General features: G+C 51.8%; 59 protein-coding genes and 1 tRNA gene (2 of these 60 only partly in view). 34 read left to right on the top strand and 26 right to left on the bottom strand.

Features of this window, described 5'->3' with window-relative positions; genetic code table 11:
* Positions 1–437: the 5' portion of a ribosomal protein S5-alanine N-acetyltransferase gene (gene rimJ / locus ACLD3P_RS00855; protein ID WP_000468204.1), read on the bottom strand. The gene continues 148 nt to the left of window position 1, outside the view; the window shows 437 of its 585 coding nt (coding positions 1–437); it begins with the start codon at positions 435–437; the stop codon falls past the left edge of the window.
* A gap of 236 nt (positions 438–673) precedes the next feature.
* On the opposite strand from rimJ, the gene mdtH reads away from it, so the two are divergent.
* The 10 genes from mdtH to ACLD3P_RS00805 all read left to right on the top strand — a co-directional run bounded on the left by mdtH (position 674) and on the right by ACLD3P_RS00805 (position 8,082).
* Positions 674–1,882, top strand: a complete 1,209-nt coding sequence (gene mdtH, locus ACLD3P_RS00850) for a multidrug efflux MFS transporter MdtH (RefSeq protein ID WP_000092178.1) — start codon at positions 674–676, stop codon at positions 1,880–1,882.
* 63 nt (positions 1,883–1,945) lie between these two features.
* Entirely contained in the window at positions 1,946–2,593 is a 648-nt protein-coding gene (gene grxB, locus ACLD3P_RS00845; protein ID WP_000780893.1) for a glutaredoxin 2, read from the top strand.
* Positions 2,594–2,717: 124 nt separating this feature from the next.
* Entirely contained in the window at positions 2,718–3,278 is a 561-nt protein-coding gene (locus ACLD3P_RS00840; RefSeq protein ID WP_000713057.1) for a lipoprotein, read from the top strand.
* A gap of 102 nt (positions 3,279–3,380) precedes the next feature.
* Positions 3,381–4,427: a dihydroorotase gene (gene pyrC / locus ACLD3P_RS00835; RefSeq protein WP_023203491.1), complete on the top strand. Its 1,047-nt coding sequence runs from the start codon at positions 3,381–3,383 to the stop codon at positions 4,425–4,427.
* A gap of 73 nt (positions 4,428–4,500) precedes the next feature.
* Positions 4,501–4,746 (top strand): DNA damage-inducible protein I, encoded by a 246-nt coding sequence (dinI, locus tag ACLD3P_RS00830; protein WP_001217763.1) that lies wholly within the window; start codon positions 4,501–4,503, stop codon positions 4,744–4,746.
* Between the two features lie 289 nt (positions 4,747–5,035).
* The gene (bssS, locus tag ACLD3P_RS00825; RefSeq protein WP_000414441.1) at positions 5,036–5,290 is read left to right on the top strand and encodes a biofilm formation regulator BssS; all 255 of its coding nucleotides are present in this window, start codon (positions 5,036–5,038) and stop codon (positions 5,288–5,290) included.
* A gap of 112 nt (positions 5,291–5,402) precedes the next feature.
* Positions 5,403–6,521 (top strand): N-methyl-L-tryptophan oxidase, encoded by a 1,119-nt coding sequence (gene solA / locus ACLD3P_RS00820; RefSeq protein WP_411006615.1) that lies wholly within the window; start codon positions 5,403–5,405, stop codon positions 6,519–6,521.
* 40 nt (positions 6,522–6,561) lie between these two features.
* Positions 6,562–6,675, top strand: a complete 114-nt coding sequence (locus tag ACLD3P_RS00815) for a YceO family protein (RefSeq protein ID WP_001253282.1) — start codon at positions 6,562–6,564, stop codon at positions 6,673–6,675.
* Between the two features lie 262 nt (positions 6,676–6,937).
* A complete protein-coding gene (locus tag ACLD3P_RS00810) occupies positions 6,938–7,510 on the top strand; it encodes a cytochrome b (RefSeq protein ID WP_001159784.1) in 573 nt (190 codons plus the stop codon).
* Positions 7,507–8,082 (top strand): YceI family protein, encoded by a 576-nt coding sequence (locus tag ACLD3P_RS00805; protein ID WP_000739886.1) that lies wholly within the window; start codon positions 7,507–7,509, stop codon positions 8,080–8,082. Before ACLD3P_RS00810 ends, ACLD3P_RS00805 begins: the two co-directional genes overlap by 4 nt.
* A 51-nt stretch (positions 8,083–8,133) precedes the next feature.
* Here the strand turns inward: ACLD3P_RS00805 and ACLD3P_RS00800 are convergent, their stop codons facing one another.
* The gene (locus ACLD3P_RS00800; protein ID WP_079928069.1) at positions 8,134–9,186 is read right to left on the bottom strand and encodes a rhodanese-related sulfurtransferase; all 1,053 of its coding nucleotides are present in this window, start codon (positions 9,184–9,186) and stop codon (positions 8,134–8,136) included.
* Positions 9,187–9,405: 219 nt separating this feature from the next.
* On the opposite strand from ACLD3P_RS00800, the gene ACLD3P_RS00795 reads away from it, so the two are divergent.
* The 3 genes from ACLD3P_RS00795 (at position 9,406) to ACLD3P_RS00785 (ending at position 12,152) form a co-directional block, all read left to right on the top strand.
* A complete protein-coding gene (locus ACLD3P_RS00795; RefSeq protein ID WP_000163973.1) occupies positions 9,406–10,326 on the top strand; it encodes a Kdo(2)-lipid IV(A) acyltransferase in 921 nt (306 codons plus the stop codon).
* A gap of 155 nt (positions 10,327–10,481) precedes the next feature.
* Positions 10,482–11,696, top strand: coding sequence for a multidrug efflux MFS transporter MdtG (gene mdtG / locus ACLD3P_RS00790; RefSeq protein WP_000075053.1), 1,215 nt, complete (start codon positions 10,482–10,484; stop codon positions 11,694–11,696).
* An 81-nt stretch (positions 11,697–11,777) separates the two neighbouring features.
* Positions 11,778–12,152, top strand: a complete 375-nt coding sequence (locus ACLD3P_RS00785; RefSeq protein ID WP_000180050.1) for a MysB family protein — start codon at positions 11,778–11,780, stop codon at positions 12,150–12,152.
* Here the strand turns inward: ACLD3P_RS00785 and ACLD3P_RS00780 are convergent, their stop codons facing one another.
* The 3 genes from ACLD3P_RS00780 to mdoG form a co-directional block, all read right to left on the bottom strand.
* Positions 12,153–12,380 (bottom strand): YceK/YidQ family lipoprotein, encoded by a 228-nt coding sequence (locus ACLD3P_RS00780; protein WP_411006616.1) that lies wholly within the window; start codon positions 12,378–12,380, stop codon positions 12,153–12,155. It lies immediately after the preceding gene.
* A gap of 73 nt (positions 12,381–12,453) precedes the next feature.
* On the bottom strand, positions 12,454–14,997 hold the full coding sequence (gene mdoH, locus ACLD3P_RS00775; RefSeq protein ID WP_001044607.1) for a glucans biosynthesis glucosyltransferase MdoH: 2,544 nt from the start codon (positions 14,995–14,997) through the stop codon (positions 12,454–12,456).
* Positions 14,990–16,525 (bottom strand): glucans biosynthesis protein MdoG, encoded by a 1,536-nt coding sequence (gene mdoG / locus ACLD3P_RS00770; protein WP_001562609.1) that lies wholly within the window; start codon positions 16,523–16,525, stop codon positions 14,990–14,992. The genes mdoH and mdoG overlap by 8 nt, the downstream gene beginning before the upstream one ends.
* A gap of 271 nt (positions 16,526–16,796) precedes the next feature.
* On the opposite strand from mdoG, the gene mdoC reads away from it, so the two are divergent.
* Complete coding sequence (gene mdoC, locus ACLD3P_RS00765) at positions 16,797–17,951, top strand: glucans biosynthesis protein MdoC (RefSeq protein WP_023195835.1); 1,155 nt, start codon at positions 16,797–16,799, stop codon at positions 17,949–17,951.
* A gap of 16 nt (positions 17,952–17,967) precedes the next feature.
* Here the strand turns inward: mdoC and ACLD3P_RS00760 are convergent, their stop codons facing one another.
* From ACLD3P_RS00760 to csgB, 6 genes are all read right to left on the bottom strand, one after another.
* Complete coding sequence (locus ACLD3P_RS00760) at positions 17,968–19,455, bottom strand: phospholipase D family protein (protein ID WP_000976323.1); 1,488 nt, start codon at positions 19,453–19,455, stop codon at positions 17,968–17,970.
* Positions 19,391–19,930, bottom strand: coding sequence for an O-acetyl-ADP-ribose deacetylase (ymdB, locus tag ACLD3P_RS00755; protein ID WP_079950586.1), 540 nt, complete (start codon positions 19,928–19,930; stop codon positions 19,391–19,393). The genes ACLD3P_RS00760 and ymdB overlap by 65 nt, the downstream gene beginning before the upstream one ends.
* An 85-nt stretch (positions 19,931–20,015) precedes the next feature.
* A complete protein-coding gene (locus ACLD3P_RS00750; protein ID WP_000111255.1) occupies positions 20,016–20,336 on the bottom strand; it encodes a type 1 fimbrial protein in 321 nt (106 codons plus the stop codon).
* A gap of 130 nt (positions 20,337–20,466) precedes the next feature.
* Complete coding sequence (gene csgC / locus ACLD3P_RS00745) at positions 20,467–20,793, bottom strand: curli assembly chaperone CsgC (RefSeq protein WP_000557256.1); 327 nt, start codon at positions 20,791–20,793, stop codon at positions 20,467–20,469.
* Positions 20,794–20,854: 61 nt separating this feature from the next.
* Positions 20,855–21,310, bottom strand: a complete 456-nt coding sequence (gene csgA, locus ACLD3P_RS00740) for a curli major subunit CsgA (RefSeq protein ID WP_000771416.1) — start codon at positions 21,308–21,310, stop codon at positions 20,855–20,857.
* A 41-nt stretch (positions 21,311–21,351) separates the two neighbouring features.
* Positions 21,352–21,807, bottom strand: coding sequence for a curli minor subunit CsgB (gene csgB, locus ACLD3P_RS00735; RefSeq protein ID WP_000791655.1), 456 nt, complete (start codon positions 21,805–21,807; stop codon positions 21,352–21,354).
* A 753-nt stretch (positions 21,808–22,560) separates the two neighbouring features.
* Here csgB and csgD point away from each other — a divergent pair.
* Genes csgD through csgG form a run of 4 tightly spaced genes read left to right on the top strand, consistent with a single transcriptional unit; the run spans position 22,561 to position 24,914 of the window.
* Positions 22,561–23,211, top strand: a complete 651-nt coding sequence (csgD, locus tag ACLD3P_RS00730; protein WP_000481517.1) for a biofilm master transcriptional regulator CsgD — start codon at positions 22,561–22,563, stop codon at positions 23,209–23,211.
* A 4-nt stretch (positions 23,212–23,215) separates the two neighbouring features.
* On the top strand, positions 23,216–23,611 hold the full coding sequence (gene csgE / locus ACLD3P_RS00725; protein WP_000833307.1) for a curli production assembly/transport protein CsgE: 396 nt from the start codon (positions 23,216–23,218) through the stop codon (positions 23,609–23,611).
* Positions 23,612–23,637: 26 nt separating this feature from the next.
* Positions 23,638–24,054, top strand: coding sequence for a curli production assembly/transport protein CsgF (csgF, locus tag ACLD3P_RS00720; RefSeq protein WP_001264073.1), 417 nt, complete (start codon positions 23,638–23,640; stop codon positions 24,052–24,054).
* Between the two features lie 26 nt (positions 24,055–24,080).
* Complete coding sequence (gene csgG, locus ACLD3P_RS00715) at positions 24,081–24,914, top strand: curli production assembly/transport protein CsgG (RefSeq protein WP_001137620.1); 834 nt, start codon at positions 24,081–24,083, stop codon at positions 24,912–24,914.
* A gap of 38 nt (positions 24,915–24,952) precedes the next feature.
* Here csgG and ACLD3P_RS00710 read toward each other — a convergent pair whose 3' ends face one another.
* The 4 genes from ACLD3P_RS00710 to ghrA form a co-directional block, all read right to left on the bottom strand.
* On the bottom strand, positions 24,953–25,435 hold the full coding sequence (locus tag ACLD3P_RS00710; RefSeq protein ID WP_001546652.1) for a DUF1097 domain-containing protein: 483 nt from the start codon (positions 25,433–25,435) through the stop codon (positions 24,953–24,955).
* A 100-nt stretch (positions 25,436–25,535) separates the two neighbouring features.
* Positions 25,536–26,090 (bottom strand): molecular chaperone, encoded by a 555-nt coding sequence (locus tag ACLD3P_RS00705; protein ID WP_001001890.1) that lies wholly within the window; start codon positions 26,088–26,090, stop codon positions 25,536–25,538.
* A gap of 23 nt (positions 26,091–26,113) precedes the next feature.
* Positions 26,114–26,851, bottom strand: coding sequence for a phosphatase (locus tag ACLD3P_RS00700; RefSeq protein WP_115286124.1), 738 nt, complete (start codon positions 26,849–26,851; stop codon positions 26,114–26,116).
* An 84-nt stretch (positions 26,852–26,935) separates the two neighbouring features.
* Positions 26,936–27,874 carry a glyoxylate/hydroxypyruvate reductase GhrA gene (gene ghrA, locus ACLD3P_RS00695; protein ID WP_042949838.1) on the bottom strand — a complete coding sequence of 313 codons (939 nt, stop codon included), beginning with the start codon at positions 27,872–27,874 and terminating at the stop codon, positions 26,936–26,938.
* 235 nt (positions 27,875–28,109) lie between these two features.
* Here ghrA and ACLD3P_RS00690 point away from each other — a divergent pair.
* A tRNA-Ser gene (locus ACLD3P_RS00690) sits at positions 28,110–28,197 on the top strand.
* A gap of 446 nt (positions 28,198–28,643) precedes the next feature.
* Here ACLD3P_RS00690 and clpA read toward each other — a convergent pair.
* From clpA to ACLD3P_RS00675, 3 genes are all read right to left on the bottom strand, one after another.
* Complete coding sequence (clpA, locus tag ACLD3P_RS00685) at positions 28,644–30,920, bottom strand: ATP-dependent Clp protease ATP-binding subunit ClpA (protein ID WP_000934064.1); 2,277 nt, start codon at positions 30,918–30,920, stop codon at positions 28,644–28,646.
* Between the two features lie 30 nt (positions 30,921–30,950).
* Positions 30,951–31,271 carry an ATP-dependent Clp protease adapter ClpS gene (gene clpS, locus ACLD3P_RS00680; protein ID WP_000520789.1) on the bottom strand — a complete coding sequence of 107 codons (321 nt, stop codon included), beginning with the start codon at positions 31,269–31,271 and terminating at the stop codon, positions 30,951–30,953.
* A gap of 95 nt (positions 31,272–31,366) precedes the next feature.
* A complete protein-coding gene (locus ACLD3P_RS00675; RefSeq protein WP_212742690.1) occupies positions 31,367–31,444 on the bottom strand; it encodes a hypothetical protein in 78 nt (25 codons plus the stop codon).
* 150 nt (positions 31,445–31,594) lie between these two features.
* Between ACLD3P_RS00675 and cspD the strand changes: the two genes are divergently transcribed.
* Complete coding sequence (gene cspD / locus ACLD3P_RS00670; RefSeq protein ID WP_000447499.1) at positions 31,595–31,816, top strand: cold shock-like protein CspD; 222 nt, start codon at positions 31,595–31,597, stop codon at positions 31,814–31,816.
* A 129-nt stretch (positions 31,817–31,945) separates the two neighbouring features.
* Here the strand turns inward: cspD and macB are convergent, their stop codons facing one another.
* Entirely contained in the window at positions 31,946–33,892 is a 1,947-nt protein-coding gene (gene macB, locus ACLD3P_RS00665; protein WP_000125894.1) for a macrolide ABC transporter ATP-binding protein/permease MacB, read from the bottom strand.
* Complete coding sequence (gene macA / locus ACLD3P_RS00660) at positions 33,889–35,007, bottom strand: macrolide transporter subunit MacA (protein WP_131046183.1); 1,119 nt, start codon at positions 35,005–35,007, stop codon at positions 33,889–33,891. The genes macB and macA overlap by 4 nt, the downstream gene beginning before the upstream one ends.
* A 145-nt stretch (positions 35,008–35,152) precedes the next feature.
* On the opposite strand from macA, the gene ACLD3P_RS00655 reads away from it, so the two are divergent.
* On the top strand, positions 35,153–36,103 hold the full coding sequence (locus tag ACLD3P_RS00655) for a VirK/YbjX family protein (RefSeq protein ID WP_131046184.1): 951 nt from the start codon (positions 35,153–35,155) through the stop codon (positions 36,101–36,103).
* On the opposite strand, the gene ACLD3P_RS00650 is transcribed toward ACLD3P_RS00655, so the two are convergent.
* Complete coding sequence (locus tag ACLD3P_RS00650; protein ID WP_000599770.1) at positions 36,100–37,758, bottom strand: ATP-dependent endonuclease; 1,659 nt, start codon at positions 37,756–37,758, stop codon at positions 36,100–36,102. The genes ACLD3P_RS00655 and ACLD3P_RS00650 overlap by 4 nt on opposite strands.
* A 200-nt stretch (positions 37,759–37,958) precedes the next feature.
* On the opposite strand from ACLD3P_RS00650, the gene ACLD3P_RS00645 reads away from it, so the two are divergent.
* The 7 genes from ACLD3P_RS00645 to ACLD3P_RS00615 all read left to right on the top strand — a co-directional run bounded on the left by ACLD3P_RS00645 (position 37,959) and on the right by ACLD3P_RS00615 (position 47,102).
* Complete coding sequence (locus tag ACLD3P_RS00645; protein ID WP_076935422.1) at positions 37,959–38,858, top strand: lysine exporter LysO family protein; 900 nt, start codon at positions 37,959–37,961, stop codon at positions 38,856–38,858.
* Positions 38,859–39,001: 143 nt separating this feature from the next.
* A complete protein-coding gene (hcp, locus tag ACLD3P_RS00640; RefSeq protein ID WP_000458785.1) occupies positions 39,002–40,654 on the top strand; it encodes a hydroxylamine reductase in 1,653 nt (550 codons plus the stop codon).
* An 11-nt stretch (positions 40,655–40,665) separates the two neighbouring features.
* A complete protein-coding gene (hcr, locus tag ACLD3P_RS00635; RefSeq protein WP_131046185.1) occupies positions 40,666–41,634 on the top strand; it encodes an NADH oxidoreductase in 969 nt (322 codons plus the stop codon).
* A 156-nt stretch (positions 41,635–41,790) separates the two neighbouring features.
* Entirely contained in the window at positions 41,791–43,509 is a 1,719-nt protein-coding gene (poxB, locus tag ACLD3P_RS00630) for a ubiquinone-dependent pyruvate dehydrogenase (RefSeq protein WP_000815324.1), read from the top strand.
* 38 nt (positions 43,510–43,547) lie between these two features.
* Positions 43,548–44,549: a low-specificity L-threonine aldolase gene (gene ltaE / locus ACLD3P_RS00625; protein ID WP_000566346.1), complete on the top strand. Its 1,002-nt coding sequence runs from the start codon at positions 43,548–43,550 to the stop codon at positions 44,547–44,549.
* A 10-nt stretch (positions 44,550–44,559) separates the two neighbouring features.
* The gene (locus tag ACLD3P_RS00620) at positions 44,560–45,993 is read left to right on the top strand and encodes an SDR family oxidoreductase (protein ID WP_000079007.1); all 1,434 of its coding nucleotides are present in this window, start codon (positions 44,560–44,562) and stop codon (positions 45,991–45,993) included.
* 95 nt (positions 45,994–46,088) lie between these two features.
* On the top strand, positions 46,089–47,102 hold the full coding sequence (locus ACLD3P_RS00615) for an NAD-dependent epimerase/dehydratase family protein (protein WP_000866904.1): 1,014 nt from the start codon (positions 46,089–46,091) through the stop codon (positions 47,100–47,102).
* Here ACLD3P_RS00615 and ACLD3P_RS00610 read toward each other — a convergent pair.
* Both ACLD3P_RS00610 and ACLD3P_RS00605 read right to left on the bottom strand, forming a co-directional pair.
* Positions 47,099–47,929 (bottom strand): N-acetylmuramoyl-L-alanine amidase, encoded by an 831-nt coding sequence (locus ACLD3P_RS00610; RefSeq protein ID WP_094964353.1) that lies wholly within the window; start codon positions 47,927–47,929, stop codon positions 47,099–47,101. The genes ACLD3P_RS00615 and ACLD3P_RS00610 overlap by 4 nt on opposite strands.
* Positions 47,926–48,249: a heavy metal-binding domain-containing protein gene (locus tag ACLD3P_RS00605; protein ID WP_001160725.1), complete on the bottom strand. Its 324-nt coding sequence runs from the start codon at positions 48,247–48,249 to the stop codon at positions 47,926–47,928. The genes ACLD3P_RS00610 and ACLD3P_RS00605 overlap by 4 nt, the downstream gene beginning before the upstream one ends.
* Positions 48,250–48,376: 127 nt before the next feature.
* Between ACLD3P_RS00605 and ACLD3P_RS00600 the strand changes: the two genes are divergently transcribed.
* The 6 genes from ACLD3P_RS00600 to artJ all read left to right on the top strand — a co-directional run bounded on the left by ACLD3P_RS00600 (position 48,377) and on the right by artJ (position 52,957).
* Entirely contained in the window at positions 48,377–48,892 is a 516-nt protein-coding gene (locus ACLD3P_RS00600; protein ID WP_058331312.1) for a lipoprotein, read from the top strand.
* Positions 48,893–49,120: 228 nt separating this feature from the next.
* On the top strand, positions 49,121–49,849 hold the full coding sequence (gene artP / locus ACLD3P_RS00595; RefSeq protein WP_000027186.1) for an arginine ABC transporter ATP-binding protein ArtP: 729 nt from the start codon (positions 49,121–49,123) through the stop codon (positions 49,847–49,849).
* Between the two features lie 17 nt (positions 49,850–49,866).
* Positions 49,867–50,598 (top strand): arginine ABC transporter substrate-binding protein ArtI, encoded by a 732-nt coding sequence (gene artI / locus ACLD3P_RS00590; protein ID WP_000756586.1) that lies wholly within the window; start codon positions 49,867–49,869, stop codon positions 50,596–50,598.
* Between the two features lie 6 nt (positions 50,599–50,604).
* The gene (gene artQ, locus ACLD3P_RS00585; RefSeq protein WP_001001677.1) at positions 50,605–51,321 is read left to right on the top strand and encodes an arginine ABC transporter permease ArtQ; all 717 of its coding nucleotides are present in this window, start codon (positions 50,605–50,607) and stop codon (positions 51,319–51,321) included.
* Complete coding sequence (artM, locus tag ACLD3P_RS00580) at positions 51,321–51,989, top strand: arginine ABC transporter permease ArtM (RefSeq protein ID WP_000895393.1); 669 nt, start codon at positions 51,321–51,323, stop codon at positions 51,987–51,989. The genes artQ and artM overlap by 1 nt, the downstream gene beginning before the upstream one ends.
* 236 nt (positions 51,990–52,225) lie before the next feature.
* On the top strand, positions 52,226–52,957 hold the full coding sequence (artJ, locus tag ACLD3P_RS00575) for an arginine ABC transporter substrate-binding protein ArtJ (RefSeq protein ID WP_000737533.1): 732 nt from the start codon (positions 52,226–52,228) through the stop codon (positions 52,955–52,957).
* Positions 52,958–53,163: 206 nt separating this feature from the next.
* On the opposite strand, the gene ACLD3P_RS00570 is transcribed toward artJ, so the two are convergent.
* The 3 genes in view from ACLD3P_RS00570 to ACLD3P_RS00560 are tightly spaced (at most 29 nt apart) and all read right to left on the bottom strand, a layout consistent with a single transcriptional unit that may run on beyond the window.
* On the bottom strand, positions 53,164–54,651 hold the full coding sequence (locus ACLD3P_RS00570) for a sulfatase (RefSeq protein ID WP_411006524.1): 1,488 nt from the start codon (positions 54,649–54,651) through the stop codon (positions 53,164–53,166).
* 9 nt (positions 54,652–54,660) lie between these two features.
* Complete coding sequence (locus ACLD3P_RS00565) at positions 54,661–54,981, bottom strand: PTS sugar transporter subunit IIB (RefSeq protein WP_000655399.1); 321 nt, start codon at positions 54,979–54,981, stop codon at positions 54,661–54,663.
* 29 nt (positions 54,982–55,010) lie between these two features.
* On the bottom strand, positions 55,011–55,642 hold the 3' end of the coding sequence (locus ACLD3P_RS00560; RefSeq protein WP_000399318.1) for a PTS sugar transporter subunit IIC. 712 nt of this gene lie beyond the right edge of the window; only the last 632 of its 1,344 coding nucleotides appear in the window; its start codon lies off the right edge, out of view; it ends in the stop codon at positions 55,011–55,013.

The following is a 55,642-nucleotide window of genomic DNA, read 5'->3' as shown; positions in this document are numbered from 1 at the left end:
ATATAGTTCGCCATGATACGGTGGATATGCTGAGTGCGCTGCATATAGCGAATCGCAGCGGTTAAGGCTTCAAACATCAGCCCTTGCCCCTGCCACTTCTGCGCAATGGAATAGCCCAGATAACAGGCATGAAAAGAACCGCGCACCACATTGGAAAAATTCGCCACGCCGATAATTTCTTTTTCTTCCGGATCAAGTAGCGCGAAATAGAAGGCGGAGCCCTGTTTGTGAAATTCACCGATCATTCCCAGACGCGCCTGCCATCCTGAAGGATAACAATGACTTTCATCTCGGACCGGTTCCCAGGGTTTTAAAAAATGACGATTTTCCGCGTAATAATCGGCCAGACGCCAGGCATCACGCTCATGCACTAAACGTACCACCAGACGATCGGTGGTTAAGCGCACTTTTGGCACGTTACTACGATAGCCAAACATTCTATACCTACTCCTTCCTGTAACGTCTTCAGCACGCCAGTAACATTACTATACCTGCGCAACCAGGCTCTGTGAAAAGCGCAAATCGTCATTTTTTGAATTGCTGCCACATTTTGATGAAAACTCTCGATTAAAAAGGACTTTTGATAAAAAAATATTGTCCCGCTAACGGTAGGAAAAAACGAAACGCCGCCGCAGAATAGAAGACGCTCATCTTTTATTTCCCGGGAGGGGAAATGTCGCGCGTCTCGCAGGCGAGGAACCTGGGTAAATATTTTCTTCTCATCGATAACATGTTAGTGGTGCTGGGTTTTTTCGTCGTCTTCCCGCTCATCTCTATTCGCTTTGTCGATCAAATGGGGTGGGCTGCCGTAATGGTAGGGATCGCGCTCGGCCTGCGCCAGTTTATTCAACAAGGTCTGGGCATTTTTGGCGGCGCCATCGCCGATCGCTTTGGCGCGAAACCGATGATTGTCACCGGTATGCTGATGCGCGCCGCAGGCTTTGCCACCATGGGTATCGCGCATGAGCCCTGGCTCTTGTGGTTTTCCTGCTTTCTTTCCGGTCTCGGCGGTACGCTTTTTGACCCGCCGCGCTCAGCGCTGGTGGTCAAATTAATTCGTCCGGAGCAACGGGGCCGCTTCTTCTCTCTGTTGATGATGCAGGACAGCGCGGGTGCGGTGATTGGCGCGCTGCTGGGAAGCTGGTTGCTACAATACGATTTTCGTCTGGTCTGTGCGACAGGCGCTATTTTGTTCATATTATGCGCCCTTTTCAACGCATGGCTGCTTCCGGCCTGGAAGCTATCAACGGTCAGAACGCCGGTGCGTGAAGGAATGCGCCGCGTCATGAGCGATAAAAGGTTTGTCACCTACGTGCTGACGCTGGCGGGCTACTATATGCTGGCGGTACAGGTCATGTTAATGCTGCCGATTATGGTAAACGATATCGCCGGTTCGCCTGCTGCCGTGAAATGGATGTACGCTATTGAGGCGTGTCTCTCGCTGACGTTGCTCTACCCGATTGCCCGCTGGAGCGAAAAGCGTTTTCGGCTGGAGCATCGGCTGATGGCCGGTTTGCTCGTCATGTCGCTGAGCATGCTCCCCATCGGGATGGTGGGCAATTTACAGCAGCTTTTTACGCTTATTTGCGCTTTCTACATCGGCTCGGTTATCGCCGAACCGGCGCGCGAAACGCTCAGCGCGTCGCTCGCGGACGCGAGGGCGCGGGGAAGCTATATGGGCTTTAGCCGTCTGGGATTAGCCATTGGCGGCGCGATTGGTTATATCGGCGGTGGCTGGTTGTTTGATATGGGTAAAGCGCTTGCGCAGCCTGAACTACCGTGGATGATGCTCGGTATTATCGGTTTCATCACCTTTTTGGCTTTAGGCTGGCAATTTAGTCATAAACGCACGCCGCGCCGCATGCTGGAACCCGGCGCCTGATTTGATACCTGTCGCTATCTCCTCCATACTGGTCAGATACCGACAGTCAAATGGAGGAGAAACGTGAAGCTTTATATTTACGATCATTGCCCTTTCTGCGTTAAAGCCCGCATGATTTTCGGCCTGAAGAACATCCCCGTTGAACTTAACGTGTTACAAAATGACGACGAGGCGACGCCCACCCGGATGATTGGTCAAAAGATGGTGCCCATCCTGCAAAAAGATGATAGTCGCTACCTTCCTGAAAGTATGGATATTGTACATTATGTCGACAACCTCGACGGCAAACCGCTGTTAACCGGGAAACGCAATCCAGCCATTGAAGAGTGGTTGCGCAAAGTTAACGGTTACGTTAATCAGCTACTGCTGCCGCGATTTGCAAAATCCGCTTTCGATGAATTTTCTACCCCTGCGGCGCGCCAGTATTTTATCCGCAAAAAAGAAGCCTCATCTGGCAGTTTTGACAACCATCTTGCGCACTCTGCCGGACTGATTAAAAAGATCGGCGATGATTTACGTTTGCTGGATAAACTCATCGTACAGCCTAACGCCGTTAACGGCGAATTATCGGAAGATGATATTCATCTGTTTCCGCTTCTGCGTAATCTGACGCTGGTCGCCGGTATCCACTGGCCGACAAAAGTCGCGGACTATCGCGATAATATGGCGAAGCAGACGCAAATTAATTTACTCTCCTCAATGGCTATCTAACTCCCGCCAGGCGGCAACCCTTTCTTGCCGCCTTTTTCAGCTTTTTCTAGTGGCGCCATGTCCGCTGGCGCGACATGCTGCTTTGTGTCAAGATTAGGGCACAGGCAACATGCTAAGGAACGCCATGAAAAAGTTTTTTTTTGCCGCTGCGCTGGTAGTTAGCGGCCTGTTAGTGGGTTGTAATCAACTTACGCAATACACCATTAGCGAACAAGAAATCAATCAAGCGCTTGAAAAACGGAATAATTTCTCAAAAGATATTGGTCTGCCCGGCATTGCCGACGCGCATATCGTATTGACTAACCTTGTCAGCCAGATTGGTCGGGAAGAGCCTAATAAAGTCACCCTTACTGGCGATGCCAGGCTGGATATGAATTCCCTGTTTGGCAGTCAAAAAGCGACGATGAAACTCAAGCTAAAAGCCCTGCCGGTCTTTGATAAAGAAAAAGGCGCCATCTATCTTCAGGAGATGGAAGTAGTAGACGCCACCGTGACGCCGGAGAAAATGCAATCGGTGCTACAAACGCTCCTGCCTTATTTAAATCAGTCTTTACGTAGCTACTTTAACCAGCGGCCCGCTTACGTGTTGCGTGAGGACAGCAGTAAAGGCGAAGCGTTAGCGAAGAAACTCGCGAAAGGCATTGAAGTTAAACCTGGTGAAATCGTTATTCCTTTCACCAATTGATATCGAGGGCGCGCTCGCGCCCTTTTTTTACGTGCAAACGAAAACGTTTCCGCTTATCCTTTGTTTCCGGCAAAAAGACTATTCCTCAGCCGGAGCTTATTAATGACTGCACCATCCCAGGTTTTAAAGATCCGCCGCCCGGACGACTGGCACGTTCACCTTCGCGATGGCGACATGTTAAAAACGGTCGTACCCTATACCAGCGAAATTTATGGTCGCGCTATCGTGATGCCGAACCTGGCGTCCCCCATCACGACCGTTGATGCAGCGATCGCCTACCGCCAGCGTATTCTCGATGCGGTGCCCGCCGGGCATGATTTCACGCCGTTAATGACCTGCTATTTAACGGATTCGCTCAATGCCGATGAACTGGAGCGTGGTTTCCATGAAGGCGTGTTTACTGCGGCTAAGCTTTACCCGGCCAATGCCACCACTAACTCCAGTCATGGCGTAACGTCAGTCGACGCTATCATGCCGGTACTGGAGCGGATGGAAAAACTCGGAATGCCATTGCTGGTCCACGGTGAGGTGACCCATGCGGAGGTTGATATCTTCGATCGTGAAGCGCGTTTTATCGACACCGTAATGGAACCGCTACGCCAGCGTCTGACCGCGCTTAAAGTGGTCTTTGAGCACATCACGACCAAAGATGCCGCGCAGTATGTACGTGACGGCAACGACTACCTGGCGGCTACCATTACGCCTCAACATTTAATGTTTAACCGTAATGATATGCTGGTCGGCGGCATTCGTCCTCACCTGTACTGTCTACCGATTCTGAAACGCAATATTCACCAGCAGGCGTTACGCGACCTGGTCGCCAGTGGTTTTACGCGCGCCTTCCTGGGGACGGATTCAGCGCCGCATTCACGTCATCGTAAAGAGACCAGTTGCGGCTGCGCCGGTTGTTTCAACGCCCCCTCCGCCCTTGGCAGTTATGCCGCCGTGTTTGAGGAAATGAACGCGCTGGCGCACTTTGAAGCGTTCTGTTCACTGAATGGCCCGCAATTCTATGGCCTGCCGGTGAATACGGGGTGGGTGGAACTGGTTCGCGATGAACAACAGGTACCGGAAAATATCGCGCTGGCTGATGATTCGCTGGTGCCTTTTTTAGCGGGTGAAACAGTACGCTGGTCAGTAAAAAAATAAAAAATGCGCTTACTTGTTGCTATATATTGGATTTAACTGTATATATATCCAGTATATTCAACAGGGGGCCATTATGCGTATTGAAGTCACTATAGCCAAAACGTCACCTCTGCCTGCCGGTGCGATTGATGCGCTGGCGGGCGAACTCTCCCGTCGTATTAGCCATCATTTTCCTGAGAACTTGGGTAACGTCACCGTGCGTTACGCTACCGCCAACAACTTGTCCGTCATTGGCGCATCAAAAGAGGACAAAGAACGCATTAGCGAGATTCTCCAGGAGACCTGGGAGAGCGCTGATGACTGGTTCATCAATGAATAAAAAATGATATGCAGTGATGTATGTTTGCCGGGTCGCCCCGGCTTTTTTATTTGCGCAACTGATGAATATTTCGCCTGACCGTCAAAATAATTGCACAACATCCTAAAAAAATATGAATGAACTGCCGCTTTATTGTTCATATAATTCTTAAAAAGAGAAATTTATCCTCCGGTCTCTTTAAAAACGCAGTGAATAGCCTTATTAATTGGTATACTGAAGTTGCTTCAGAAGAAAAACACGCATTGAACCTCGAGAACCGTTGTCTTATAACACGTACCAGGGGGGCATGATGGAAAAGAATAATGAAGTCATTCAGACCCATCCGCTTGTAGGATGGGACATCAGCACCGTCGATAGCTATGATGCGCTGATGCTGCGTTTGCACTACCAGACCCCAAATCGTCCGGAACCGGAAGGGACTGAAGTTGGTCAAACGCTCTGGTTAACGACAGATGTAGCCAGGCAATTTATTTCAATATTAGAAGCCGGCATCGCCAAAATAGAATCAGGTGATTACCAGGAAAACGAGTATCGTCGCCATTAGCGTGACGCGCTCCCCCTCTCTCAGGCACCGTAAGGTGCCTCACTTATTTCTGGCTTGTATATCTCAGCGCAGTTATTTACCCTGAAATCATCGCGATAGCAGAGAGAAGCTGATGAAATACGACCTTATTATTATCGGCAGCGGTTCGGTTGGCGCCGCCGCTGGTTATTACGCCACCCGCGCCGGGCTAAAGGTCCTGATGACCGATGCGCATATGCCGCCTCATCAACAGGGCAGCCATCACGGCGATACCCGACTTATCCGCCATGCTTATGGTGAAGGCGAAAAATATGTCCCACTGGTGCTTCGCGCCCAGGCGCTTTGGGATGAACTCTCCACACACAATGAAGAGCCTATTTTTGTCCGCTCCGGCGTCGTCAACCTCGGCCCGGCCGATTCCGCTTTCTTAGCCAACGTCGCACGAAGCGCGCAACAGTGGCAATTGAACGTCGAGCGCCTGGACGCGACGGCCCTCATGACGCGCTGGCCGGAAATTCGCGTGCCCGAAAATTATATCGGGCTGTTTGAAGCTGACTCCGGTTTCCTGCGCAGCGAATTAGCCATTACCACATGGCTTCGTCTGGCCCGAGAGGCTGGCTGCGCACAGCTATTCAACAGCCCGGTAAGCCATATTCATCATGATGATAACGGTGTGACGATAGAGACGAGTGAAGGCAGCTACCACGCCAGCAAGGCGCTAATTAGCGCGGGCACCTGGGTCAAAGCGCTGGTACCGGAGCTGCCCGTTCAGCCCTTACGTAAAGTTTTTGCCTGGTTTAAGGCGGATGGACGTTACAGCACTAAAAACCGCTTTCCGGCCTTTACCGGCGAAATGCCCAACGGCGATCAATATTACGGCTTCCCGGCGGAGAACGACGAGTTAAAAATCGGCAAACACAATGGCGGACAGCGAATACAGGCTCCGGAAGAGCGCAAGCCCTTTGCCGCCGTTGCCAGCGATGGCGCGGAAGCATTTCCTTTCCTGCGTAACGTACTGCCGGGTATCGGCGGTTGTTTACATGGGGCGGCATGTACCTATGATAATTCGCCGGACGAGGATTTTATTATCGATACGCTGCCTGGCCATGAGAACACGCTTGTCATCACTGGACTCAGCGGACATGGTTTTAAATTCGCCCCGGTGTTAGGAGAAATCGCTGCGGATTTTGCGTTGGGAAAAACATCCTCCTTTGATCTGACGCCGTTCCGGCTTTCCCGTTTTAGCCAATAATTTGTCGGCCCCGTAAAGGGGCTGTTTATTAAGGTAACCTATGCGCCGTCTCTTTCATTTTCTGATGAATAATATTCGCGAACATTTCATGCTTTACGTTATTCTTTGGTCGCTGCTGGCGGTGATGGATATTGTTTATCTCCTTTTCTTCTGATTGCTTTTCATTGACGTTAACTGACACTTCCTGAAAGTTCCTCACTTTTTATTTCATAACGTTGAAGCACGGCAATAATGCCAGTTCCTGCCATTGCGCGGTTATCAGGGGGAAATATCTCGAAACTTCTGAAGCTGAACCGCAAACAACATCAAAATTATTGAAATAAAAATAAATATCATTCAAATTCTTATTTATAAGTTGCATTCGGCGCTTTTCCACGCCATTTTCATTCTCTCGTGAAATATTCATTGGTGTGTTTATGCAATTTAAAAATACTCCACAGCGTTATGGCGTGGTTTCCGCCGCGCTCCACTGGCTGACCGCCCTGGTGGTCTATGGCATGTTTGCGTTGGGTTTATGGATGGTCACGCTCAGTTATTACGACGGCTGGTATCACCAGGCACCGGAAATACATAAAAGTATTGGCATATTACTGATGATGGCGCTGATCGTGCGTATTATCTGGCGGCTTTATTCTCCACCACCCGTTGCGTTGACCAGCTATTCCCGTTTAACGCGCGCCGGCGCCGCCGCGGGTCATCTCCTCCTGTATCTCCTGCTCTTTGCGATAATCATTAGCGGCTACCTGATTTCCACCGCCGACGGTAAACCGATTAGCGTCTTTGGCTGGTTTGAGATTCCGGCCACGCTTACGGACGCGGGCGCGCAGGCTGACATCGCCGGAACGCTGCATCTGTGGTTTGCCTGGTCGCTGGTCATTATCTCGCTCTCGCATGGGGTTATGGCGCTAAAACACCATTTCATCGATAAAGACGACACACTGAAACGTATGACAGGAATGTCGTCATCTGACTATGGAGCTCAAAAATGAAAAAAAACCTGCTGGGATTCACCCTCGCATCCTTGTTATTCACGACCGGTTCCGCCGTGGCGGCGGAGTATAAAATTGATAAAGAAGGCCAACATGCGTTCGTCAATTTCCGCATTCAGCATCTGGGCTACAGCTGGCTATACGGCACCTTTAAAGATTTCGACGGCACGTTCACTTTTGACGAAAAAAATCCATCGGCAGACAAAGTGAACGTGACCATTAACACCAATAGCGTCGACACTAACCATGCCGAACGTGACAAACACCTGCGTAGCGCGGAATTTCTTAATGTTGCGAAATTCCCGCAGGCAACCTTCACCTCTACCAGCGTGAAAAAAGAGGGCGATGAACTGGATATTACCGGCAATCTGACGCTCAATGGCGTGACTAAACCGGTGACGCTGGAAGCGAAGCTGATGGGCCAGGGCGACGATCCGTGGGGCGGTAAGCGCGCGGGCTTTGAGGCCGAAGGAAAAATTAAGCTGAAGGATTTCAATATAACTACCGATCTCGGCCCGGCCTCACAAGAGGTTGAGCTTATCATCTCAGTAGAAGGCGTTCAGCAGAAGTAACGCCTGGCGAAATGCCGGATAGCGGCCTTTACGCGGCTATCCGGCAAAATATTACTCAGCTGGATCGGGAATGCTCAGTTTGCTATTAAGCCGACCACGCGATTTATTAAAAATTTTGTTGCCGTTCTCGCGACCCGCACGACGTCGGCGCTGTTCTTCCTCCGGCAAGGCCAACTCTTCACAGCATTGTTCACTACAGCAGCCGTTAAATTTACTGGCGCACTGCGGACACTGGATAAACAGCAGATGGCAACCGTCATTTTTGCAGTTGGTATGGCTATCACAGGGCTCGCCGCACTGATGGCAATGCGCGATAACCTCATCCGAGATTCGTTCGCCCATTCGCTCATCAAATACAAAATTTTTGCCGATAAAGCGAACGGGAAGCCCCTGCTCGCGCGCGCGACGGGCGTACTCAATGATGCCACCCTCAATATGCCAGACTTTATTGAAACCGTTGTGTTTCATCCAGGCGCTGGCTTTCTCACAACGAATACCGCCGGTACAGTACATCACTATCTTTTTATCTGCATGTTCCCGCAGCATTTCAACCGCTTTTGGCAACTGTTCACGAAACGTATCCGCCGGGATTTCCAGAGCATTTTCGAAATGGCCGACTTCATACTCATAGTGGTTGCGCATATCAATAAAGACCGCGTCAGGATCGTCCAGCATCGCATTCACATCTGCCGCCTTCAGATAATCGCCGACATTACTGGCGTCAAAAGTCGGATCGTCAATACCGTCAGCGACGATACGGTCGCGAACTTTCATACGCAGCACCCAAAATGACTTTCCGTCATCCTCCAGCGCGATATTTAAACGCAGCCCGTCCAGCGCGGGGTCGAACGTATAAAGCTGTTGACGAAACGTCTCGAGCTTGCTTTGCGGCACGCTGATTTGCGCATTGATGCCTTCATGCGCCAGGTAAACGCGACCAAAAACGTCCAACGCCGTAAACACCTGATACAACGCGTCCCGCGTCTGTTGCGGAGAGGCGATAGTGAAATATTTATAAAAAGAAATTGTCGTACGCGGCTCGCTTTCCGCCAGCATTTTGGCTTTCAGCTCGTCATTAGAGATGCGGTTGTGTAACACTGGCATGGTGTACGTATCCTGCAATCAGCAAAAAATAAAGTGGGCAGGCATGATAAGGCAAGTCTCGCCAATTTACATCCACACATTTTGCGCTACATTTCCTGCTTTACACTAAATAATTAACAACAATTGTCGATTTAATCGCCACTCTCCTGCTACATATTTTTGCTCAACGCAAAAAGATGCGAGAATACGGGGAATTGTTCGTTGAAAGACAGGATAGAAATGACGAAGTTGCCTAAGTTCTCCGTGGCCTTACTGCACCCGCGCTATTGGTTAACCTGGTTGGGTATAGGCGCGCTTTGGTTGGTCGTGCAACTCCCCTACCCGGTCATCTATAAATTGGGTTGCGCATTAGGCCACCTGGCGCGACGCGTAATGAAACGCCGCGCGAAAATCGCCTATCGCAACCTTGAATTATGCTTTCCGGAAATGAGCGCGCAGGAACGCCACACCATGGTGGTCAAAAACTTTGAATCCGTCGGTATGGGCGTGATGGAAACCGGCATGGCCTGGTTCTGGCCCGATCGGCGAGTGAACCGCTGGATGGAAGCGAGCGGTCTGGAGCATATCCGTGAAGTTAAGGCGCAGGGGCTGGGGTTCATTCTGGTAGGAATACATTTTCTTACCCTTGAGTTTGGCGCCCGCATGTTTGGTATGCATAACCCGGGTATCGGAGTTTATCGCCCGAATGATAATCCGTTGCTCGACTGGTTACAGACCTGGGGGCGCTTACGATCCAATAAATCGATGTTGGATCGCAAAGATCTGAAAGGCATGGTTAAGGCATTGAAAAGCGGCGAATTGATCTGGTATGCGCCGGATCACGATTATGGTCCGCGCGCCAGCGTTTTTGTACCATTATTCGCCGTCGACCAGGCCGCCACGACCTCCGGTACCTGGATGCTCGCGCGCATGTCTAAAGCCTGTATTATCCCCTTCGTGCCTCGCCGTAAACCCGATGGGAAAGGCTACGAACTGATCATTCTTCCTGCGGAATATTCGCCTCCGCTGGAGAGCGCAGAAGCGACTGCCGCGTGGATGAATAAGATTGTTGAGCAGTGCATTATGATGGCGCCAGAGCAGTATATGTGGCTGCATCGCCGCTTTAAAACTCGCCCTGAAGGCGTACCGTCGCGCTATTGACAGGATTGCAGCCGTCAGGCTGCAATTTTTCCCCTCTTTTAGCTTTAAAAGCTCCCCACATTGCGAGGCTGGTAAGGTCGGCGCATAATTATAATTAGTACGCTCATAATTAAATTGATGATAGCGCAAACCGCGCTATCATACTGTGGAACGCTATGTCACCCTCTGATGTCCCCATAAACTGGAAACGCAATCTAACCGTTACCTGGCTGGGCTGTTTTTTAACCGGCGCGGCATTCAGTCTGGTCATGCCTTTTCTCCCTCTCTACGTTGAGCAACTCGGCGTAACAGGCCATAGCGCGCTCAACATGTGGTCCGGGCTGGTCTTTAGTATTACGTTCCTCTTTTCAGCTATCGCTTCCCCTTTTTGGGGCGGTCTGGCGGATCGTAAAGGGCGTAAGATCATGCTGTTGCGTTCCGCTCTCGGCATGGCCATTGTGATGCTGTTAATGGGCATGGCGCAAAATATCTGGCAATTTCTTATCCTCCGCGCGTTATTAGGCCTGCTGGGCGGATTTATTCCCAACGCCAATGCGCTCATCGCCACTCAGGTGCCGCGCCACAAAAGCGGCTGGGCGCTAGGAACGCTCTCTACTGGCGGCGTCAGCGGCGCTCTGCTTGGCCCACTTGCGGGTGGTCTGCTCGCCGATCATTACGGCCTTCGCCCGGTCTTTTTTATTACCGCCAGCGTTTTGTTTATCTGTTTTCTGCTCACCTTCTTTTTTATTCGCGAGAATTTCCTGCCGGTGAGCAAAAAAGAGATGCTTCACGTTCGGGAAGTGGTCGCCTCGTTAAAAAATCCCCGCCTGGTGTTAAGCCTGTTTGTCACCACGCTGATTATTCAGGTGGCGACGGGGTCTATTGCGCCCATCCTGACGCTCTATGTGCGCGAACTCGCGGGAAATGTCAGTAATATTGCGTTCATTAGCGGGATGATAGCGTCCGTTCCCGGCGTGGCGGCATTACTTAGCGCCCCCCGACTCGGCAAGCTCGGCGACAGAATTGGCCCGGAAAAGATCCTTATCGTCGCGCTGATTATTTCCGTACTGCTGCTGATTCCAATGTCTTTTGTGCAAACGCCGTGGCAGCTCGCGCTATTGCGGTTTCTGCTTGGCGCGGCGGATGGCGCGCTGCTGCCAGCCGTTCAAACTCTGCTGGTTTACAACTCTACCAACCAGATAGCCGGGCGCATATTCAGTTACAACCAATCTTTCCGCGATATCGGCAACGTCACCGGCCCTCTCATGGGCGCCGCAATTTCCGCGAGCTATGGCTTCCGCGCCGTATTCTGCGTCACGGCAGGCGTGGTATTGTTCAATGCTATCTATTCATGGAACAGCTTACGACGGCGCAGACTGGCAATAGAATGATTTTTGCGCTTTCATACTTGCAATATCACAGAATCAGCTATTCTTTCCCTAAATACCTCGTCAAATCAAAGGGAGACACTGATGACCATGTATGCCACGCTGGAAGAAGCTATCGATGCAGCCCGGGAAGAATTTCTGGCTGACCATCCAGGCCTCGAACAAGATGAAGCGAATGTGCAGCAGTTCAACGTTCAGAAATATGTACTGCAGGATGGGGACATCATGTGGCAGGTCGAATTTTTCGCCGATGAAGGTGAAGATGGCGAATGTCTGCCGATGCTGAGTGGTGAAGCCGCGCAGAGCGTGTTTGACGGCGATTATGATGAGATAGAGATCCGCCAGGAATGGCAGGAAGAGAATACCTTGCATGAATGGGATGAGGGGGAATTCCAGCTTGAACCCCCGCTCGATACCGAGGAAGGCCGTACTGCGGCAGACGAATGGGATGAGCGTTAATTACTCATAAGGCCCGTGGTGAATATCGAGCGGCAGTAGCAGTGTATCGAAGATCAGTGAGAAGGGCAGATCGAAGATAGTGATATAGCGCCATGCGGAATCACGCATATCCCACTGCACGCCAGGGTAATACTGGTTGCCGTGTCCTTGTCCGGGGATCGTTCTGCTGATAATACTGCCGCAGCCGCTCAGGGTAATTACCATTATGCTCACCGCGAATATACGCACCTGATACCTCATTTCACTATAAAAATACCGGCGTGATGCCGGTATTTTTCACCTCACTCCAGACCTGAAGACCTTATCCCGCTGACGATGCTCGTCCCTGCAACGCCTGCGGATTCAGGACGAGAGACTGATAATGGTTTACCCAGGAAGAGTATCTCTCTGGCGCATTCCAGACCCGATAGTGTAAACGCGCCATCGTCACCGGATCGCTGAGCAAAACCAGACGCCGATCGCGGTTCAGTTTCTCCGGCGTTTCGTTTAGCGCCTGCTCCACATGACGATCGCGGGCTATTTCCAGCACCTTACTGGCGCGGTGACGCGCGGTGGCCATCGCGGTCGCCAGCGCATTAAGCGACGGGTTAAATACCGCATGCATAAAGCCATCGTCCAGAATACGGCGGCGATTCATCTCCAGATATTTATCGGTATCGACCAACACCTGAGGCGGCGAATACTCTTCCGGGATCAGGAACAGCTTCCAGCGTTTGGTGCGTAATCCTACCGTTGAACGACTGGAGATCACCGAAACAAATGGCGACAGAATCAGCGAAAAGACAATCGGCGCCAGCCAGAACAGAAAGCGTAAATCCAGCCACGCCATACCCACCGCCCAGACCAGCCCCAGCAGCAGTTGAGAGCCGTGACGCATAAAGGCTTCTCCCCACGGCGTAGAATCATCGTCGCGTTGCGGTGAGTTCCAGACCACTTCCCAGCCGAGAAACGCGCTGACCACAAACACGGTATGAAACAGCATACGCACCGGCGCCAGCAATACGGAGAACAGCACTTCCAGCAACAGCGACAGCGTAACGCGCCAGAAACCGCCATACTCTTTGGTGCCTTTACACCAGATCAGCATAATACTGAGCAGCTTCGGCAGGAACAGCAGCACCATCGTTGACGCAAACAGCGCGATTGCCAGTTCCGGACGCCACTGTGGCCAGACCGGAAAAAGCTGGCGCGGCTGAAGGAAATATTGCGGCTCTGTTAACGCATGAACGACCTGCAGCGCGGTAGAAAGCGCGAGGAACATAAACCATAACGGCGCCGACAGGTATGACATTACCCCGGTCAGGAACACGGCGCGATGCACCGGGTGCATTCCTTTCACCAGGAACAGACGAAAGTTCATCAGGTTGCCGTGACACCAGCGGCGGTCGCGTTTAAGCTCATCCAGCAGGTTTGGCGGCAGCTCTTCATAGGAGCCGGGGAGATCGTAGGCAATCCAGACGCCCCACCCTGCCCGACGCATTAGCGCCGCCTCCACAAAGTCGTGGGAAAGAATCGATCCGGCGAACGAACCTTCTCCCGGCAGCGGCGCCAGCGCGCAGTGCTCGATAAACGGTTTCACGCGGATAATGGCATTGTGCCCCCAGTAGTGCGACTCTCCCAACTGCCAGAAGTGCAGCCCGGCGGTAAACAGCGGCCCATAAACACGGGTCGCGAACTGTTGGCAGCGGGCATACAGAGTATCCATCCCCGACGCTTTCGGCGAAGACTGGATAATTCCGGCGTTAGGGTTCGCTTCCATCAGGCGCACCAGACCACTCAGACACTCGCCGCTCATCACTGAGTCCGCGTCCAGCACCACCATATAGCTGTACTGATTGCCCCAGCGGCGGCAAAAATCGTCAATATTGCCGCTTTTGCGTTTCATACGGCGGCGGCGACGACGGTAAAAAATTTGGCCTTCGCCCTGCACTTCCGCGATAAGCTCCATCCACGCCTTTTGCTCCGCCACGCAGATATCCGGGTTATAACTGTCGCTAAGGATATAGACGTCAAAATGCGCGGCGTTGCCTGTGGCTTTAACGGACTCCCAGGTCGCGCGCAGACCGGCGAAAACGCGGCTAACGTCTTCATTACAGATAGGCATGATCAGCGCCGTCCGGTGTTCCGGATTGAGGGGCTCATCGCCAACCGTAGACGCGGAGATGCTGTACTTATCGCGCCCGATAAGCAGTTGCAGGAAGCCCATCAGCGCCGTCCAGAATCCGGCTGACACCCAGCAGAACAGCACGGCAAACAAAATCAGGATACCGGTTTGCAGCATGTAGGGCAGGAGCTGCATAAAAGAGACCCAAATATCCTGCCCCACCATATCCATAGGATTGATGAGCGCCCATCCCTGATAAGGCAGAATGGTCTTCATATACCAGGTCGCGACGACGGTTTGCGCCAGAGTCAAAATTAACAAAATATAGCGGCGTATAGTGCCGACGGTACGCCATTTTTGCTCGCTCGCCTGCTCTTCTTTTGTCAGACGAGAAACATAGCGCGGCGTTACATCCCGCCCACGCAGACGATCCCAGAAACGGCCAACCGGGTTGGTTCGCCAGGGATCGGGAAACATCGAAGAGCGCGTCGCTTTTGGCATAGCCTGCAACTGATCACGCCCTTCATCATCTTTAATTAACTGCCCCTTCGCCAATGAATCCGGCCAGGCGTGTTCAAGGCGGGCTTTTACGGAACCCTGCGGTGAATCGTCTTCTCGCGAGTAAGTCCGATGCTCGGCATCCAGCGCCTGATGCACGGCGCGGATGTCAGTTTTCGGCAATGCCGCTTTCTCACGTTCAGAAAGCAGCAGTGCGTCAATATACTCAGTTGTTTTATTCATTGGCAGGTAACTGGTAGCTCCAGGTTTCACTTAGCGTCTGATCGGCATTCACCAATGCGGCACGCATTTCCGTGGTTTTCTTCGCGTCTTTGACTTTCACGCGCAGCATTAAACGCCAGCCTTTAGTGACTGGGTTATAGCGTACATTACTGTCAACGATTTCACCGTTATCGCCAATGCTGGTTTGCGCAGCGACAGGCGTATCCGGCGGCAGTTTTTTCATGTCGGCGCCAACGAAATCCACCACAAAGGCAATAGTGCCGTCGGGCTGGCGAATCAGATTCGACTGTTTAACGTCGCCCGTTGAGCGGCGTGTTTGCAGCACCCAGGCATTATCCGGCGCATGAAGTTTATCTTCATCGCGGCTGAAGGTCAGAGTGTACTTGAAGTTCATCTCTTTACCCGGTTCCGGCAGTTGATCCGGAGTCCAGTAAGCGACGATGTTATCGTTGGTTTCATCATTGGTCGGAATTTCAACCAGTTCAACCTTACCTTTGCCCCAGTCGCCTTTCGGGGTAATCCAGGCGCTTGGACGCAGGTCGTAGCGATCGTCTAAATCTTCAAAGCGCGAGAACTCGCGACCACGCTGCAACAGGCCGAATCCCTGAGGGTTTTCCATCGCATAACTGCTCACAGCGAGGTGTTTTGGATTGTTCAGCGGACGCCAAATCCACTCGCCATTACCCGCATGAATGGATAAGCCGTTCGAGTCATGCAGTTCCGGACGATAGTTGGTCGTCGGCGACGGCTGGTTTGGCCCAAACAGGAACATACTGGTTAATGGCGCAACGCCCAGCTTGCCTACTTTATCGCGCAGATAGACTTTTGACTGCACGTCCACCACGGTATCGCGGCCAGGAATGATCACAAAACGGTAAGCGCCGGTCGCGCGCGGAGAATCCAGTAATGCATAGACGGTCAAACGCTTATCGGTGGGTTTTGGACGCTCAATCCAGAACTCGCGAAAGCGGGGAAACTCTTCACCAGATGGTAAGGCGGTATCAATCGCCAGGCCGCGCGCAGATAAGCCATATACCTGGCCTGCGCCGATAACGCGGAAATAGCTGGCGCCAAGCATACTGACGATTTCGTCGTTCTTATCTTTACTGTTGATGGGGTACAGGACTTTGAACCCGGCGAAGCCTAAATCTTTTACCGTGTCTTTATCGTGCTGAACATTGCCAAAATTGAAGTAATCCGGGCTGTATTTGATTCTTTTGACCGTCGTCGCCGTCACTTCGTTAATCTTGACCGGCGTATCGAAGTACATCCCCTGATGGTAAAATTCGAGCTTAAAAGGGGTCTTTAAGTTGTTCCAGTAGGCTTTATCGCTGTTAAACTGGATCTGCTGATAATCCGCATATTTCATGTCGCGGAAAACGGAGGGCAAGTTGCTTTTAGGCGCCTCATAGCCTTTCCCGGCTAAAGATTGAGCTTGTTTTGCCACGTCATCAATACTGAACGCCCAGCTCGATGATGCGTAGAGCGTTAACATAATAGCTGCGCCCAACCAACGCATTTTCATCATTTGTCGTTTATGTTTCATAATAAGTAAGCACTTCCCCCTTTGTGTGCTTATATCGATCCGATCCATTTTAATGGATAATCAGGCATTACGACAACTGAATCCAGGCTTTGTTCAGCGCGCTGGCTCATGGATTAAGCACCTCCCACGCCTGTTTTCACTTTGCGTGCTTATCCTGGAGACAGGTTGTCGGAGTTGGTGTAGGGTTGCTACCGAATGTAACTATAATTCGCCTTATGGATAAGGTGAAAAATCTGAGAATACGTGACCTTATATGAGCTCTGTACCCGCGCCGCGTGAATATTTTCTTGACTCTATCCGCGCATGGCTGATGTTGTTAGGGATTCCCTTTCATATCTCGTTGATCTATTCCACTCACAGTTGGCATGTCAATAGCGCCACGCCATCGTGGTGGCTAACCCTGTTTAACGATTTTATCCACGCTTTTCGTATGCAGGTGTTTTTTGTTATTTCTGGTTATTTTTCGTACATGTTGTTTTTACGTTATCCGTTAAAACGCTGGTGGAAAGTACGGGTAGAACGTGTGGGTATTCCCATGCTTACCGCAATCCCTTTGCTTACCTTGCCGCAATTTATCCTGTTGCAATATGTCAAAGAGAAAACAGAGAACTGGCCTATGCTCTCTGCCTATGAAAAATATAATACGTTAGCGTGGGAACTCATTTCACATCTGTGGTTTTTACTGGTGCTGGTGATATTAACCACAGTCAGCATCGGGATTTTTACCTGGTTCCAAAAAAGGCAGGAAACAAGCAAGCCTCGTCCCGCCGCTATTTCACTGGCCAGGCTTTCGCTTATTTTTTTCCTGCTGGGGATGGCTTACGCCGCTATCAGGCGCATTATTTTCATCGTATATCCGGCAATCCTCAGTGACGGCATGTTCAATTTTATTGTGATGCAAACGCTATTTTATGTGCCGTTTTTTATTCTCGGCGCGCTGGCCTTCATTCACCCCGATCTGAAAGCGCGTTTCACCACGCCCTCACGCGGATGCACTTTAGGCGCTGCCGTTGCTTTTATCGCGTATCTGCTGAATCAACGTTATGGGAGCGGCGACGCCTGGATGTACGAAACCGAATCCGTGATTACGATGGTCATGGGGCTGTGGATGGTGAACGTAGTATTTTCACTGGGGCATCGCTTGTTAAACTTCCAGTCCGCGCGTGTCACCTATTTCGTGAATGCTTCGCTGTTTATCTATCTGGTGCATCATCCCTTAACGCTTTTCTTTGGCGCGTATATTACGCCGCATATCTCCTCCAACCTGATCGGGTTCTTGTGCGGGCTGATATTTGTTATGGGTATTGCGTTAATTCTGTATGAAATTCATTTACGCATCCCGCTCCTGAAATTTCTCTTTTCAGGTAAACCGCCGGTAAAACAAGAAAGCCGCGCCGCGATCGGGTAGTTTTCCGCGCGCGGGTTCACAGCAACCATTCCACAGGTAAAATTGCCGCCAACCGTACCAGAACTCGCTGCCAGAAACGCGTAGCGGGTTCTTTCTTTAACACCTTTTCCTCTTCTTGCTGACGATCGATCCAGTTAATTCGTCCCCAGCGATCCAGCCGCAGTTGCCAGGCCGCATCGCGTTGGCTCTGCGTAAAACGCTTATGAATAAGCGTCGCCAGCGTCTCACTTTCAATGACAAAGCCCATTTCGGTATTTAAAAGCGTTGAACGGGGATCAAAATTAAGCGACCCGATAAACACCTTACTACCATCAATACTGAACGTTTTAGCATGTAAGCTGGAACCTGAGTTCCCGGTGAGTCCGCGATCATGTACGGCGGTTTCATGTTCGCGGGTCGGTTTCAGTTCGTAGAGCTCCACGCCATAGCGCAGTAATTTCTTTCGCCAGCGCGCGTACCCTGCGTGAACGACCGCCACATCGTTGGCCGCCAGAGAGTTAGTTAAGATGGCGATCTTCACGCCCTTCCTGACCAGATTAAGCAACTGCGCCACGCCTGCGCGCGTAGGGACAAAGTAAGCGGAAATAATGTCGATACGCTCCGTCGGCGACCCCATCACGTCAAATAATCGCTGCGGAAGAAGCGAATGGCGCTGCGCCTTCCCCTCGCCTTTAGAAGGGTCATCGCTAAGCAAGCGTGTTTTTGCCCAAATCAGCGGCAACGTTCCGCGATCGAGATCCGCCATAAACTGGCTGGTTTCCAGCTTATGCAGATAACGGCGGGTGATCTCATCGTTATACCAGGATTCGGGAAGTTCGATACGCTGCGTCAGTTCCTGCTCAGAAAGGGATAATACTTGCTGCAATGTCGACACTGAACTACAGCGCCAGTAACGTTCAAAATCATTGGCGACATCATTGACCACCGGGCCAATGGCCATCACGTCCAGATCGGAAAATAGCGGCTCCTCACCAGCGCCGAAATAGGCATCGCCGATGTTGCGCCCACCGACCAGCGTCACTACGCCGTCGGCAGTGTAACTTTTATTGTGCATCCGCCGATTCAGCCGCGCAAAATCCGTCAAATATCCCAGCGCGCGTAGTGTACGAAAAGAGAAAGGATTAAACAGACGAACTTCGATATTAGGATGGCTATCCAGCAAGCGCAACGTATCATCCAGACCAGGCGTATTGTTATCATCCAGCAGCAGACGAACATGAACGCCGCGCTTCGCCGCCGACAGCAGTACCGAAAAGAGCAGCCGCCCGGACATATCGTCTTCCCAAATATAATACTGCACATCCAGCGTACGCGCCGCCATTTCGGTCAGGCGGTAGCGGGCGGCAAAAGCGTCCAGACTGTTATCCAGCGCGAGAATGCCGCACTCTCCGGGATGGCGCGCGCATAGCGGTTCAACGGCACGCTCCAGACGTGTTTTATCAGGCAGGGTCGTCGCCTTGCTGAGTAAGTAATCTTGCGTAAAGCCGGGCAGTTTCTTCATCATAACAGACAAAGTATACCTGTTCAGGCAGAGCGTAACGGGTAATAAAATCTGAAACCGTCCTGACGGCGATCTCAGCGGCCTGGGCGCGTGGATAGCCATAAACGCCGGTACTGATTGCCGGAAAAGCGATGGAACGAAAGTGATTCGCCTCGGCAAGCAGTAAACAATTCCGGTATGCCGCTTCGAGTAGCTCAGCTTCCTGGTGTTCGCCGCCTCGCCAGACGGGCCCCACTGTGTGAATAACCGCCTTTGCCGAAAGCTTGCCAGCAGGCGTAATAACCGCATGTCCCGTCTGACATTCGCCCTGTTGCTGGCGGATGAGTTTACAGGCGTCCAGCAATGCCGGCCCCGCCGCGCGATGAATCGCGCCGTCTACGCCGCCGCCGCCCATTAATGATGCGTTGGCGGCATTCACAATCGCATCGACGCTAAGTTGAGTGATATCACCCTGTATGACCTGAAGACGTGATGTCATAACCCCCCCTTTGTCTCACCTTATCTGCAAAGTGTACAGCAGGGCTTTCAACAGAGTCGCTCTTTTTATATCTATGACACCGCCGTTAACGGTACTCAATATTCATCACCGCCATGCTTTTTTGCGCATCGAGATAATGCAGCCGAACCGTCGCAATGGACTGAATATCCTGCGGTAATCCAGATGCCTGCCGAAGGTCAATCCGGTGCATTTGCTTTTTACCTTCGCGTAGGCAGGTTAAATCAATATTTTCGGCGTGAGTAGAAATATCGCACAGTGGCTCAACAATCGCGCCGCGAAAATGGATAACGCCGCCCTGTACCGTTTGTTGCCCTACCGCAGAATGGATAAAAAAAGCGCAGATACACAGGCCTATGGCAGGGATATTTTTCTTGATTACGGACATGTTAACTCCTCAATGATTAGTCATCCTCGAGGGTTCGGCGTTACCTTTTAGCGACATGCCGAGACGATGAGACGCTTTTATCGCCTCTTTATACCCAGGTCAGCCAATCCATTTCCGCCACCATCAAAAACTACTGTGCAGAAGGCGGCCATTGTTGTGATAAATGCAGTGATTGTCCGTCCGAAACAGTAACAATAATTTTAACCGAGTCCTCTGAAGATATATTTACACTAAGACGAGACAACTCAATCGGTTGATTAGCAGGTAAAGATAGCGTTTGTTTTTGCTGTGTATGGCTTTGTCCCCCGACGCCGTCGCGCACAGAGAGAATTTGCACCTGACAGACGCAGGGTTCGTTTAATGTGACCTGAGGGATCACCGTGTAAATATCGCCTTGCTGAGTCGTGGTAAACGTAATTTGATTTGAAAGTGCGGCAAGGAGCAATAAAGTATGCATAATTTCCTCCCGAAAAAAAACAGGGCTTATGCCCTGTTTTTTTATTAGCGCAGACGCTAAATTAATACTGGTTAGCCGTGGCGTTGTTGCCAAAACCAACCTGACGCACCATTACGCTGGAATCAGATGCGGTCTGATTAACCAGCGCGGCGTTATTACCGCCGTATTGGCCGACAGTAATATCGGAGTTTTTAGCGTTCCACTGGTCGATGGTGGCATTATTTCTGAAACCATTCTGAGTCAGTTCAATAGTACTGTTATCCGCACCCTGGCCTACATCGGCGCCGTTACCATAACCGCTCTGGGTAATAGTCGTTTCAGATTTACGGGCATCGCTTTGCAGAGCAAGCGCAGCGTTAGCGGAACCGTACTGATAAATGCTCAACGTGGAATCCGGGCCGGAACTATTGCCGCCGCCGTTATGATTACCGCCGCCGCCCCATTGTGGAACGACGCCAGCCAGAGCACTGCCAGAAACTACGATTGCTGCGAATGCTGCCACTTTTAAAAGTTTCATGGTAAAACCCCCATCGGATTGATTTAAAAGTCGTAACGGTATTAGCGTTGGGTGACGCGAATAGCCATATGCGACTGTTTCTGCACTACAACTGCTGTTTTCTGCGTACCGTACTGGGTAATATTGGCCTTATTTCCAGAACCTTTCTGGATAATAGCCGCACTATTACCGTAAGCGCTTTGCGATATACTGGCATCGTTGGCATTGCCCGTTTGCTCAATATACGCAAAGTTATAATTCCCTGCCTGGTCGACTTTCGCCCGATTATTTCCTCCTTCTTGTGAAATAACGGACAATAGTTTTGATCCTTCCTGGCGTACTCTGGCACTATTATCCGTGCCGACTTGACCAATAATGGCCGCCTGATTAAATGAAGACTTGCTTAATTCATTTACCGCAAAATTATACTCTGAACGAGCCAGATCATAATTTGTCGCGGTTGCAATCCCAGGCGCACCCAGTATTGTCAACATCATAAATAACAATTTGTTTTTCATGCTGTCACCCTGGACCTGGTCGTACATAGCGAAAACTATCTATTACCTTGTTAGCGACATGCGTTTTTTGTTAACGCGTCGTTACGATGAAGAGTATGTCCGTGGAAACATTTTTAATAACTCACCCACGCGTGGTATTTTGTTATTTAAGCTCATACCAAAGTGCTAATAAAACGATAGCCATGTGATTTTTTATAATTGATTTTTGGCCACAGAAGAGAGTGTATCGCGCCCCCAAAAAATGAAGTGTTGGTGTGTGTTATGCCGCCATGGGGATGTTCTTATGCTTCCCATGGGGGGCAATACGCACAAGACGTGACACACTTCGTTTTTTTTGTCTTTGTGCTGTCCAGGTTAATGCCACGTCTCAAATTTTAAGAAAAAATAAAATCAAAACATGACATACAATAATTAAAATGATTAAAAATCAATGGATTATTATAATTTGTATGATTTTTTAAATCTATGCAATAACAGCGAAATGTACAACTTTACTATCAATTCTAAACTTCAAAAAAACCCAAAAACAACATTTTAATATATATTTTTACATCTTGTTACAAGTTTAACACTTGCTTTAAGATTTGTAATGGCTAGATTGAAAACAGTTAAAAGTATTTTCGTAAATATTTTTCTCTTTCTGGATAATGGGCTATTTCAACCCACAGCAGTGCAACATCTGTCAGTACTTCTGGTGCCTTTATTTTATGGGGGCAGCTGTCAGATGTGCGATTAAAAAAGTGGAGTTTCATCATGTTTAATGAAGTCCATAGTAGTCATGGTCACACACTATTGTTGATCACAAAGCCATCTCTGCAAGCTACGGCATTATTGCAACATTTAAAGCAATCGCTGGCCATAACCGGAAAACTGCATAATATTCAACGTTCTCTGGAAGATATCTCAGCCGGTTGCATTGTTTTAATGGATATGATGGAAGCGGATAAGAAGCTTATCCACTATTGGCAGGATAATTTAAGCCGCAAAAACAATAATATAAAAACATTATTGTTAAATACCCCTGACGATTATCCCTACCGTGAAATTGAAAACTGGCCTCATATTAACGGCGTGTTTTACGCCACTGAAGACCAGGAACACGTGGTCAGCGGATTACAGGGAATTCTGCGGGGCGAATGCTATTTTTCACAAAAATTAGCCAGTTACCTGATTACACACTCAGGAAATTACCGCTACAACAGCACCGAGTCCGCATTACTCACTCATCGCGAAAAAGAGATCCTCAATAAGTTACGTATTGGTGCCTCTAATAATGAAATCGCCAGGTCGCTATTTATCAGCGAGAATACGGTTAAGACACATCTTTATAATCTTTTCAAAAAGATAGCTGTCAAAAATCGCACCCAGGCAGTTTCATGGGCAAACGATAATCTCAGGCGGTAAAGCCATGAAACGCTATCTGACCTGGATTGTAGCAGCAGAGTTACTGTTCGCTACCGGAAACCTGCATGCCAATGAAGTTGAAGTCGAGGTTCCCGGATTGTTAACCGACCATACCGTCTCTTCGATAGGACATGAATTCTATCGTGCATTCAGCGACAAATGGGAAAGCGAATACACCGGCAATCTGACCATTAATGAAAGACCCAGTGCGCGTTGGGGAAGCTGGATCACCATAACGGTAAATCAGGACGTTATTTTCCAGACCTTTTTATTTCCAATGAAAAGAGACTTCGAGAAAACCGTCGTCTTCGCATTAGCGCAAACAGAGGAAGCATTAAATCGCCGACAAATAGATCAAACGCTATTAAGTACGAGTGATTTAGCGCGTGATGAATTCTAAAACATGATTTTTATCCGGAGGCTGTCATGCGTGTTAAACATGCAGTAGTGCTGCTCATGCTTTTTTCGCCATTAACCTGGGCTGGAAATATGACGTTCCAGTTCCGTAATCCTAACTTTGGTGGAAACCCCAATAACGGTTCCTTTTTATTGAATAGCGCCCAGGCGCAAAATTCATATAAAGACCCCGCTTATGATAACGATTTTGGTATCGAAACCCCCTCAGCGTTGGATAACTTTACGCAGGCTATTCAATCGCAAATTCTGGGCGGCTTGTTGACCAATATTAATACCGGGAAACCAGGACGTATGGTGACCAACGATTTTATTATCGATATCGCTAATCGCGACGGACAGCTCCAGCTCAACGTCACGGACAGAAAAACGGGAAGAACCTCGACCATCGAAGTGTCAGGTTTACAAACTCAGTCAACCGATTTTTAAGCTACAGTCACTAAAGGATATAAATCATGCCGCGCTTACTTATTTTGGTTGCCGTTTTATTGTTGAGTGGATGCTTAACTGCCCCGCCGAAACAAGCTGCGAAACCGACATTAATGCCCCGCGCACAAAGTTACAAAGATTTGACGCACTTACCTGCTCCCACCGGTAAGATCTTTGTTTCGGTATATAACATTCAGGATGAAACGGGCCAATTTAAACCTTACCCGGCAAGTAACTTTTCCACGGCTGTGCCACAGAGCGCCACCGCTATGTTGGTCACCGCGCTGAAAGATTCGCGCTGGTTTATCCCGCTGGAACGACAAGGCTTACAGAATCTTTTGAATGAACGGAAAATTATTCGCGCAGCCCAGGAAAACGGCACCGTGGCGATGAATAACCGTATCCCGCTTCAGTCGCTGACGGCGGCAAATATTATGGTGGAAGGTTCTATTATTGGTTATGAAAGTAATGTCAAATCCGGCGGGGTCGGCGCAAGATATTTCGGTATTGGCGCCGATACGCAGTATCAGCTGGATCAGATTGCTGTCAACCTGCGCGTGGTTAACGTCAGTACGGGCGAGATCCTTTCTTCGGTGAACACCAGTAAAACGATCCTTTCCTATGAAGTACAGGCAGGCGTGTTCCGTTTTATTGATTACCAGCGCTTACTGGAAGGCGAAATCGGCTATACCTCGAACGAACCGGTGATGCTGTGTCTGATGTCAGCCATTGAAACCGGCGTTATCTTCCTCATTAATGATGGTATCGATCGCGGCCTGTGGGATTTGCAGAATAAAGCGGACAGGCAAAATGATATTCTGGTGAAATACCGTGAGCTGTCAGTACCGCCAGAATCCTGATGAATACGACAAAGCGTGGGGAAGACCCCACGCTTTTTTTATTTTGTGACCGCCGTATTCGCTGAATGTTGCTCGCGGCGTGATGCCAGCCATAGCCCACTATTTTTCATGGCATAGCCAAAGATTAGCCCCAGCGCCAGCGACGGTAATACCAACCGCCAGTCACCCTGCCCTGCAAATGTCGCGCAGGCGCCGATAAATGTTCCCGGAACAAAAGAAAGCAATAGCTGCTTTGCCTGGATACACATCAGGAATGCCACGATCCCCGTCAACACGTAACTGACAATTTCCAGATGCGGCGCCAGCGCGCTACCGTGAATAATGACCAGCGCCCACACCATACCGCTTAACAGCGTACAGGCGGAAATCAACAATCCCTTAAAGCCGCCCTGCGGACAGGCGAAATAAGCCGTACAGCCTAAAAAACCGGCCCAGCTTAGTAACCCCAGGGAGACGGCCACCCATCCCCATATTCCAGAAAGGATGCCCGTCGTGATAGCAATAGAAAGAAGTATGTTCATGGCGCGCATCATAGCAGAAAAGCGGCACATTAATGAGATCACGCACACATTTTATGCAATGATGTAAAACCAGTTGCAGTTAAAAGTGATTTACATCACATTATTCTTCATCTTCTTCCTGAAGTTCATCCCACATGGCCCCTATCGCATCACGCGTTAGCGGCGCCAAAGTGCGCCAGAATGGCGTAACGGCATGGGCTTCAACTTTACCGAGGAAGGTATTGCACCAGGGAAGCAGATAATCGGCAAATAAGGTTTCCAGCGCTTCACTTTCATCTTCGGCAGACTGATCTTCCAGCCAGGAGGCCGCGAGCAATAAAGTACCAATGTGATCGGCAGGCGTATCGGCCAGCGGCATCCCTCGCGACGTTAAAAAAGCGCGCACCTCAGACTCTTCCGCGCCTTCGACCCACGCACTGCGGTATGGCGCTACCGCGCACTCTTCCCCAACAAATAACGCATTGTAATCAGTGGAAATCTGCGTGATATCGCAGCTTTTCTGTAAACGCGCCAGCATGTCATCCTGCTCCAGCGGCCAGTTTGCCGCCAGTTTACCTTCACGGATTAACGTAAACAGCGGAACCAGTAAAGGATCTTGCGGTTGGCGGTAATACAACGATCCCAGCACACGGCACAGGATTGAAAACTCATTCATTGATATCTTCCCGTAAATAACGATTAAAGTTCGGCAAATTCCGGTACAGGCGCCATACCGCGTGATTCGAGAAAGGCCAGTAAGCGCTGCGGCGAGACGTTCAGGATTCGATCTTCCGGGAAATTCACCGCATCCAGAATTTTCCGGCATTCGGTGAAATCGCCAAGCGTAAAGGCCGTATGGGAATCAGAGCCTAACGCCACCCAGCCTCCCGCATCGCGTACGGCGGCAGCGACCGCACGGCAATTATCTTCGCTTCCTTTACGCGAATGCAGAAAAGAAGAGTTGTTGATTTCCAGCGCTACATGGTGTTTCGCCGCCGCCTGCGCGATGGCGTTAACCTCCACTGGATACTTTGGATTTCCGGGGTGACTAATTATATGCACCTTGCCGCTGGCGATGGTCGCGATCATCGCCTGGGTATTAGTTTCTTTATCATGCGGCGCAAAAACGGGCTCATGAAAGCCTGCGATAATCAGATCCAGCGAGTCGAACATCATTCCGGAACAATCAATTTCACCGTTAATGTTCTTGATATTCGCCTCAATGCCACGCAGTATCCCCACGCCGTCAACCAGACGCGGCCAGATGCGCATGTTAATAAAATGCCAGTGATGCGGCGCATCTTCCATGTCCGGACCATGATCGGTAATCGCAAAAAGTTTAATGCCTTTGCGTTTGGCTTCCGCGATATAATCGCTCAGGGTACTGTAGGCATGAGTGCTGGCGACGGTATGCATATGCAGGTCAACGGGATACATTGCTCTCTCCTGTAGTCATTTCCGACAAGGATAGCAGGTATCGCCAGCGTTTTTTAGCGAAACCCGGCCCGCGCCGGGTTGATGTCAATATCCTCTCGCCCGATCCACCTGCCCCGTCACCGGCTCTCCCTTCTCCAGCTGGGTAATGGTGCGGCTAATATAATCGATGGCTTCCGCCGGACGGGTGACTGCCGCAATGTGCGGCGTCATGGCGACTCGCGGATGGTGCCATAATGGACTTTCCTGCGGTAACGGTTCCTGGCTAAAGACATCCAACATCGCGCCTTTTAGCTTACCGCTATCAAGCGCAGCCAGCAGATCCGCCTCCTGAACATGAACGCCGCGCGCGAGATTCAGCACGTAAGCGCCATCCGGCAATTGATCCAACAATTCGCTATTAATAATTCCTACCGTTTGGGCCGTATTCGGCAGCAGATTAATCAGCACCCGCGTCTGGTTCAGGAAAGCGCGCAGCTCTTCACGCCCTACATAACTTTCCACGCCAGGCCAGGATTTGCGGCTACGACTCCAGCAACGTAACGGGAACCCCCACGCCTGTAGGCTTTCTGCCACTTTTGCGCCCAGTACCCCTGCGCCCATGATACCGACGCTAAATTCTTCGCGGGTATATTCCGGCAACGGTTTCCATAGCGCCTGATTTTTCAGCGCCTGATAATCATCGAAACGACGGAACCAGTGTAATACCTGGCTGACGGCATACTCCTGCATTTGCAGGCCCATTCCGGTATCTTCCAGACGGAACAGCGGAATGGAGGCGTCCAGCATTTCCGGATGCGCATTTAATTTACTCAGAATTGCATCCACCCCCGCGCCCAGCGCAAAGACGGCTTTTAAGCGTCTTCCGGCCAGCATTTCAACCGGGGGCTGCCATACAAGCGCATAGTCTGCGGGGTTGTTATCACCGACCTTCCATTCACGAACGCGCGCATGTGGGAGAGCCTTCTCCAGCGCATTTACCCACCAGGCGGCGTTAAATGTCGGGTGATAAAAAATTATCTCCATGTTATCTCCTGAGCAGTATTGTGCGGAATGTGATTGCGCCTGTTATCAGCGTTTTCAACGGGATGTGCAGCATAGCAAATTTCCCGGCGCGGGCAAAAAAAGCAGTTTTCGCTTATTAAAGCCACAGATTGGTGGAAGTTTGTATAAACGCGCTTTTTTTTAAAAAAGTTGATTGACGTAGAAAAGATATTTCCCTACATTAGCGCCCGTTCCAGTAATGCTGGAGCGACAATTTGGTGAGGTGTCCGAGTGGCTGAAGGAGCACGCCTGGAAAGTGTGTATACGGCAACGTATCGGGGGTTCGAATCCCCCCCTCACCGCCATATTTAAGTTGAGAGCCTGTACAGAAGTACGGGCTTTTTGCTTATATGTATCCCCCAAACCAAGGGGGGATGAGAACACCCGACCGGGGTTCGACACAAAAACGCCGGGAGCGTTTTTGAACAGAGCTTGCTCTGGCCCCGAAGGGGCGAGGCCCAGGGATGGGCTGAGTAGCGGCGCAGCCAGTTGGACAGACGACGAGCCTGCGAGGAGACTGCCCGAAGGGCGAGCGCAGCGAGTCAATCCCCCCTCACCGCCATATTTAAGAAAGAGCTCGTACGAAAGTACGGGCTTTTTTTCGCATTAACCCCCCATCGATTACCGGATGATGACGCAATTTACAAGCGCCTTATCCGCCTACCGCGAGCACAACGCCATCAGGCTAACTATTAGCCGGCATAAAAAAACCGGGCGCTAAGGCCCGGTTTGTACGGCAGTGAAACGAAGATTAATGCGCGGCTTCCGGCTTGTGCTTTTGCGCACTCTGGAAGCCATACGTCAACGCATTTTTCTCTTTATCCAGCGCGACGGTGACCTGTCCGCCATCAACCAGCGATCCAAACAGCAACTCATTGGCCAGCGGTTTTTTCAGGTTATCCTGAATTACACGCGCCATCGGTCGTGCGCCCATCGCCCGGTCATAGCCCTTTTCCGCCAGCCAGTCGCGCGCTTCCTGACTGACTTCCAGGGAGACGCCTTTCTGATCCAACTGAGCTTGCAACTCGACGATAAACTTATCGACAACCTGATGAATCACCTCGCCAGACAGATGATCGAACCAAATAATGTTGTCGAGACGGTTACGGAACTCCGGCGTAAACACTTTCTTGATCTCGCCCATCGCATCGGTACTGTTGTCCTGATGAATAAGACCAATAGATTTACGTTCGGTTTCTCGCACGCCGGCGTTGGTGGTCATCACCAGCACCACGTTGCGGAAATCCGCCTTACGGCCGTTGTTATCGGTCAGCGTACCGTTATCCATCACCTGCAGCAGCAGGTTAAAGACATCCGGGTGCGCTTTTTCGATCTCATCCAGCAACAGCACCGCATGAGGATGCTTAATCACCGCATCCGTCAGCAGCCCACCCTGGTCGAAACCGACGTATCCCGGAGGCGCGCCGATCAAACGGCTCACCGTATGACGCTCCATATATTCGGACATATCGAAGCGCAACAGCTCAATACCCAACGCTTTTGAAAGCTGTACCGTAACTTCAGTTTTCCCTACGCCAGTTGGCCCGGCGAACAAGAATGAGCCGACAGGTTTATGTTCATGGCCCAGACCCGCACGACTCATCTTAATAGCTTCGGTCAGCGCCTCAATCGCGTTATCCTGGCCGAAGACCAGCATTTTCAGACGATCGCCCAGGTTCTTCAGCGTATCGCGATCGCTCTGCGAGACGCTCTTTTCAGGAATTCGCGCAATTCGCGCCACTACGGACTCAATATCCGCCACGTTGACCGTTTTCTTACGTTTGCTCACCGGCATCAGACGCGCCCGAGCGCCCGCTTCGTCAATCACGTCAATGGCTTTATCCGGCAGATGGCGGTCATTGATATATTTTACCGCCAGCTCGACCGCCGCACGCACCGCTTTCGCGGTATAACGCACGTCGTGGTGCGCTTCGTACTTAGGTTTCAAGCCGTTGATAATTTGCACCGTCTCTTCCACCGAAGGCTCGGTAATATCAATTTTCTGGAAACGGCGTGCTAATGCGCGGTCTTTCTCAAAAATATTGCTGAATTCCTGATAGGTCGTTGAGCCGATCACCCGAATCTTGCCGCTGGAAAGCAGCGGTTTAATCAGATTTGCCGCATCCACCTGTCCGCCCGACGCCGCGCCAGCGCCGATAATGGTATGGATTTCATCGATAAACAGGATGCTGTTTGTATCCTGCTCAAGCTGTTTCAGCAACGCCTTAAACCGTTTTTCAAAATCGCCGCGGTATTTGGTGCCCGCCAGCAGCGAACCGATATCCAGCGAGTAAATGGTGCAATCGGCCATCACTTCCGGCACATCGCCCTGCACGATACGCCAGGCCAGCCCTTCGGCAATCGCCGTTTTGCCGACGCCGGATTCCCCCACCAGCAGCGGGTTATTTTTACGGCGACGACACAAGACCTGGATCGCGCGTTCCAGTTCTTTTTCACGACCAATCAGCGGATCGATGCCGCCCACGCGAGCAAGTTGGTTAAGATTCGTCGTGAAGTTTTCCATACGTTCCTCCCCGCCAGCTTGTTCGTCGCCAGTTGGCTGATTGCCGAGATCGGAAGATTGGCTCGGTTCGTCTTTTCGCGTCCCGTGAGAAATAAAGTTCACGATATCCAGACGGCTCACTTCATGCTTGCGCAGCAGATAAGCCGCTTGTGATTCCTGTTCGCTAAAGATAGCCACCAGCACATTCGCGCCAGTCACTTCACTACGCCCGGAAGACTGAACATGGAAGACGGCACGTTGCAGGACACGCTGGAAACTTAACGTCGGCTGCGTATCACGCTCTTCTTCACTGGCAGGCAGTACGGGTGTGGTTTGTTCAATGAAGGCTTCGAGTTCCTGACGGAGCGCCACCAGATCCACGGAGCATGCTTCCAGCGCTTCGCGAGCCGATGGGTTGCTGAGCAGCGCCAGCAACAGATGCTCGACGGTCATAAACTCATGACGGTGCTCGCGCGCTCTGGCGAAAGCCATGTTTAAACTGAGTTCCAGTTCTTGATTGAGCATAGGCACCTCCCCCAATTTTTATACCTGCATTCAGGCTTTTTCCAGCGTACACAGCAACGGATGCTCGTTCTCCCTTGCATACTTGTTCACCATCGCCACTTTGGTTTCCGCCACCTCGGCGGTGAACACGCCGCAGATGGCTTTGCCTTGATAGTGAACTGCAAGCATCAATTGCGTTGCACGTTCTACATCATAAGAAAAGAATTTTTGTAACACGTCAATAACAAACTCCATCGGAGTGTAGTCATCATTGACTAATATCACTTTATACATAGATGGCGGTTTTAGCGCGTCGCGCACGCTATCTTCCACCAGCTGGTCAAAATCCAGCCAATCGTTCGTCTTACCCATCGTCAGTCGTCATTATCGGTTACGGTTGTCGGCAGGAAAATCTGCCGCTGACCAAAGTCTATGCACATAATCAATCTACCTCAATTGATAGATAACTAACATCTATCAGTACCATCCGCGACATCTGTCACATTCCCGGCAATAGCGTTAACTGCTTCAAATTTTTGATTCATTTTTACCCGATCCCCCCTGCCTGATGCTTGACGCCTCGCCTGATTTCTCTAAATTGTAATGTCGAGAGTTGGTGAGGTTTTGAACAGCCCCCACTCCGTCACCGGTTCATTCCATCTTACTTATATAAGATTTACGAAGGATGTCGAAGCATGGAAACGGGTACTGTAAAGTGGTTCAACAATGCCAAAGGGTTTGGTTTCATCTGCCCTGAAGGCGGCGGCGAGGATATTTTCGCCCATTATTCCACCATTCAAATGGATGGTTACAGAACGCTTAAAGCCGGACAGTCTGTCCGGTTTGATGTACACCAGGGGCCAAAAGGCAATCACGCCAGCGTCATCGTGCCCATCGAAGCAGAGGCCGTTGCATAGCTCCTCTGTCTCATTGTGTACATCCAGGAGGCAAAATGCCAGCCCGATCGGCTGGCATTTTTATTTAACGCCAGTTCCTGATAGCGACACTGTTACATCTTATCAGGCCGACAAATGACGTCAGCAAGATTACTCCCTTGCCAGCGCATCCACCGGGTCCAGTCGCGCCGCGTTTCTCGCCGGTAGCCAACCAAACAGTATCCCAGTAAACGTCGAACATAAAAACGCGCTCGCCAGCGCAGTCAGTGAAAAACCGATCTCCCAGCCGGGCAGGAAAAGCTGTAGCATAAATGCGATGAACATCGACAAGCTAATCCCCAGCGCTCCTCCAACCAGACAAACCAGCACCGCTTCAATAAGAAACTGCTGTAGCACATCGCTGGCGCGCGCGCCTACCGCCATACGGATGCCGATTTCACGCGTTCGCTCGGTGACGGAAACCAGCATAATATTCATAACGCCGATGCCGCCGACAACCAGCGAAATGACGGCCACCAGCGTCAGAAATAACTGAAGAGTATAGGTGGTTTTTTCAGCCGTTTTCAGGACGCTGTCCATATTCCAGGTGAAGAAGTCTTTTTTACCGTGGCGTAAGGTGAGCAGGCGGGTAAGCTGCTGTTCAGCCTGATCGCTATCAACGCCATCTTTCACACGAACGGTGATCGAGTTAAGCCATGACTGACCCATTATGCGATCTGACATCGTGCTATAGGGCAACCAAACTTGCAACAGATTGCTATTGCCGTACATGGACGGTTTCTCTTCCGCCACGCCAATAACAATAACCGGCATATTACCCACCAGCACCACTTCCCCTACGACATTCGCTTTATTTGGAAATAGCTGGCGTCGCGTGTTGGCATCCAGCACCACCACCTGCGCGCGATCCTGTTGCTGTACAGCATTGAAGGTGTTCCCCTCCCTAAAAGACATGCCGTAAACGTTAAAATAATCGCCACTGACGCCATTAGCATTTACGGCAATATCAATATTGCCATAGCGAAGACGTAAGCTCTTTGAAACGCTGGGCGTCGCAGAGTTAACCCACGGCTGTTTCTGAATAGCGACCAGATCGTCATATTTCAGCGCCTGTCGATACTGCGGGTTGTCGTCGCCGAAATCTTTGCCTGGATGAATATCAATCGTGTTAGTGCCCATAGCGCGGATATCCGCCAGTACCATCTGTTTTGCGGCGTCGCCGACCACCACAATCGACACCACCGACGCAATACCGATAATAATTCCCAGCATGGTCAGTAAAGTACGCATTTTGTTAGCGGCCATCGCTAACCACGCCATCGACAGCGCTTCGCGAAAGCTGCTGGCAAATTGCCGCCAGCCGGGAGCCGTATTAACTACGGCAGCGTCAACGCCCTGTTCGCGTTTCTTTTCCTGCGCGGGCGGATTATGGACAATCTTGCCATCGTGAATTTCAATAATCCGCTCCGCCTGGGCGGCAATCAGCGGATCGTGCGTCACAATGATCACCGTATGTCCGCGATCGCGCAGTTGGCGCAAAATCGCCATCACCTCTTCGCCGGAATGGCTATCCAGCGCGCCGGTCGGCTCATCCGCCAGAATCACCTGTCCGCCGTTCATCAGCGCGCGGGCAATACTGACACGCTGCTGCTGTCCGCCAGAAAGCTGTGAAGGTGGGTAATCGACGCGATCGCTTAATCCCAGCCGCAAAAGCAACTCTCTGGCGCGCGCCTGGCGTTTTTTGCGTTCAATGCCGGCGTAGACGGCGGGGATTTCAACATTTTGCGCTGCCGTTAAATGCGACAACAGATGGTAGCGCTGAAAGATAAAGCCAAAATGCTCACGCCGCAGCTGCGCCAGCGCGTCCGGGTCCAGCGTCGAGACGTCCCGCCCCGCCACCCGATAAGTGCCGCTGGTCGGTTTATCCAGGCACCCGAGGATATTCATCAGCGTTGATTTTCCAGAACCGGAAACGCCGACGATCGCCACCATCTCCCCGGCGTGGATTTGCAGGGAGATATCTTTTAACACCGCCACCTGCTCTTCTCCGGAGGGGTAGCTGCGACTCACATTGCGCAGTTCAAGCAATGCCGTCATGGCGTCGCTCCTGGCCTGCTCTCGCCGATGATCACCTCATCGCCCGCTTCCAGACCTTTAACCACTTCCACGTCTGTATCGTTACGCTCGCCAATGATCACTTCGCGCTCACGTTTTTCGCCGTTACGCAACAGCGCCACTTTATAACGATTGCCGCCCACCGGTTCGCCAAGCGCGGCGAGAGGAATAATCAACACATTTTTGACATCCATGAGTTGAATATAAACCTGTGCGGTCATATCAAGACGCAAGATTCTTTTGGGATTCGGCACTTCAAACCGGGCGTAATAAAAAATAGCATCGTTGATCTTTTCCGGCGTCGGCAGAATATCTTTTAAAACGCCTTCATAGCGCGTTTGCGGATCGCCTGCAATGGTGAACCATGCTTTCTGCCCCGCCCGAAGATGGATCACGTCCGCTTCCGAGACCTGCGCTTTTACCAGCATAGTGCTCATATCCGCCAGCGTCAGAATATTGGGCGCCTGCTGAGCTGCAATCACCGTTTGTCCTTGCAGGGTAGTGATTTGCGTCACTTCCCCCGCCATGGGGGCAACAATACGGGTATATTCCAGGTTGGTTTTCGCGGTGTCCAACGAGGCCCGATTACGTTTGATCTGGGCATCTATGGTGCCAATACGCGCCTGTTTAACCGCCACCTCCGTCGCCGCGGTATCCAGATCCTGTTGCGATACCGCCTGAGTCTTAGCTAACTGCTGCTGGCGCGCCAGCGTAACCCGCGCCAGCTTTAACTCAGCGGCTGCCTGCTGACGCTCCGCGTTCAGCTCCATCAGGGTGGCCTCGACCTCTTTTATCTGGTTCTCCGCCTGATCTGGGTCAATCACGCCGAGTAGCTGATCTTTTTTAACGTTATCTCCAATGGAGACCAGCAGCGTTTTCAACTGGCCGCTCACCTGCGCGCCGACATCCACTTTACGCAACGCGTCCAGTTTTCCAGTCGCCAGTACACTCTGTTCAAGATCGCCTGGCCGCACGATTAATGTCTGATAAGTTGGCAGCGGCGCATTTATCATTCGCCAGCTAACCATCCCCCCCACTAAAAGAATTAAAATAATGACCAGATAACGCTTTTTAAATTTCTTTCCCTTAGCACGCATAGAAACCCTGACGGCAAAATTTTAACCAGAAAGTAAACCGTATCTAAACAAAGCTGACGCAATAAAGATAGCGCCGGCTGTATTGACGATTGGTTAATGTTTCCTGTGGTTCAATCTCGACAATCTTATGTCGCGGATTACGATCATGACACAGCTTACAGATAATACCTGGTACACTTCAGATTACATCTCTCCTTTACAATTATTTATTCGTCTGACGCGCGGGCAATTACAGCCAGGAAAATTCTGGCGTAAAGCCAGCTTTCGTCGCAAGTTTTTAATCCGCTCATTAGTCATGCCGCGTGCGACCAGCCAATTACTGACTAATCTCACCCAATGGCCGGAGTTAAATACGTTACTTGCTCGTCAGCCGCGTTTGCCTATTCGGCTACATCGTCCTTATATGGCTGTAAATATTAAACGCGATTTCGCCTTAGACGCTCTGTGTTTTCATTATCAACAGATGCGCCAACTTTTATCGCGGGAACAACAGGTTAGCTATTTAAGTCAGTATGGCCTGAATCTTGCTAAATTTGAAACTAAAACCGGCGAGTTGTTTCAACTTGATTTAGTCAGTCTGGTCTCACTGGATAAAGAAGGTGAAAGCACTATTGTTGTTCGCGACGCACAGTTACGTATTCTGGCAGAGATCACATTTACCCTGTGTCGCTTTAACCAACAACGCACACTATTTATCGGCGGATTACAGGGCGCGGCAAACGACGTTCCTCACGAAATTATCCAGCAGGCGACCAAAGCCTGCCATGGTCTTTTTCCCAAACGCATCGTGATGGAGGCTCTCTGTCAGTTTGCGCAAGTCTTTCAGGCAGAAAAGATTATAGCCGTGAGTAACGATGCGCACGTTTATCGTAGCTGGCGATACATGGATAAAAAGACGCAAATGCATGCCGACTATGACGCGTTTTGGGAATCGTTAGGCGGTGAAAGAATTAAAGGGAATTACTATACGCTGCCGCTGGCGATCGCCCGAAAAAGCGAAGCGGAGATCGCCAGTAAAAAACGGGCCGAGTATCGCCGCCGCTATTCTTTACTCGATAGCGTCGTCGAACAGGTTCCGGCCACATTCAAACGCTAATCCGCCCGGCCCCGCGCCAGCCAAACCACGCGCGAGAACATCTTTCTGAACAGCGGCGGCACGGCGTCAATTCCCCGCCGCCCGGCTTCCATCGCGACTTCAATCGCCAAATCCGGCTTTGACGAGCGGTGGATAGCTTTAGTGATAATTTTCCGGGTATTCATCGGTACATTAGGCGGAAGCTGCGCAACCCGGTGAAAAACATCGGCAAAGCCCTGACGATACATAAAATGTTCCATATCCAGCGCAGGCAGCGCCGTGAGATGTTCGCGTTCTTCTTCCCGATCGTTATTAAGCAGGCTGCGGACCGTCGCGGCATATTTTTTCCCCGCTTCGTCGCCATCCACCAGGACATGCCACTCGATTCCCATACGGCGGGCGAACTTCACCAGCGGTTTCAGACCGGACTGAGCAAACTCAATGACTTTAATGCCCTCTGCATCAAAATGATGTCCACACTGACGCGCCAGCTCATTAATAACCCAGGTTTCCGTCTCGCCTTCCACCAGTAGCCAGCAACGCGCAAACAGCGACGACGCGCGATTAAAGCGGATATGAAAGGCGATGCGCCGTCCATCTTCCGCGCTTAACCCGCCCGGGCCCAAACGCCAGGCGGCGACGCGGGAAGATTCGCGCACCAACCGTACGACATGCTCCACCGGCGTTAGCGAGAGCAATTCGCCTGAGTTAGTCGTCGCTATCCGCTGTAGCGGTAACAGATTGAGCAATTGCCAGGCGACTGAAAGCATAATGGGATGCAAACGGGTTTCCGGATCTTCCACCAGCAGTAATGGTCGCGCGTCTTTATGTAACCGCAGCGTCCCTTTCGCCTGTAACAGCGTGGAGAAAAGCCCCAGCAGGATCACCCGATGCGACCGGCTGCCCGGTTTGTCGATCATCCGATTAATAATATCCAGATAGCGCCAGCTACGTTGCTCATTTTGCGAACGCCGGCGCATGAGTCGGTGACGCGCCTGTCCTGCGCCCTGCTCCGAAAAATAGTGCTCAAGCAGTTGCACCATCGCGGACAGTCCCTGGCGAATCTGCCCGTCGGTTAAATTTTGCGGCCGGGTCGCCAACTCACGCGCCAGAAAATCCAGCTGTCTGGCCGTGACTTCAACATCCGGCACATTAGGCACTGTACCGTTGCGAATACGTCGCATAAAGCGCGCATCGCGCAAACGTAGCACTGGCATCAGACGAACCAGGTGGCGCACCTGATCGTTAATATTTTCCACCGGCAATGGCTGCCCATCGCTATTGAGAAAACTGCGCAGCGTCATCACGCTGCCATCGGCGCCGCATTCGCCCTCTAGCCGATAAAAAATACGGTGAAAATCATCCTCGCAAGGCGACCAGCATGCTTCCAGCGCTCGATAACGACGTACCCGATGCCGCCCTGGCTGCGTTTCGCGAAAAGTCAGAATAATATGCAGGTGATGCTCGCGTCCTTTTATGTCGCCAGGCGGAAACCAGAAATCCTCACGGACAAAATGGTAGAGATCGAGCTCCGGCGACAATAACAGAGTCAGCGCATCCAGCAGGCTGGATTTGCCCCAGGCGTTTTCCCCAATCAGCACGTTGTTTTGTTCCAGCATCAACGACAGTCGGTTGATACCGCGAAATCCCACTATTTCAACGCGTTCGAGAATCATGCTTCCTCCAGAAAAGCGTCACCACTCCATTAAACTCACCGCAGTATAACGGCAAATGCTTCCACCTGGCGTGATATTCCCCCCTTTGCCTGAGGCAACTGTCTGATAAATGTACGGCTGACGGTGTCGCTTTACTGATAGTCTGGAATTCGGTAGTGTCATGTACACTATTCAAACAATAAAAAAGGGCCCGGCTGTTCATGTTTTCAGGACTTTTAATCATTCTGGTTCCACTGATTGTGGGCTATCTCATTCCACTGCGACATAAAGCCGCATTACAACTTATTAACCGGCTACTGAGCTGGATCGTGTATCTTATTCTCTTTTTTATGGGAATAAGCCTGGCGTTTTTGGATAACCTCGCCAGTAATCTGGTGGCGATTTTTCATTATTCCGCCGTCAGTATTACGATTATTTTATTGTGTAATATCGCTGCCTTATTGTGGCTGGAACGTATCATCCCGTGGCGTCACCATCATCAGCAGGAAAAACTGCCTTCGCGTATTGCCATGGCGCTGGAGTCGCTACAACTGTGCGGCGTAGTGGTATTGGGGTTTGTTATCGGCCTGAGCGGACTCTCTGTTTTACAGCACGCCACCGAAGCCAGTGAATATACGCTGATCTTTTTATTGTTCCTGGTGGGGATTCAGCTACGAAATAGCGGCATGACCTTAAAGCAAATTGTGCTTAACCGCCGGGGAATGATGGTCGCGGTCGTTGTCGTGGCAAGCTCATTACTGGGCGGCGTGATTAATGCGTTTATCCTGGACTTACCGCTAAAAACCGCCCTGGCGATGGCGTCAGGTTTCGGCTGGTACTCTCTTTCCGGTATTTTGTTGACGGAGTCGTTTGGACCGGTTATCGGCAGCGCGGCATTTTTTAACGATCTGGCCCGCGAACTTTTGGCCATTATGCTTATTCCCGGTCTGATTCGCCGCAGCCGTTCAACGGCGTTGGGCCTGTGCGGAGCGACCTCAATGGACTTTACGTTGCCGGTATTACAGCGCTCCGGCGGCGTAGAGATTGTTCCGGCGGCTATCGTACATGGCTTTATCCTCAGCCTGCTGGTCCCCCTCTTAATGGCGTTCTTCTCGGCCTGATACCTCTTTGGCGGTAGGCATCTGCCGCCAAAATTGCGCTAAATCAATCTCCTTGCACATTATGGCAGAAATCCCTTTTATCCCTTTGTTCACAGGCATAATCTTAAACATGTATATTAAATATAACTTTAAAAGGTGTGACCATGTTTTGTGTGCAATGTGAACAAACCATCCGTACACCAGCCGGAAACGGCTGCTCCTACGCGCAGGGAATGTGCGGTAAAACAGCTGAAACGTCCGATCTGCAGGATCTGCTGATTGCGGCTTTGCAAGGTTTGTCTGCCTGGGCGGTGAAGGCCCGTGAATATGGCATCATTAATCACGACGTTGATAACTTTGCGCCGCGCGCGTTTTTCTCCACGCTGACCAACGTTAACTTCGACTCTCCGCGTATCGTCGGCTACGCCCGTGAAGCGATTGCCTTGCGTGAAGCGTTGAAAGCGCAGTGCCTGAGCGTGGATGCCAATGCGCATTGCGACAATCCGATGGCCGATCTGCAACTGGTTAGCGACGATCTGGGCGAACTGCAACGTCAGGCGGCGGAATTTACCCCGAATAAAGACAAAGCCGCCATTGGCGAGAACATCCTCGGCCTGCGTCTGCTGTGCCTGTACGGTCTGAAAGGCGCGGCGGCGTATATGGAGCACGCGCACGTTCTCGGTCAATACGACAACGACATTTACGCCCAGTACCACAAAATCATGGCCTGGCTCGGCACCTGGCCTGCTGACATGAACGCGCTGCTGGAGTGCGCAATGGAAATCGGCCAGATGAACTTCAAAGTGATGAGCATTCTGGATGCCGGTGAAACCACCAAATACGGTCACCCAACGCCGACTCAGGTCAACGTCAAAGCGACTGAAGGCAAGTGCATTCTGATCTCCGGTCACGATCTGAAAGATCTCTACAACCTGCTGGAGCAGACCGAAGGCACCGGCGTTAACGTCTACACTCACGGTGAAATGCTGCCCGCACACGGCTATCCGGAACTGCGTAAATTCAAACATCTGGTCGGTAACTACGGCAGCGGCTGGCAGAATCAGCAGGTCGAATTCGCCCGCTTCCCTGGCCCAATCGTGATGACCTCTAACTGCATTATCGACCCGACCGTGGGCAGCTATGACGACCGTATCTGGACCCGTAGCATCGTCGGCTGGCCGGGTGTTAGCCATCTTGAAGGCGATGACTTCGGGCCGGTCATTGCCCAGGCGCAGCAGATGGCGGGCTTCCCGTACAGCGAAATTCCGCATCTTATCACCGTCGGTTTTGGCCGTCAGACCCTGCTCGGCGCTGCCGATACGCTCATCGATCTGGTCAGCCGTGAAAAACTGCGCCACATCTTCCTGGTCGGCGGCTGTGACGGCGCGCGCGGCGAGCGTAACTACTTTACCGATTTCGCCACCAGCGTACCGGATGACTGCCTGATCCTGACTCTGGCGTGCGGTAAATACCGTTTCAACAAACTGGAGTTCGGCGACATCGAAGGGCTGCCGCGTCTGGTCGATGCCGGTCAGTGTAACGATGCTTACTCCGCGATTATCCTGGCGGTGACGCTGGCGGAAAAACTGGGCTGCGGCGTCAACGATCTGCCGCTATCGCTGGTACTCTCCTGGTTTGAGCAGAAAGCGATCGTGATTCTGCTGACGCTGCTGTCATTAGGCGTGAAAAATATTGTCACCGGGCCGACCGCGCCGGGCTTCTTCACGCCGGATCTACTGGCTATCCTCAACGAGAAGTTCGGTCTGCGTTCCGTGACCACCGTTGAAGAAGACATGAAGCAATTGCTGAGCGCGTAAGGAGGTCACTGATGACGATGCCAACCTCACAATGTCCCTGGCGAATGCAGGTGCATCACATCCGTCAGGAGACACCGGATGTATGGACAATTGCGCTATTATGCCATGACTACTACCCTTACCGCGCCGGGCAGTATGCGCTGGTGAGCGTGCGTAATTCAGCGGAAACGCTACGCGCCTACACCCTTTCGTCTACGCCGGGCGTCAGTGAATATATCACGCTGACCGTTCGTCGGATTGAAGATGGCACGGGTTCACAGTGGTTGACCCATGACATCAAGCGCGGCGATTACATCTGGCTGTCTGATGCAATGGGCGATTTTACCTGTGACGATAAAACAGAAGATAAGTTTCTGCTGCTCGCCGCCGGTTGTGGCGTAACGCCAATCATGTCGATGCGTCGCTGGCTGGCGAAATACCGCCCGCAGGCCGATGTGCAGGTCATCTTTAACGTCCGTTCGCCGGATGATGTGATTTTTGCCGACGAGTGGCAACAGTATCCGGTCACGCTAGTGGCGGAAAATCATGCCACGGAAGGTTTTGTCGTGGGCCGTCTGACCACGGAATTGTTACAGCGCGTACCGGATTTGGCATCGCGCACCATCATGACCTGCGGCCCGGCGCCCTATATGGATTTCGTCGAACAGGGCGTGAAAGCGCTTGGCGTAACGCGCTTCTTTAAAGAGAAGTTCTTCACGCCGGTGGCGGAAACGGCAACCAGCGGCCTGAAATTCACCAAACTACAGCCAGCGCAGGAATTTTATGCCCCGATCGGTACAACGCTGCTGGAGGCGCTGGAGAGTAATAAAGTACCGGTTGCCGCTGCCTGTCGGGCAGGTGTTTGCGGCTGCTGTAAAACCAAAGTCGTTTCCGGCGACTATACGGTGAGCAGCACCATGACGCTGAGCGAGGCGGAGATTGCCGAAGGTTACGTACTGGCCTGCTCCTGCCATCCGCAGGGCGATCTTGTTCTCGCATAATCGGTAAACGTTCCATAGTAGGCCCGGTAAGCGTTAGCGCCACCGGGCGATTTGCCGCTCGCTTCATCCTTTCGCCCTCTCTTCGCCAAAGAAAAACGTCATCGTCATCTTCAACTAAACTTGTAACCGTTATCACATTTAAGGAGATGGAGAACCATGAAACAAACCGTTGCTGCTTTCATCGCCAAAACGCTGGAACAGGCTGGCGTAAAACGAATCTGGGGCGTCACTGGCGACTCCCTGAACGGCCTGAGCGATAGTCTTAATCGTATGGGAACCATTGAATGGATGCCAACCCGCCACGAAGAGGTCGCCGCTTTCGCCGCCGGCGCACAAGCGCAGCTTACCGGCGAGCTGGCAGTGTGCGCCGGTTCATGCGGACCGGGCAACCTGCACCTGATCAATGGCCTGTTTGATTGCCACCGTAACCACGTCCCTGTTCTGGCGATCGCCGCCCATATTCCGTCCAGTGAAATCGGCAGCGGTTATTTCCAGGAGACCCACCCGCAGGAGTTGTTCCGTGAATGCAGCCACTATTGCGAGTTGGTTTCCAGCCCGGAGCAGATCCCACAGGTACTCGCCATCGCCATGCGCAAAGCGGTGCTAAACCGCGGCGTCTCCGTGGTCGTACTTCCGGGTGACGTGGCGCTGAAACCTGCGCCTGAAAACGCCGTCACTCATTGGTACCATGCCCCGCACCCCGTCGTCACACCGGCGGAGGAAGAGCTGAAAAAACTGGCGCAACTGCTGCGCTACTCCAGCAATATCGCATTGATGTGCGGTAGCGGCTGCGCGGGCGCGCATGAGGAGTTGGTCGCGTTGGCGGCAAAGCTAAAAGCGCCAATCGTTCATGCCCTGCGCGGCAAAGAGCACGTTGAGTACGATAACCCTTATGATGTGGGAATGACCGGCCTGATTGGCTTCTCTTCTGGCTTCCACACCATGATGAACGCCGATACGCTGATCCTGCTCGGCACCCAGTTCCCCTACCGCGCCTTTTATCCGAGCGATGCCAAAATCATTCAGATTGACATCAACCCGGGCAGTATTGGCGCGCACAGCAAAGTCGACATGGCGCTGGTGGGCGATATTAAAGCCACGCTTCGCGCCCTGCTACCGCTGGTGGAAGAAAAAAGCAATCGTAAATTCCTCGATAAAGCTCTGGAGCACTATCGGGACGCCCGTAAGGGACTTGATGACTTAGCCAAACTCAGCGACAAAGCCATCCATCCACAATATCTGGCGCAACAAATTAGCCATTTCGCCGCTGACGACGCTATTTTTACCTGCGATGTCGGCACGCCGACCGTCTGGGCGGCCCGCTATCTAAAAATGAACGGCAAGCGCCGCCTGCTGGGCTCGTTTAACCACGGGTCAATGGCCAACGCCATGCCGCAGGCGCTCGGCGCTCAGGCCACCGCGCCGGGTCGGCAGGTTATCGCGATGTGCGGTGATGGCGGCTTCAGTATGCTGATGGGCGATTTTCTCTCGGTGGTACAGATGAAGCTGCCGATAAAAATCGTCGTCTTTAATAACAGCGTGCTGGGCTTTGTGGCGATGGAAATGAAAGCCGGCGGCTACCTTACCGACGGTACCGAACTGCACGACACCAATTTCGCGCGTATCGCCGAAGCCTGCGGTATTACCGGTATTCGCGTGGAAAAAGCCGCAGACGTGGACGGAGCGCTACAGCGCGCGTTTTCCATTGACGGCCCGGTACTGGTTGACGTGGTCGTGGCAAAAGAAGAGCTGGCGATCCCGCCGCAGATCAAACTGGAACAAGCGAAAGGCTTTAGCCTGTACATGCTGCGCGCCATTATTAGCGGCCGCGGCGATGAAGTGATCGAACTAGCGAAAACGAACTGGCTAAGGTAAAACAGTGCACATCACCTTTTAAAATCCAGGGATGTGCCATGATTGATTTACGCAGTGATACCGTTACCCGACCGGGCCGCGCCATGCTCGAGGCGATGATGACAGCTCCGGTCGGGGACGACGTATACGGCGATGACCCTACTGTTAACGCCCTTCAGCGCTACGCCGCCGACCTTTCCGGTAAAGAAGCGGCGCTTTTTTTACCCACCGGCACCCAGGCCAATCTGGTCGCGCTGCTTAGCCATTGTGAACGCGGCGAAGAGTATATCGTTGGCCAGGGCGCGCATAATTATCTCTATGAAGCTGGCGGCGCTGCGGTGCTCGGCAGCATTCAGCCGCAGCCCATCGACGCCGCCGCGGACGGTACGCTGCCGCTGGAGAACGTGGCGGCGAAGATTAAAGCGGATGACATCCACTTCGCGCGCACGCGCCTGCTCAGTCTGGAAAATACGCATAACGGGAAAGTGCTGCCGCGCGCGTATCTGAAAGACGCCTGGACATTTACCCGCGAACGTGGACTGGCGCTGCACGTTGACGGCGCCCGAATTTTTAACGCGGTGGTTGCCTACGGCTGTGAGTTAAAAGAGATTACGCAGTATTGCGACTCTTTTACCATCTGCCTGTCAAAAGGTCTCGGAACGCCGGTCGGTTCGCTGCTGGTCGGCAACCGCGATTACATTAAACGCGCGACGCGCTGGCGTAAAATGGTCGGCGGCGGAATGCGTCAGGCCGGGATTCTGGCAGCGGCCGGACTGTATGCGCTGAAGCATAACGTGGCGCGTCTGCAAGAGGATCATGATAATGCCGCCTGGCTGGCGCAGCAGCTTCGCGAAGCGGGCGCGGAGGTCATGCGCCACGAAACGAATATGCTGTTTGTTCGCGTTGGCGAAGCACAGGCCGCCGCGCTTGGCGACTATTTGCGGGAACGGAATATCCTGATTAACGCCGCGCCGATTGTGCGTCTGGTGACGCATCTGGATGTTTCTCGCGAACAGCTTGCCGACGTCGTCGCCCACTGGCGCGCCTTTTTAGCCCGCTAAGGAGAGCAACGTGGCGCAACGCATTCTGGTCCTCGGCGCCAGCGGCTATATCGGCCAGCACCTGGTCTTTGCGCTAAGTCAGCAAGGACATCAGGTGCGGGCGGCGGCGCGACGCGTGGAACGTCTGGAAAAACAGCGCCTCGCCAACGTCAGTTGTCATAAGGTCGATCTGCACTGGCCGGAAAATTTACCCGCGCTGCTTCGCGACATTGATACCGTTTACTATCTGGTACACGGCATGGGCGAAGGCGGCGATTTTATCGCCCATGAGCGTCAGGCGGCGCTCAACGTGCGCGACGCGCTGCGCCAGACGCCGGTTAAGCAACTTATTTTCCTCAGTTCACTGCAGGCACCGGCGCATGAGCAATCCGATCACCTGCGCGCCCGCCAGCTTACGGCTGACACGCTGCGCGACGCAGGCGTACCGGTGACGGAATTACGCGCCGGGATCATCGTCGGCGCAGGCTCCGCCGCCTTCGAAGTCATGCGCGACATGGTTTACAACCTGCCAATACTCACGCCGCCGCGCTGGGTGCGTTCGCGCACCACGCCCATCGCCCTGGAAAATTTACTCTACTACCTGGTCGGCTTGCTGGACCACCCTGCGCGCGAGCATCGTATTCTGGAAGCCGCCGGGCCGCAGGTATTAAGTTATCAGCAGCAGTTTGAACGTTTTATGGCCGTCAGCGGTAAACGGCGTCCGCTGATCCCGGTTCCTTTTCCGACCCGCTGGATTTCGGTCTGGTTTTTAAACGTCATTACCTCCGTGCCGCCGACTACCGCAAAAGCCTTAATCCAGGGGTTAAGGCACGATTTGCTGGCCGATGACGCCGCGTTAAAAAAGTTGATCCCCCAAACGCTTATCACCTTTGATGACGCCGTTCGCCGCACGCTAAAAGAAGAAGAAAAACTGGTGAACTCCAGCGATTGGGGCTACGACGCGCTGGCCTTCGCCCGCTGGCGTCCCGAATACGGCTATTTTCCAAAGCAGGCGGGCTTTACCGCGCAGACCCCGGCCAGCCTATCGGCGCTATGGCAGGTCGTAAATCGGTTGGGTGGCAAAGAGGGCTATTTTTTCGGCAATATTTTGTGGCAGACGCGCGCCGCGATGGACCGTCTGGTGGGGCATAAACTGGCGAAAGGCCGCCCGTCGCATACCTTGCTCAAGCCTGGCGATACGGTAGATAGCTGGAAAGTGATCATTGTCGAACCAGAAAAACAGCTCACGCTCTTGTTTGGCATGAAAGCGCCGGGTCTGGGGCGGCTTAGCTTCACGCTGCACGATAAAGGCCGCTACCGCGAAATTGACGTGCGCGCCTGGTGGCATCCACACGGAATGCCGGGCCTGATTTACTGGCTACTGATGATCCCGGCGCACCTGTTTATTTTCCGGGGAATGGCAAGGCGTATTGCCCGACTTGCAGAACAAATCACAGAAAAATGAGAAAAAGTTGCTGTATTCTTTCGTGTTTCCCATTGCATACCGACGTAATTCACGGAAGAATGCGCACGACGGTTTATTAAACACAGTGGATTGATATGAAGGTACTGGTTACCGGCGCCACCAGCGGCTTAGGTCGAAACGCGGTTGAATTTTTGCGCAATAAAGGCATCAGCGTCAGAGCGACGGGTCGCAATGAAGCGATGGGCAAGCTGCTTGAAAAAATGGGCGCGGAATTCGTCCATGCGGATTTAACCGAACTGGTCTCCTCGCAGGCTAAAGTGATGCTCGCCGGGATCGACACGTTGTGGCACTGCTCCAGCTTTACCTCGCCCTGGGGAACCCAACAAGCTTTCGATCTGGCGAATGTTCGCGCCACCCGCCGTCTGGGAGAATGGGCGGTCGCCTGGGGCGTGCGCAATTTTATTCATATCTCCTCTCCCTCGCTCTATTTTGATTACCACCATCACCGTGATATCAAAGAGGATTTCCGTCCGCATCGGTTTGCCAATGAGTTCGCCCGCAGTAAAGCCGCCGGTGAAGAGGTGATTAATCTGCTGGCGCAGGCTAATCCGCAAACACGTTTTACGGTGTTGCGTCCGCAAAGCCTGTTTGGCCCGCACGATAAAGTATTTATCCCACGTCTGGCGCATATGATGCACCATTACGGTAGCGTCTTATTACCGCACGGGGGCAGCGCGCTGGTCGATATGACCTACTATGAAAATGCGATCCACGCCATGTGGCTGGCCAGCCAGCCGGGCTGCGATCATCTGCCTTCTGGCCGCGCTTATAACATCACTAACGGCGAAAACCGCACCTTACGCAGCATCGTACAAAAGTTAATTGATGAACTGACTATCGACTGCCGCATTCGCTCTGTGCCTTACCCGATGCTGGATATGATCGCCCGCAGTATGGAGCGCTTCGGCAAAAAATCCGCCAAAGAGCCCCCGCTAACGCATTACGGCGTGTCAAAACTGAATTTTGATTTTACGCTCGATACAACTCGCGCGCAGGACGAGTTGGGCTACCAGCCCATCGTCACGCTGGACGAAGGCATTGAACGCACCGCCGCCTGGCTACGCGATCACGGAAATTTACCGCGTTAATCCTGGCCGTACTTCTCCAGTAATGCTTCGGCAATCGCCTGCGTTTCGGCATCTGCGATACCGTTCCATTGCGCCGGACGGAAGTGCATCTGGAACGCCATAATCACCCGCTGCTGCTCGCGTGCCGTCATATCGGCTTTGACTTCATAACCATAGCGCGAGAGTAACGCAAGCACCGTTGCGGTATCGACTGGCGTATACGGCGCGCGTCCAGCCAGATAAAACGCCACACGCTGGGCGTCAGGCCAGGCGCCAATCCCCTGCGCCGCCAGCTCGCGCCACGGGAAGCGCGGGCCGGGATCGTCTTTACGCTGCGGCGCGATATCCGCATGGGCCACCACATTCTGCGGTTTGATGTCATAGCGCGCGATAATGTCCTTCGCTAACGGAATCAATGCCTGAATTTGCGCGGATTCAAACGGCGCGAAAGATTTCACCCCGCCGGACATTCGCCAGCCGCGATTTTCCAGCTCAATGCCAATAGACGTATCATTGAGACGCGTGGCGCCTCGCCAGAAACTGACGCCCGCATGCCAGGCCTGATCCTGTTCCGGCACCAGTTGCCAGATGCGCGGTTTACCGCCATATAATGGCGGGGTTGCGGGAATCAGGTAATGCGAACTGACGTTGCGGCCCGTTAACGTCGCCAGCGAAACGTCAAAGTTTTCCGCCGTATAGTGAATCACCAGGACTTTAATGCGCGGATAGGCCGCCTGCGACCGATGTCGGGTATCAAGCTGATATCCCTCTTTATCGATAATTCCTTTTTCGCTCGCGCAGCCTGTTAACAGCAACGCAAGACCAACCAGCCACAGTAGCGCTCTCATCGGCGCGTTTTCACCGCCGTTCCGCTGACGCTGACCATCAGCATACTGCCATCCTTGCCGACAGTTTCGTAATCAATATCGATGCCTACCACCGCATCGGCACCCAACGCTTTAGCCTGCTCGCCAAGTTCCTGGAAAGCGATTTCACGCGCTTTACGCAGCTCTTTCTCATACGCGCCGGAACGTCCGCCGACGATATCCCGAATGCCGGCGAAAAAATCGCGGAAAATATTGGCGCCTAAAATGGCTTCGCCCGTCACCACACCGCAATACTCCACGATGCTTTGTCCTTCCAGCGTTGGGGTTGTTGAAAACTGCATAGTGAATCTCCCGGGTTAGCTAAGCACACGATCTCAAACGCATTATCAAGCTGATACGCTATCATTGAAAGGATATAATTGATTATCGTAGATCGGTTTTTGCTCGATCGCCTATAAGGAAATCATCATGCGCTATTCTAAACTCTCTTTGCTCATCCCGTGCGCGCTTCTGCTTAGCGCCTGTACGACCGTCACTCCCGCCTACAAAGATAATGGCCCGCGTATCGGCGCGTGTGTGGAAGGCGGCCCGGACAGCGTGGCTCAACAATTTTACGACTACCGTATTCAACACCACAGCAATGATATCGCCGCGCTTCGCCCCTACTTGAGTGATAACCTGGCGAAATTGTTGACCAACGCCAGCCGCGATACGGAGCACCGTCAGTTGATGAGCGGCGATCTGTTCTCCAGCCGCGCTACGCTGCCGGATAGCGCCAGCGTCGCCAGCGCATCAACCATTCCGAACCGAGATGCGCGCAATATTCCTCTGCGGGTGGCGTTAAAACAGGGCGATCAAAGCTGGCAGGATGAAGTGCTTATGATTCACGAAGGCTCATGCTGGGTGATTGACGACGTTCGCTATCTGGGCGGAGATGTCCATGCCCCTGCCGGTACGCTGCGCCAGTCGATAGAAAACCGTTAACAGCCAGTATTCCCCGCTTTTGCACCCATAACCCCGTAAATTGTCTGGCATTCTGCCCGGGATGCCGACAATTCTTCTTACCTACTATTCCTCCTGCTATTTTGTGCTATGTTTAGGAAAGAATGTGGGATATATTTAACTTTTAACGCATAAATATTGCATAACTATTCTGCGAAAGGTACTATCTGCGGCTTCAATAGCTATCAGACTGCCTGTATACGAGTGTCAATGAGTATTCAATTAAACGGCATTAATTGCTTTTACGGCGCGCATCAGGCGCTGTTCGATATCACGCTGGATTGCCCCGAAGGCGAAACGCTGGTGTTGCTTGGCCCAAGCGGGGCGGGTAAAAGTTCGCTGCTGCGTGTACTCAATCTGCTTGAGATGCCGCGCTCCGGCACTCTGACTATCGCCGGGAACCATTTTGACTTTACGAAAACGCCGTCCGATAAGGCGATTCGTGAGCTACGTCAAAATGTCGGAATGGTCTTTCAGCAATATAATCTTTGGCCGCATCTCACCGTTGTGCAGAATCTGATTGAAGCGCCCTGCCGCGTACTGGGTCTGACAAAAGATCAGGCGCTGGCGCGCGCAGAAAAGCTGCTGGAGCGTCTACGTCTGAAGCCATATAGCGATCGTTATCCGTTGCACCTTTCCGGCGGTCAGCAGCAGCGCGTCGCGATTGCCCGCGCGCTGATGATGGAGCCGCAGGTGCTGCTGTTTGATGAACCGACCGCCGCGCTGGACCCGGAAATTACCGCTCAAATCGTCAGTATTATTCATGAGCTGGCGGAAACGAACATTACTCAGGTGATCGTTACGCATGAAGTCGAAGTGGCGCGTAAGACCGCCAGTCGTGTGATTTATATGGAAAATGGTCACATCGTCGAGCACGGTGATGCGGGTTGCTTTGCCCACCCTCAGACCGAAGCGTTCAAAAACTATCTCTCTCACTAAGATTCGGGACAATGACAATGAAAAAAGTTCTGATTGCCGCGCTAATTGCAGGCTTTAGCCTTTCCGCTACAGCAGCCCAGACCATTCGTTTTGCGACCGAAGCGTCCTATCCGCCGTTCGAATCGATGGATGCTAATAACAAGATTGTCGGCTTTGACGTCGACCTGGCCAACGCGCTATGTAAAGAGATCGACGCCTCCTGTACCTTTACCAATCAGGCGTTCGACAGCCTGATCCCCAGCCTGAAATTCCGCCGCTTCGACGCTGTAATGGCGGGAATGGATATCACGCCGGAACGTGAAAAGCAGGTGCTGTTTACCACGCCATATTACGACAACTCCGCGCTGTTCGTGGGTCAGCAGGGCAAATACACCAGCGTCGATCAACTGAAAGGTAAGAAAGTCGGCGTGCAGAACGGTACGACGCACCAGAAATTCATCATGGATAAGCATCCGGAAATCACCACCGTACCGTATGACAGCTATCAGAACGCGAAGCTGGATCTACAAAATGGCCGTATCGACGCTGTTTTCGGCGACACGGCGGTCGTGACCGAATGGCTGAAAGCCAATCCTAAGCTGGCACCGGTCGGCGATAAAGTCACCGATAAAGATTATTTCGGCACCGGCCTGGGTATCGCGGTACGTCAGGGCAACACCGAGCTGCAGCAGAAATTCAATACTGCGCTGGAAAAAGTGAAGAAAGATGGGACTTACGAGACCATCTATAACAAATGGTTCCAGAAGTAATCTTTGATGAACGAATTTTTTCCTTTAGCAAGCGCCGCCGGGATGACCGTCGGCCTTGCCGTCTGCGCGCTGATCATTGGCCTCGCGTTAGCCATGTTCTTTGCCGTCTGGGAGTCCGTAAAATGGCGCCCGATTGCCTGGATAGGCTCCGCGCTGGTCACTATTTTGCGCGGTCTGCCGGAAATTCTGGTGGTGCTGTTTATCTATTTCGGCTCCTCGCAACTCCTGCTTACGCTATCTGACGGGTTTACCCTCCATCTCGGCTTTACGCAGATCCCGGTGCAAATGGAGATTGAGAACTTTGACGTCAGTCCGTTCCTGTGCGGCGTGATTGCGTTGTCCCTGCTGTATGCGGCCTATGCGTCGCAGACGCTACGCGGCGCGCTGAAAGCCGTTCCGTCTGGTCAGTGGGAGTCGGGTCAGGCACTGGGATTATCAAAGACGGCGATTTTTTTCCGTCTGGTGATGCCGCAGATGTGGCGTCACGCCCTGCCAGGGCTGGGTAATCAGTGGCTGGTGTTGCTAAAAGATACGGCTCTGGTCAGCCTTATCAGCGTTAACGATCTAATGTTGCAGACCAAAAGTATTGCCACACGCACCCAGGAACCGTTTAACTGGTACATTATTGCGGCGGCTATTTACCTGGTCATTACGCTGATCAGTCAGTACATTCTCAAACGCATAGACCTGCGCGCGACACGTTTTGAGCGGAGGCCGGACTAATGCTTGAGTATTTACCTGAACTGCTAAAAGGGCTACACACCAGCCTGACGCTGACCGTGGCTTCTATTGCCGTCGCTTTGGTGCTGGCGTTAGTTTTTACCATCATCCTGACGCTAAAAACGCCGTTCGTGGTGTGGCTGGTGCGCGGCTATATCACGTTGTTTACCGGTACGCCGTTGTTGGTGCAAATTTTCCTGATCTACTACGGACCCGGTCAATTCCCGACACTGCAAGAGTATCCGCTACTCTGGCATCTACTGTCTGAACCGTGGCTGTGCGCACTGATCGCGTTGTCGCTAAACAGCGCCGCTTATACTACGCAGCTATTTTATGGCGCGATTCGCGCGATTCCGGAAGGTCAGTGGCAGTCCTGCGGCGCGCTGGGGATGAGTAAGAAAGATACGCTGGCGATTTTGTTGCCCTATGCGTTTAAACGCGCCCTCTCCTCCTATTCTAATGAGGTGGTACTGGTCTTCAAAAGTACCTCGCTGGCCTATACCATCACCTTGATGGAGGTCATGGGGTACAGTCAGTTGCTCTATGGTCGTACCTACGATGTGATGGTATTTGGCGCGGCAGGCGTAATTTACCTGGTCGTCAACGGTCTATTGACGCTGATGATGCGTTTGATTGAGCGTAAAGCCCTGGCGTTTGAGCGGCGCAATTAACCAGGCAGGATAAGGCATTCTCGCCGCCGTTCGACAATGGTCAGATGGCGCTGCGCTTATCAAGCCTACGATGCATAATTTTGAATAAACCCGACGGACAAGTGGTTAACTTGTCCGTCTTTTTTTATCCATTTAAAAATATTTAATCATTTTTATTGCATACAAATTCAATTGATGGCATTGTAAATCTATGCCGCAGACACGGCGCATAATCATAAGATTACGGGAGTGACATCATGAAAAAGTTAGTTCTGGCCGCATTACTCGCCTCTTTCGCCACTGGCAGCATCGCCGCTGAAAAAATCAATTTCGGGGTTTCCGCCACCTATCCCCCGTTTGAATCCCTGGATGCGAGTAATAAAATTGTGGGCTTCGATATCGATCTGGCAACCGCATTATGCAAGCAAATGCAGGCAGAATGTACTTTTACCAATCATGCTTTCGATAGTCTTATCCCGGCGCTGAAATTCAGAAAATATGATGCCGTCATTTCCGGAATGGACATTACCCCGGAGCGCAGTAAGCAGGTCGCCTTTAGCAATCCCTATTATGCGAATTCCGCGCTGGTGATTGCCAAAAAAGACACCTATAAAACCTTTGCCGATCTAAAAGGTAAGCGTATCGGTATGGAAAATGGCACCACGCATCAAAAATATCTCCAGGATAAACATCCGGAGGTCAAAACCGTGGCCTACGACAGCTACCAGAATGCGATTATCGACCTGAAAAATGGCCGTATTGACGGTGTCTTTGGCGATACCGCAGTGGTCAATGAGTGGCTGAAAACGAATCCGCAACTGGGTCCGGCAACAGAGAAAGTGACCGATCCGCAATACTTCGGTACCGGACTTGGCATCGCGGTGCGCCCGGACAATAAGGCGTTGCTGGAAAAACTGAATAATGCGCTGGCCGCCATTAAAGCGGACGGCACTTATCAGAAAATCAGCGATCAGTGGTTCCCGCAGTAAGACGTATGTGATTAGCCCACCGTGTTGCGAAATGGCAGTATAAATACCTTATTCAGACCACGAAATCATCCTGGCCTGATAAGCGCAGCGCCATTGAGCATTCTACAGTTTGTCATCAGTCTCAAACGCCTGCATCAACAGGCGATTCGGACTAATACTTGCCGGGTGACGCTAACGCGTACCCGGCTTACAACATTGTTACGTTTTTAGATAACATCCAGACCCAGACGGCGATACTGCTCCGCCGGAGCATCATTTTCTTTCATCAAACGGATAAGTAAGTTGATCATCCTTGCTTCGATGGCCTCATCATGAATAGGATGTTGCTGCTGCGGATCGTCTCTGAGATCAAACAAGAGATGACCAAAGCTATTCACACCTTTATATTTTTCCCTGGCCGGAATACGTAATACCTGAAGCCCTTTAGTGAATTTAAACGGAGGCGCCAGAGATAATTTTCCCAGTTCATCCACGTCATAACGCGCATTCATCTTGATCGGCATTAACGTGTAGTTCGCAATGTCATGCTCACGCCCCGGCTGCGCGGCCCGCATATAAACATACCGTCCGTCGGTAACATTAACATGTCCGCTAAACACGCCAAACAGAGCGCCTTCCCTGACGGGTTCATCACTGGCAATGACTTTCGCCAGCGGTTGGCCCTGCATATCTGCGGGAATAGGTTGTTGAAAATAATCCAGTAGCATTGGCGCCCAGTCAATCGTCTGCACCAGCGACTGCCGTCGCGCTCCGCATACCGCGCTGCGCGGGTCCCAGATAAACAGCGGGTTATTCGCCACCTCGTTATAATAGGGCATTTGATTTTTAGCCCACCAACCGTGCTCCCCCAGCAAGAAGCCGTGATCGGTACCGACAATCAGCATCGTATCGCGCCAGAGATCGTGTTCATCCATCAGATCAAGGATACGTCCCAGATTGCGGTCGCACATGGAAACCAGGGCCCGATAACGACAGCGAATATGCGCTATCGCCTCCTCACTTTCACTGACTTTGCCGCGCGGCCAGTCATAATGCGGACCTTGCCACTCATCGTCATAGAGCGATAAATATTCCTCGGTGGTATAAAACGGCTCATGCGGATCGAACGTCTCAACCTGCAATAACCAGTTATCTTCGGCATGATTTTTATGGATAAAATCGCACCCGGCGTCAAAAACTTTCGTCTGGGGAAAATCGGCTTCCTGCTGGATGTATTCGCGGTTCGCCCAGTCATGACGCCATAGCCCGGAAACGCCGCCTCCGGTTTGTTTTTGTGGAACGCGCAGTACTTCCGGAATGGGCGGCTCGCCAACGCTTGCCTTCCAGTGATCGCCCTCCTGACCGCGTACTACGTCCCAGGAGCTATAGCGGTTATGGTAGTTACCGCCGCCGTCTTCCCAGTAATGCAAATGATCGCTGATAAGATGGGTGTAGATCCCCGCTTTTTTCAATAATTCCGGCATGGAATCATCAAAGGGTTCCAGCGGCCCCCACTCACGATGCAGGAAATTATAGCGCCCGGTGTGCAGTTCCCGACGGGCTGGCATACAGGGCATACTGCCGACATAACTATTGTCAAAGGTGGCGGCATGTGCCGCCAGGCGTTGAAAGTTAGGCGCTTTCGTTAGCAAATCGCCATAGGGCGGCAAATAGTTTTTATTCAGACTGTCAAACAGCAGAATAATCGCTTTCATGACTCAGCCTCATTTGTTGAGCAGGTGCGGAAAATTTTTCTCTACCACATCGTAAATCTGTTTACCTATTGATTCGCCATCCATGATATTTTCAATGGGAATGAGATATTGTCCGTGTTTAGGATCGAGGCTAACGACATCAAGCAATTTTTTTGAAATCGCATAAATATCTGCCCAGTCGGTAAATCCACCGACCTCTCCCGCTGCCGTATGCTCCATATCAAAAGAGAAGTCATATTTTGCTAACGCTTTTTTAACCACAGTCTGTAACATTACGCTACTGCCTACACCATAACCGCATACGAATAAAATATTTACAGAATCTTTCATGATAAAATCCTTTATATAAACCGAATCAATTAAATGGAATAAGGACCAAGATGGAACGTTGAAGCAATAAATTTCAGTAATTCACAAATCGCAGGCCACAGAGTCGCCCAGTCAAATATTCCCGTCCAGCCCACACCTTCTTTTGCCAGCCCGGTTAAAGGAATGGCCCATACCGTACCGAAAGTCTGAATAATCCCTAACAGGAAAGTACAAATAATAACGGAACGATATCCCCCCATTCGGTTGGCTAATACGCCGATGGGACCGCCGGAAAAGAAGAGCGGAACAAAACCAGGCAATACCATAATAGGGCTATGGATGAGCAGCAGAATGCCCATGGAAAAAATCGTGCCGAAGGTACAAAAGACGAATCCCAGCGTGGCCGCGTTCGGCGAAAAAGGTAATAAAGCAGCAACATCCACAGCCGGTATAGCGTTAGGAATAAAGCGATCCTGCCATCCTTTAAACGAACCGTTAATTTCACCAACCATCATCCGCACGCCCTGCAGTAAGATGACCATATACATAGAGAATTGCAGGCCCAGATTGATGATATAGATATACCAGGGTTTGCCTTTCGCCATTAACTGTACGTTATCGATCCCTGTCGCCAATAAAAAACCGCCAACGAAGAGCGTCATCACAATGGCGATTGCCGTCA

Origin of the sequence: Salmonella sp. 741265073_HBA (assembly GCF_046569105.1) — a bacterium.
Taxonomy (GTDB): Bacteria; Pseudomonadota; Gammaproteobacteria; order Enterobacterales; family Enterobacteriaceae; genus Salmonella; species Salmonella enterica.
This window is presented reverse-complemented; position numbering and strand designations above follow the sequence as displayed.

What these genes read in the sequence shown, in the direction of transcription:
- mdoC (WP_023195835.1), top strand. Translation starts at nt 16,797, where the DNA reads ATGAGCTCTGTACCCGCGCCGCGTGAATATTTTCTTGACTCTATCCGC.
- ACLD3P_RS00675 (WP_212742690.1), bottom strand. Translation starts at nt 31,444, where the DNA reads ATGAATCAAAAATTTGAAGCAGTTAACGCTATTGCCGGGAATGTGACA.
- macB (WP_000125894.1), bottom strand. Translation starts at nt 33,892, where the DNA reads ATGACGGCATTGCTTGAACTGCGCAATGTGAGTCGCAGCTACCCCTCC.
- ACLD3P_RS00610 (WP_094964353.1), bottom strand. Translation starts at nt 47,929, where the DNA reads ATGAGAGCGCTACTGTGGCTGGTTGGTCTTGCGTTGCTGTTAACAGGC.
- clpS (WP_000520789.1), bottom strand. Translation starts at nt 31,271, where the DNA reads ATGGGTAAGACGAACGATTGGCTGGATTTTGACCAGCTGGTGGAAGAT.
- ACLD3P_RS00785 (WP_000180050.1), top strand. Translation starts at nt 11,778, where the DNA reads ATGACCATGTATGCCACGCTGGAAGAAGCTATCGATGCAGCCCGGGAA.
- ACLD3P_RS00800 (WP_079928069.1), bottom strand. Translation starts at nt 9,186, where the DNA reads ATGCCAGTGTTACACAACCGCATCTCTAATGACGAGCTGAAAGCCAAA.
- artI (WP_000756586.1), top strand. Translation starts at nt 49,867, where the DNA reads ATGAAAAAAGTTCTGATTGCCGCGCTAATTGCAGGCTTTAGCCTTTCC.
- artP (WP_000027186.1), top strand. Translation starts at nt 49,121, where the DNA reads ATGAGTATTCAATTAAACGGCATTAATTGCTTTTACGGCGCGCATCAG.
- ACLD3P_RS00710 (WP_001546652.1), bottom strand. Translation starts at nt 25,435, where the DNA reads ATGAACATACTTCTTTCTATTGCTATCACGACGGGCATCCTTTCTGGA.
- ACLD3P_RS00605 (WP_001160725.1), bottom strand. Translation starts at nt 48,249, where the DNA reads ATGCAGTTTTCAACAACCCCAACGCTGGAAGGACAAAGCATCGTGGAG.
- ACLD3P_RS00840 (WP_000713057.1), top strand. Translation starts at nt 2,718, where the DNA reads ATGAAAAAGTTTTTTTTTGCCGCTGCGCTGGTAGTTAGCGGCCTGTTA.
- hcr (WP_131046185.1), top strand. Translation starts at nt 40,666, where the DNA reads ATGACGATGCCAACCTCACAATGTCCCTGGCGAATGCAGGTGCATCAC.
- poxB (WP_000815324.1), top strand. Translation starts at nt 41,791, where the DNA reads ATGAAACAAACCGTTGCTGCTTTCATCGCCAAAACGCTGGAACAGGCT.
- mdoG (WP_001562609.1), bottom strand. Translation starts at nt 16,525, where the DNA reads ATGATGAAAATGCGTTGGTTGGGCGCAGCTATTATGTTAACGCTCTAC.
- ACLD3P_RS00650 (WP_000599770.1), bottom strand. Translation starts at nt 37,758, where the DNA reads ATGATTCTCGAACGCGTTGAAATAGTGGGATTTCGCGGTATCAACCGA.
- ACLD3P_RS00805 (WP_000739886.1), top strand. Translation starts at nt 7,507, where the DNA reads ATGAAAAAAAACCTGCTGGGATTCACCCTCGCATCCTTGTTATTCACG.
- artQ (WP_001001677.1), top strand. Translation starts at nt 50,605, where the DNA reads ATGAACGAATTTTTTCCTTTAGCAAGCGCCGCCGGGATGACCGTCGGC.
- ACLD3P_RS00645 (WP_076935422.1), top strand. Translation starts at nt 37,959, where the DNA reads ATGTTTTCAGGACTTTTAATCATTCTGGTTCCACTGATTGTGGGCTAT.
- ACLD3P_RS00700 (WP_115286124.1), bottom strand. Translation starts at nt 26,851, where the DNA reads ATGTATCCCGTTGACCTGCATATGCATACCGTCGCCAGCACTCATGCC.
- csgG (WP_001137620.1), top strand. Translation starts at nt 24,081, where the DNA reads ATGCCGCGCTTACTTATTTTGGTTGCCGTTTTATTGTTGAGTGGATGC.
- ltaE (WP_000566346.1), top strand. Translation starts at nt 43,548, where the DNA reads ATGATTGATTTACGCAGTGATACCGTTACCCGACCGGGCCGCGCCATG.
- ACLD3P_RS00705 (WP_001001890.1), bottom strand. Translation starts at nt 26,090, where the DNA reads ATGAATGAGTTTTCAATCCTGTGCCGTGTGCTGGGATCGTTGTATTAC.
- ACLD3P_RS00565 (WP_000655399.1), bottom strand. Translation starts at nt 54,981, where the DNA reads ATGAAAGATTCTGTAAATATTTTATTCGTATGCGGTTATGGTGTAGGC.
- ACLD3P_RS00570 (WP_411006524.1), bottom strand. Translation starts at nt 54,651, where the DNA reads ATGAAAGCGATTATTCTGCTGTTTGACAGTCTGAATAAAAACTATTTG.
- csgA (WP_000771416.1), bottom strand. Translation starts at nt 21,310, where the DNA reads ATGAAACTTTTAAAAGTGGCAGCATTCGCAGCAATCGTAGTTTCTGGC.
- artM (WP_000895393.1), top strand. Translation starts at nt 51,321, where the DNA reads ATGCTTGAGTATTTACCTGAACTGCTAAAAGGGCTACACACCAGCCTG.
- csgC (WP_000557256.1), bottom strand. Translation starts at nt 20,793, where the DNA reads ATGCATACTTTATTGCTCCTTGCCGCACTTTCAAATCAAATTACGTTT.
- dinI (WP_001217763.1), top strand. Translation starts at nt 4,501, where the DNA reads ATGCGTATTGAAGTCACTATAGCCAAAACGTCACCTCTGCCTGCCGGT.
- csgE (WP_000833307.1), top strand. Translation starts at nt 23,216, where the DNA reads ATGAAACGCTATCTGACCTGGATTGTAGCAGCAGAGTTACTGTTCGCT.
- csgF (WP_001264073.1), top strand. Translation starts at nt 23,638, where the DNA reads ATGCGTGTTAAACATGCAGTAGTGCTGCTCATGCTTTTTTCGCCATTA.
- macA (WP_131046183.1), bottom strand. Translation starts at nt 35,007, where the DNA reads ATGCGTGCTAAGGGAAAGAAATTTAAAAAGCGTTATCTGGTCATTATT.
- hcp (WP_000458785.1), top strand. Translation starts at nt 39,002, where the DNA reads ATGTTTTGTGTGCAATGTGAACAAACCATCCGTACACCAGCCGGAAAC.
- bssS (WP_000414441.1), top strand. Translation starts at nt 5,036, where the DNA reads ATGGAAAAGAATAATGAAGTCATTCAGACCCATCCGCTTGTAGGATGG.
- ACLD3P_RS00815 (WP_001253282.1), top strand. Translation starts at nt 6,562, where the DNA reads ATGCGCCGTCTCTTTCATTTTCTGATGAATAATATTCGCGAACATTTC.
- ACLD3P_RS00600 (WP_058331312.1), top strand. Translation starts at nt 48,377, where the DNA reads ATGCGCTATTCTAAACTCTCTTTGCTCATCCCGTGCGCGCTTCTGCTT.
- ACLD3P_RS00750 (WP_000111255.1), bottom strand. Translation starts at nt 20,336, where the DNA reads ATGTCCGTAATCAAGAAAAATATCCCTGCCATAGGCCTGTGTATCTGC.
- ymdB (WP_079950586.1), bottom strand. Translation starts at nt 19,930, where the DNA reads ATGACATCACGTCTTCAGGTCATACAGGGTGATATCACTCAACTTAGC.
- ACLD3P_RS00810 (WP_001159784.1), top strand. Translation starts at nt 6,938, where the DNA reads ATGCAATTTAAAAATACTCCACAGCGTTATGGCGTGGTTTCCGCCGCG.
- csgB (WP_000791655.1), bottom strand. Translation starts at nt 21,807, where the DNA reads ATGAAAAACAAATTGTTATTTATGATGTTGACAATACTGGGTGCGCCT.
- pyrC (WP_023203491.1), top strand. Translation starts at nt 3,381, where the DNA reads ATGACTGCACCATCCCAGGTTTTAAAGATCCGCCGCCCGGACGACTGG.
- ghrA (WP_042949838.1), bottom strand. Translation starts at nt 27,874, where the DNA reads ATGGAGATAATTTTTTATCACCCGACATTTAACGCCGCCTGGTGGGTA.
- solA (WP_411006615.1), top strand. Translation starts at nt 5,403, where the DNA reads ATGAAATACGACCTTATTATTATCGGCAGCGGTTCGGTTGGCGCCGCC.
- clpA (WP_000934064.1), bottom strand. Translation starts at nt 30,920, where the DNA reads ATGCTCAATCAAGAACTGGAACTCAGTTTAAACATGGCTTTCGCCAGA.
- ACLD3P_RS00760 (WP_000976323.1), bottom strand. Translation starts at nt 19,455, where the DNA reads ATGATGAAGAAACTGCCCGGCTTTACGCAAGATTACTTACTCAGCAAG.
- csgD (WP_000481517.1), top strand. Translation starts at nt 22,561, where the DNA reads ATGTTTAATGAAGTCCATAGTAGTCATGGTCACACACTATTGTTGATC.
- ACLD3P_RS00655 (WP_131046184.1), top strand. Translation starts at nt 35,153, where the DNA reads ATGACACAGCTTACAGATAATACCTGGTACACTTCAGATTACATCTCT.
- artJ (WP_000737533.1), top strand. Translation starts at nt 52,226, where the DNA reads ATGAAAAAGTTAGTTCTGGCCGCATTACTCGCCTCTTTCGCCACTGGC.
- mdtH (WP_000092178.1), top strand. Translation starts at nt 674, where the DNA reads ATGTCGCGCGTCTCGCAGGCGAGGAACCTGGGTAAATATTTTCTTCTC.
- cspD (WP_000447499.1), top strand. Translation starts at nt 31,595, where the DNA reads ATGGAAACGGGTACTGTAAAGTGGTTCAACAATGCCAAAGGGTTTGGT.
- mdtG (WP_000075053.1), top strand. Translation starts at nt 10,482, where the DNA reads ATGTCACCCTCTGATGTCCCCATAAACTGGAAACGCAATCTAACCGTT.
- ACLD3P_RS00615 (WP_000866904.1), top strand. Translation starts at nt 46,089, where the DNA reads ATGAAGGTACTGGTTACCGGCGCCACCAGCGGCTTAGGTCGAAACGCG.
- mdoH (WP_001044607.1), bottom strand. Translation starts at nt 14,997, where the DNA reads ATGAATAAAACAACTGAGTATATTGACGCACTGCTGCTTTCTGAACGT.
- ACLD3P_RS00795 (WP_000163973.1), top strand. Translation starts at nt 9,406, where the DNA reads ATGACGAAGTTGCCTAAGTTCTCCGTGGCCTTACTGCACCCGCGCTAT.